Annotated in this window: 41 protein-coding genes (1 of these 41 running past the window's edge); 20 read left to right on the top strand and 21 right to left on the bottom strand. The window is 72.2% G+C overall.

All coding sequences use genetic code 11. The annotated features are described in order from the left end of the window. Positions 1-2183 carry the 5' portion of a class III lanthionine synthetase LanKC gene (gene lanKC / locus K4S16_RS36275; protein WP_149263607.1) on the bottom strand. The gene continues 379 nt to the left of window position 1, outside the view, so the window shows 2183 of its 2562 coding nt (coding positions 1-2183); its start codon is at positions 2181-2183; its stop codon lies beyond the left edge, outside the window. Positions 2184-2408: 225 nt separating this feature from the next. Between lanKC and K4S16_RS36270 the strand changes: the two genes are divergently transcribed. Together K4S16_RS36270 and K4S16_RS36265 are read left to right on the top strand one after the other, a co-directional pair. Continuing rightward, the gene (locus K4S16_RS36270; protein ID WP_149263606.1) at positions 2409-3200 is read left to right on the top strand and encodes an SDR family oxidoreductase; all 792 of its coding nucleotides are present in this window, start codon (positions 2409-2411) and stop codon (positions 3198-3200) included. Beyond that, on the top strand, positions 3197-4261 hold the full coding sequence (locus tag K4S16_RS36265) for a diacylglycerol kinase (RefSeq protein ID WP_149263605.1): 1065 nt from the start codon (positions 3197-3199) through the stop codon (positions 4259-4261). The genes K4S16_RS36270 and K4S16_RS36265 overlap by 4 nt, the downstream gene beginning before the upstream one ends. Here the strand turns inward: K4S16_RS36265 and K4S16_RS36260 are convergent. Next, positions 4258-5184, bottom strand: a complete 927-nt coding sequence (locus K4S16_RS36260; protein WP_149263604.1) for an alpha/beta hydrolase — start codon at positions 5182-5184, stop codon at positions 4258-4260. The two genes, K4S16_RS36265 and K4S16_RS36260, sit on opposite strands and share 4 nt — an antisense overlap. Positions 5185-5479: 295 nt before the next feature. Between K4S16_RS36260 and K4S16_RS36255 the strand changes: the two genes are divergently transcribed. Genes K4S16_RS36255 through K4S16_RS36245 form a run of 3 tightly spaced genes read left to right on the top strand, consistent with a single transcriptional unit; the run spans position 5480 to position 9072 of the window. Continuing rightward, the gene (locus K4S16_RS36255) at positions 5480-6601 is read left to right on the top strand and encodes a sugar ABC transporter substrate-binding protein (protein ID WP_149263603.1); all 1122 of its coding nucleotides are present in this window, start codon (positions 5480-5482) and stop codon (positions 6599-6601) included. Then, positions 6598-8085, top strand: a complete 1488-nt coding sequence (locus K4S16_RS36250; RefSeq protein WP_160161152.1) for a sugar ABC transporter ATP-binding protein — start codon at positions 6598-6600, stop codon at positions 8083-8085. Before K4S16_RS36255 ends, K4S16_RS36250 begins: the two co-directional genes overlap by 4 nt. Before the next feature lie 3 nt (positions 8086-8088). After that, positions 8089-9072 carry an ABC transporter permease gene (locus K4S16_RS36245; RefSeq protein WP_149263601.1) on the top strand — a complete coding sequence of 328 codons (984 nt, stop codon included), beginning with the start codon at positions 8089-8091 and terminating at the stop codon, positions 9070-9072. 23 nt (positions 9073-9095) lie between these two features. Here the strand turns inward: K4S16_RS36245 and K4S16_RS36240 are convergent, their stop codons facing one another. The 3 genes from K4S16_RS36240 to K4S16_RS36230 all read right to left on the bottom strand — a co-directional run bounded on the left by K4S16_RS36240 (position 9096) and on the right by K4S16_RS36230 (position 14579). After that, positions 9096-9923 (bottom strand): nitroreductase/quinone reductase family protein, encoded by an 828-nt coding sequence (locus K4S16_RS36240; protein ID WP_149263600.1) that lies wholly within the window; start codon positions 9921-9923, stop codon positions 9096-9098. A gap of 355 nt (positions 9924-10278) precedes the next feature. After that, positions 10279-13230 carry a LuxR family transcriptional regulator gene (locus K4S16_RS46745; protein ID WP_149263599.1) on the bottom strand — a complete coding sequence of 984 codons (2952 nt, stop codon included), beginning with the start codon at positions 13228-13230 and terminating at the stop codon, positions 10279-10281. A gap of 101 nt (positions 13231-13331) precedes the next feature. Then, the gene (locus tag K4S16_RS36230) at positions 13332-14579 is read right to left on the bottom strand and encodes a glycosyltransferase (RefSeq protein WP_149263598.1); all 1248 of its coding nucleotides are present in this window, start codon (positions 14577-14579) and stop codon (positions 13332-13334) included. Positions 14580-14745: 166 nt separating this feature from the next. Between K4S16_RS36230 and K4S16_RS36225 the strand changes: the two genes are divergently transcribed. Further along, positions 14746-15354, top strand: a complete 609-nt coding sequence (locus tag K4S16_RS36225; RefSeq protein ID WP_200842319.1) for a histone deacetylase — start codon at positions 14746-14748, stop codon at positions 15352-15354. Positions 15355-15363: 9 nt separating this feature from the next. Further along, on the top strand, positions 15364-15819 hold the full coding sequence (locus K4S16_RS36220; protein WP_149263596.1) for a peroxiredoxin: 456 nt from the start codon (positions 15364-15366) through the stop codon (positions 15817-15819). Here K4S16_RS36220 and K4S16_RS36215 read toward each other — a convergent pair. Then, a complete protein-coding gene (locus K4S16_RS36215) occupies positions 15800-17464 on the bottom strand; it encodes a CocE/NonD family hydrolase (RefSeq protein ID WP_308800948.1) in 1665 nt (554 codons plus the stop codon). The genes K4S16_RS36220 and K4S16_RS36215 overlap by 20 nt on opposite strands. A 162-nt stretch (positions 17465-17626) precedes the next feature. On the opposite strand from K4S16_RS36215, the gene K4S16_RS36210 reads away from it, so the two are divergent. Further along, positions 17627-18691 carry a mechanosensitive ion channel family protein gene (locus K4S16_RS36210; protein WP_149263595.1) on the top strand — a complete coding sequence of 355 codons (1065 nt, stop codon included), beginning with the start codon at positions 17627-17629 and terminating at the stop codon, positions 18689-18691. On the opposite strand, the gene K4S16_RS36205 is transcribed toward K4S16_RS36210, so the two are convergent. After that, complete coding sequence (locus K4S16_RS36205; RefSeq protein WP_149263594.1) at positions 18681-19922, bottom strand: lipase; 1242 nt, start codon at positions 19920-19922, stop codon at positions 18681-18683. The genes K4S16_RS36210 and K4S16_RS36205 overlap by 11 nt on opposite strands. A 105-nt stretch (positions 19923-20027) precedes the next feature. Beyond that, a complete protein-coding gene (locus K4S16_RS36200; protein ID WP_200842318.1) occupies positions 20028-20651 on the bottom strand; it encodes a TetR/AcrR family transcriptional regulator in 624 nt (207 codons plus the stop codon). 107 nt (positions 20652-20758) lie between these two features. Here K4S16_RS36200 and K4S16_RS36195 point away from each other — a divergent pair, with 107 nt between their 5' ends. Continuing rightward, on the top strand, positions 20759-22189 hold the full coding sequence (locus K4S16_RS36195) for an MFS transporter (RefSeq protein WP_235037296.1): 1431 nt from the start codon (positions 20759-20761) through the stop codon (positions 22187-22189). Positions 22190-22192: 3 nt separating this feature from the next. Here the strand turns inward: K4S16_RS36195 and K4S16_RS46845 are convergent, their stop codons facing one another. From K4S16_RS46845 to K4S16_RS36160, 7 genes are all read right to left on the bottom strand, one after another. Next, a complete protein-coding gene (locus tag K4S16_RS46845) occupies positions 22193-23041 on the bottom strand; it encodes an ATP-binding protein (RefSeq protein ID WP_308800947.1) in 849 nt (282 codons plus the stop codon). A 63-nt stretch (positions 23042-23104) separates the two neighbouring features. Then, the gene (locus tag K4S16_RS36185) at positions 23105-23794 is read right to left on the bottom strand and encodes a 1-acyl-sn-glycerol-3-phosphate acyltransferase (RefSeq protein ID WP_149263592.1); all 690 of its coding nucleotides are present in this window, start codon (positions 23792-23794) and stop codon (positions 23105-23107) included. A gap of 103 nt (positions 23795-23897) precedes the next feature. Next, complete coding sequence (locus tag K4S16_RS36180) at positions 23898-24524, bottom strand: GPP34 family phosphoprotein (protein ID WP_149263591.1); 627 nt, start codon at positions 24522-24524, stop codon at positions 23898-23900. Between the two features lie 2 nt (positions 24525-24526). Continuing rightward, positions 24527-24766 carry a hypothetical protein gene (locus K4S16_RS36175; protein ID WP_149263590.1) on the bottom strand — a complete coding sequence of 80 codons (240 nt, stop codon included), beginning with the start codon at positions 24764-24766 and terminating at the stop codon, positions 24527-24529. 12 nt (positions 24767-24778) lie between these two features. Beyond that, positions 24779-25693 carry an SPFH domain-containing protein gene (locus K4S16_RS36170; RefSeq protein ID WP_149263589.1) on the bottom strand — a complete coding sequence of 305 codons (915 nt, stop codon included), beginning with the start codon at positions 25691-25693 and terminating at the stop codon, positions 24779-24781. Positions 25694-25818: 125 nt separating this feature from the next. Continuing rightward, complete coding sequence (locus tag K4S16_RS36165) at positions 25819-27357, bottom strand: MFS transporter (RefSeq protein WP_149263588.1); 1539 nt, start codon at positions 27355-27357, stop codon at positions 25819-25821. Between the two features lie 68 nt (positions 27358-27425). Next, a complete protein-coding gene (locus K4S16_RS36160; RefSeq protein ID WP_200842317.1) occupies positions 27426-30509 on the bottom strand; it encodes a BTAD domain-containing putative transcriptional regulator in 3084 nt (1027 codons plus the stop codon). 53 nt (positions 30510-30562) lie between these two features. On the opposite strand from K4S16_RS36160, the gene K4S16_RS36155 reads away from it, so the two are divergent. Continuing rightward, positions 30563-30988, top strand: a complete 426-nt coding sequence (locus K4S16_RS36155) for a limonene-1,2-epoxide hydrolase family protein (RefSeq protein WP_200842316.1) — start codon at positions 30563-30565, stop codon at positions 30986-30988. A 94-nt stretch (positions 30989-31082) separates the two neighbouring features. Here the strand turns inward: K4S16_RS36155 and K4S16_RS36150 are convergent, their stop codons facing one another. Further along, complete coding sequence (locus tag K4S16_RS36150) at positions 31083-31577, bottom strand: hypothetical protein (RefSeq protein WP_149263586.1); 495 nt, start codon at positions 31575-31577, stop codon at positions 31083-31085. Between the two features lie 209 nt (positions 31578-31786). On the opposite strand from K4S16_RS36150, the gene K4S16_RS36145 reads away from it, so the two are divergent. Next, on the top strand, positions 31787-33046 hold the full coding sequence (locus tag K4S16_RS36145) for an NAD(P)/FAD-dependent oxidoreductase (protein ID WP_149263585.1): 1260 nt from the start codon (positions 31787-31789) through the stop codon (positions 33044-33046). Positions 33047-33100: 54 nt separating this feature from the next. Here K4S16_RS36145 and mctP read toward each other — a convergent pair whose 3' ends face one another. The 3 genes from mctP to K4S16_RS36130 all read right to left on the bottom strand — a co-directional run bounded on the left by mctP (position 33101) and on the right by K4S16_RS36130 (position 35318). After that, positions 33101-34711, bottom strand: coding sequence for a monocarboxylate uptake permease MctP (gene mctP, locus K4S16_RS36140; protein WP_149263584.1), 1611 nt, complete (start codon positions 34709-34711; stop codon positions 33101-33103). Positions 34712-34715: 4 nt separating this feature from the next. Next, entirely contained in the window at positions 34716-34976 is a 261-nt protein-coding gene (locus tag K4S16_RS36135; protein ID WP_149263583.1) for a DUF3311 domain-containing protein, read from the bottom strand. 114 nt (positions 34977-35090) lie between these two features. Next, positions 35091-35318 carry a DUF3311 domain-containing protein gene (locus K4S16_RS36130; RefSeq protein WP_149263582.1) on the bottom strand — a complete coding sequence of 76 codons (228 nt, stop codon included), beginning with the start codon at positions 35316-35318 and terminating at the stop codon, positions 35091-35093. Between the two features lie 152 nt (positions 35319-35470). Between K4S16_RS36130 and K4S16_RS36125 the strand changes: the two genes are divergently transcribed. The 5 genes from K4S16_RS36125 (at position 35471) to K4S16_RS36105 (ending at position 41038) form a co-directional block, all read left to right on the top strand. Next, positions 35471-37015 (top strand): sodium:solute symporter, encoded by a 1545-nt coding sequence (locus K4S16_RS36125; RefSeq protein WP_149263581.1) that lies wholly within the window; start codon positions 35471-35473, stop codon positions 37013-37015. After that, on the top strand, positions 37012-37644 hold the full coding sequence (locus K4S16_RS36120) for an RNA polymerase sigma factor (protein ID WP_149263580.1): 633 nt from the start codon (positions 37012-37014) through the stop codon (positions 37642-37644). The genes K4S16_RS36125 and K4S16_RS36120 overlap by 4 nt, the downstream gene beginning before the upstream one ends. After that, the gene (locus K4S16_RS36115; protein WP_149263579.1) at positions 37641-37925 is read left to right on the top strand and encodes a hypothetical protein; all 285 of its coding nucleotides are present in this window, start codon (positions 37641-37643) and stop codon (positions 37923-37925) included. The genes K4S16_RS36120 and K4S16_RS36115 overlap by 4 nt, the downstream gene beginning before the upstream one ends. Positions 37926-38065: 140 nt before the next feature. Then, entirely contained in the window at positions 38066-39718 is a 1653-nt protein-coding gene (locus K4S16_RS36110) for a LuxR family transcriptional regulator (protein WP_149263578.1), read from the top strand. Positions 39719-39799: 81 nt separating this feature from the next. Next, entirely contained in the window at positions 39800-41038 is a 1239-nt protein-coding gene (locus K4S16_RS36105) for an NAD(P)/FAD-dependent oxidoreductase (protein ID WP_149263577.1), read from the top strand. 68 nt (positions 41039-41106) lie between these two features. Here K4S16_RS36105 and K4S16_RS36100 read toward each other — a convergent pair whose 3' ends face one another. Beyond that, positions 41107-46593 carry a DUF3320 domain-containing protein gene (locus tag K4S16_RS36100; protein WP_149263576.1) on the bottom strand — a complete coding sequence of 1829 codons (5487 nt, stop codon included), beginning with the start codon at positions 46591-46593 and terminating at the stop codon, positions 41107-41109. A 583-nt stretch (positions 46594-47176) separates the two neighbouring features. Between K4S16_RS36100 and K4S16_RS36095 the strand changes: the two genes are divergently transcribed. The 3 genes from K4S16_RS36095 to K4S16_RS36085 are packed head-to-tail and all read left to right on the top strand — an operon-like array spanning position 47177 to position 56183. Beyond that, positions 47177-48199 carry a serine/threonine-protein kinase gene (locus tag K4S16_RS36095; protein ID WP_149263575.1) on the top strand — a complete coding sequence of 341 codons (1023 nt, stop codon included), beginning with the start codon at positions 47177-47179 and terminating at the stop codon, positions 48197-48199. Between the two features lie 59 nt (positions 48200-48258). Then, positions 48259-51036, top strand: a complete 2778-nt coding sequence (locus tag K4S16_RS36090; protein ID WP_235037295.1) for a DEAD/DEAH box helicase — start codon at positions 48259-48261, stop codon at positions 51034-51036. Continuing rightward, positions 51033-56183 carry a class I SAM-dependent DNA methyltransferase gene (locus tag K4S16_RS36085; RefSeq protein ID WP_149263574.1) on the top strand — a complete coding sequence of 1717 codons (5151 nt, stop codon included), beginning with the start codon at positions 51033-51035 and terminating at the stop codon, positions 56181-56183. The genes K4S16_RS36090 and K4S16_RS36085 overlap by 4 nt, the downstream gene beginning before the upstream one ends. Before the next feature lie 685 nt (positions 56184-56868). Here the strand turns inward: K4S16_RS36085 and K4S16_RS36080 are convergent. Further along, positions 56869-57345 (bottom strand): ATP-binding protein, encoded by a 477-nt coding sequence (locus K4S16_RS36080; RefSeq protein ID WP_149263573.1) that lies wholly within the window; start codon positions 57343-57345, stop codon positions 56869-56871. A 57-nt stretch (positions 57346-57402) separates the two neighbouring features. Here K4S16_RS36080 and K4S16_RS36075 point away from each other — a divergent pair. Then, on the top strand, positions 57403-57671 hold a 269-nt coding region (locus tag K4S16_RS36075; RefSeq protein ID WP_149263572.1), incomplete at its 3' end, for a helix-turn-helix transcriptional regulator.

Genomic DNA, 57671 nt, shown 5'->3' with positions numbered 1-57671 from the left:
TCGTCCGGCCGGTGCGCCAGGTACTCGTCCAGGACGAGGCCGATGCCGACGCTGCCGCGGCCGAGGTAGGGCAGCACCCGGCTGCCCTGGTCGACGTGCAGGGCGCCGTTGTGGTCGGTGACGCAGGCGGCGAGGTCGCGGCGCAGCCCGGAGGCCGCCAGGTCGAGCAGTTCGGGGTCGCCTTCGCGCTCGTAGGCGCGGACGAACATCAGCGCCGCCCCGGCGCCGCCGTGCATGAGACCCGGGCGCGCGCCGCGCCCGGCGTCCGACCGCCCGGCCACGATCTCGACGCACCTGCGGGCCGCCCCGCGCAAGGACGCGTCGCCGGTCATGTCGGCGAGGTGGTCCAGGACCAGTGCGAAGCCCGGCAGGCCGCCGTAGAGGTCGTCGCCGAGACGCTCCCACCGTTCGCCCAGGCAGTGCCGGGCGGCGGCGAGCGCCGCGTCCTCGCGGCCGAACCGGGACAGCACGTACGCGGCGCCCATCAGGCCGTCGTAGAGGCCGATCCCGGTCCCGCGCCGCGGGTTCGAGGCCCGCTCCGCCAGCCACTCCTCGCGGGCCGGGAAGCGGCCGGCGCCCGTGGCGTCCAGCGCGTACAGGACGCCGGCGGCGCCGTGCGCGAGCCCGAGGGACGCGCCGGAGAACTGCTCCACGTCGCCGGGGAAGAGCCGGTCGGCGCGCTCGGGGGTGGCGCTCTCCAGGATCGCCCTCGACAGGGCGTCCCTGGCGCGCTCCCAGCCGGGGGCGTCCGGGACGAACACGGGCGCGGGGGCGGTCGCCGTGTCCCGGGCGATCCGCGCGACCGCCTCGTCCAGGAACTCGCGGGGCACCGGGAAGTTCTCGGCGATCAGGTCGGCGAGCTGCCGCGCCTTGCCCCGGTCGATCACGAACAGGGTGGTCAGCGGGGCGAACAGGGCGAGCCGCAGGCAGGCGAGGCTGTAGTGGTCCACCTCGGTGCCGCGCCGGTCGGGCGGGGCGAGGAACGCGGGGTTGGCGAGGGTCTGCCGGCCGCCGGCCGACGCGGGCGCCGCCGTCTCGAAGTCGATCAGTGCGACCGAGTCGTCCGGGCGCACCATCACGTTGAACATGTGCAGGTCGTTGAACACCACGCCGCGCTCGTGGATCGCGGCGACGACGCGTTCCACCCCCTCGTGGACGCGCAGCGCCCACTTCGTGTACTCGGCGGTCCTCGCCGGATCGGGCTCGGGGTCGAGCATCGGATGCCGCTCGGCGAAGAAGGTGTTGAGCGTGCGCCCCTCGACGAACTCCTGGACGAGGAAATGGTGCTCGCCGAGCGTGAACCAGTCGAGAACGGCCGGCACGCCGTCGATTCCGTCCAGCTTTTCCAGCATTTCCCGTTCGCGTCGGAGGCGGGTCACCGCGTCCGCGCCGTCGGCGGCGAGTCCCGCGTAAGGGCGGCCCTCTTTCAGTACCACCTTCGTCCCGGTGCGGGTGTCGGTCGCCGCGTAGACGCCGCCCCCGTTGGAGAAATGGAGGGCCTTGTCGATCCGGTACGGCAGGTCGGTCGTCGTTGTGGCGCCGCGTGCCTTGAGATGCGATTCCAGGCAGGCGGGAAGGCTCACCCAATCGGGGACGGAGAAGACCGGTTCGCGCCGGTCCGGCACCAGCTCCCCGGAGCCGTCGCGCAGCGCGGGGACGAGCCGGCCCTGCTCGTCCAGGCACCGGCGCTCGGCGAAGCCGCCGTACCGGACGTGCAGCGGGCCGCCGCCGATGCGCAGGTCACTGAGGATGTACGGGCCGGGGAGGCCGTCCAGCCGGGCGCCGAGCCCGGCGAGCACCTCCGCCAGCTCGCCCTCGTCCGCGGGGTAGATCGTGACGAGCTTTCCGCTCGCCCCGCGCGGCGCGTACTTGGCGTTGCGCCTGCGGAGTGTTCCCGGACCGCGCAGATGCTTGAACTCGATCCCGCGGGCGACGCAGTACTCCCATGTTCCGGCCAGCGCCTCGTCGGCGCTTTCCGGGCAGCCGGCGACATGCACTTTCCAGCCCTGTTCGGGGGCGCGCTGCGTCGGCGGAACATAGACGACCCATTCGTCCCCGAAGACCGTCTCCCAACCGTCCGGGAGTTCGCGCCGGGTGATTTCGAAGTCGGTTCGACGGGTCACCGGCGGAGCGTCGTAGAAGAGCTCGTCCGCGAGGCAGTAAAGCTCATACCCCTTGTCCACCGCCGATTTCCCCTTCCTCGTGCTCCGCTCACCGGAACGCACTCAGGAAAGAATTGCAGGCATGTCGGAAATGGACTAGTAGCGGACATCACGAATGACCCGTGAAGATGTACCGCCCGCCGGCGTGCGCCCCTCACGCACCGCCCGTCCCGGCGGTATTGAAACAGGTTCTAGTTCCTGCGTAGGCTGTGCGGACGGTGAGGCGACGGACCGGAGGTGACGCCGGTGATCTCGGACCGGTTCCGAATCGACGGCAGGGCGGCGGTGGTGACCGGCGCGGGGCGGGGCATCGGCGCGGCCACGGCGGTCGCGCTCGCCCAGGCGGGCGCCGACGTGCTGATCGCCTCCCGGACGCGCGAGCAGCTCGACGAGGTGGCCGCGCAGGTCGCGGCGGCCGGGCGGCGGGCCCATGTCGTCCCGTCCGACCTGTCCGACCCCGATGCCGCCGCCGGGCTGGCGGACATCGCCGCCGCCGAGTTCGGCCGTCTCGACATCGTGGTGAACAACATGGGCGGCGCCATGCCCGCCGCCTTCCTGGACACCTCGCCCCGGCACATGGAGAAGGCGTTCCGGTTCAACGTCGCCACCGCGCACGCGCTGACCCGGGCGGCCGTCCCGCACCTGCTGAAGGCGGACGGCGGCGGCAGCGTCGTCAACATCTCCTCGGCCATGGGGCGGCTCGCGGGCCGCGGCTACCTCGCCTACGGCAGCGCCAAGGCGGCCCTCGCCCACTACACCCGGCTCGCCGCGTTCGACCTGGCGCCGCGCGTGCGGGTCAACGGCATCGCCGTCGGCTCCGTCGCGACGTCCGCGCTCGACATCGTGATGACCGACGACGACCTGCGCACCGAGATGGAGCGCCGGACGCCGCTGCGCCGCGTCGGCGAGCCCGAGGACGTCGCCGCCGCCGTCCTCTATCTCGCCTCGCCCGCCGCCGCCTACGTCACCGGCAGCGTCCTGCGCGTGGACGGCGGCATCGACGCCCCGAACCTCGACCTCGGCCTGGAGGACCTGTGACCTACCGCGTCGTCCAGTGGAGCACCGGAAACGTCGGGCGGCACGCGATCGCCGGCATCGACGCCCGCCCCGACCTCGAACTCGCGGGCGTGTGGGTCTCCAACCCCGCCAAGGTCGGCCGTGACGCCGGGGACCTGGCGGGCCTCGGGCGCGACCTCGGCGTCACCGCCACCGGCGACGCCGACGCGCTGCTCGCCCTGCGGCCCGACTGCGTCGTCTACACCTCCATGGCGGACGTCAGGCTGATGGAGGCGATCGACGACCTGTGCCGCATCCTGCGCGCCGGGGTGAACGTGGTCTCCAGCAGCCCGGTGTTCCTGCAGTTCCCGGACGGCGTCGTCCCGCCGGAGATGTCCGACCCGGTGCGGGAGGCGGCCGCGGCGGGCGGCGCGTCCATCTTCGTCAACGGCATCGACCCCGGCTTCGCCAACGATGTGCTGCCGCTCGCCGTCACCGGCATCAGCGAGCGCATCGACCAGGTGCGCTGCATGGAGATCCTCAACTACAACACCTACGACCAGGCGACGGTCCTGTTCGACATCATGGGCTTCGGCCGCCCGCTGGACGACGTGCCGATGCTCCTGCAGCCCGGCGTCCTCACCATGGCGTGGGGGAGCGTGGTCCGGCAGATCGCCGCCGGCCTCGGCGTGGAGCTGGACGAGATCGCCGAGTGGCACACCCGCCTGCCCGCGCCCGAGACCTTCGCCGTCTCCGCCGGGACCATCGAGAAGGGCACCGCCGCCGCCCTGCGGTTCGAGGTGCGGGGCATGCGCGGCGGCGAGGCCGCCGTGGTCCTGGAGCACGTCACCCGGCTCCGCGACGACCTCGCCCCCGACTGGCCGCAGCCCGCCGGCGCGGGCTGCTACCGCGTCGAGGTCCGCGGCGAGCCGAACTACACGGTGGACCTGCGGCTCCTCGGCACCGACGGCGACCACAACACCGCGGGCCTGAAGGCGACCGCGATGCGCCTGGTCAACGCCGTCCCCGCCGTCGTCGAGGCGCCGCCCGGCCTGCTCACCGCCCTGGACCTGCCGCTGATCGCGGGCCGCGGCCTCCTCTAGGCCCCGAGCAGCCGCCCGAGACCCCTGATGATCTCGTCGCGGGCGCCGCGGGCCTCCGGGACGACCTCGACGAACTCCAGGAAGCCGTGCACCGTCGCCGGCACCGCGATCTCCCGCACCGCGACCCCGGCCGCGCGCAGCCGCTCCGCGTACTCGGCGCCCTCGTCGCGGAGCGGGTCGTACTCGGCCGTCACGACCAGGGCGGGGGCGAGCCCGGCCAGATCCGGCGCGTGCAGCGGGCCGGCGCCGGGCAGTGTCCGCGTCGCCGGATCGGGGAGGTAGGCGTCGATGAACCAGCGCATGGCATCCGCGGTCAGATAGTGCCCCTCGGCGAACTCCGCGTATGACGCGCGGCTCATCGTCGGATCCGTCACCGGGTAGACGAGCAGCTGCGCGCGCAGCCGCACGCCCGCGTCGCGGGCCGCCAGGGCGACCGCCGCGGCGAGGTTGCCGCCCGCGCTGTCCCCGGCGACCCCGAGCCGGCCGGCGTCGACGCCGAAGGCGGCGGGATCGCCGGCCACCCGCCGGGTGACCGCCCAGCAGTCCTCCAGGGCCGCCGGATACGGGTGCTCGGGCGCCAGCCGGTAGTCGGCGGAGACCACGACCGCGCCGAGCCCGGCCGCGATGGCGCGGGCGTGGGCGTCGTGCGTGTCGAGGTCGCCGATCACCCAGCCGCCGCCGTGGCAGAACACGATGCCGGGCGCGGGCCCGGTGCTCGCGGACGGCCGGTAGACGCGCACCGGCACCCCGTCCAGGACGGTGTCCTCGCGGTCCAGGCCGGGCGCGGCGGGATCCGGTTCGCCGAAGAGGTCCCGGATGCGGGCGGCGTAGGCCGCGCGGGCGCCGTCCGGCCCCAGTTCGGTGAACGGGGGCTCCCCGGCGAAGCGGTCGACGAGCCGTCTGACGTCGGGTGGGAGCGGCATCGAGGTCCCTCCGTGCACCGGGGTGAGATACGACGAGGGACGTTAACAGTCGGAATGTTAAGTAATCAAGCCTCCGGCCCGGATTCGGCCAGGAGCCCGCCGCCGCCACCGACTCCACCGTTCTTCCTGATCGAGTTTGGTCTCATCGGCTGAACCCGAACGGCTCGGCGGCCGGATCCATCGTGCACGGGTGGCGACGCGCCTCTTCTCAGACTCACGCCGATGTGTTAACAATCACTCCAGCAATGTTGGAAACACATCCAGCGACGTGACGAACCGTCGGAGGTAACAGGTCATGTTCACATCAAACCTCGACGCATCGCGCCGGGATCTGCTCAGGTCCGGCGCCCTCGGCCTGACCGGGCTCGCCGCCGCGCCGCTCCTGAACGCCTGCTCGTCCGGCTCCGCCGGCGCGGCGGCCGGCCGCAAGACGCTCGCGTGGGAGACCGGCTACCTGTCGTTCTTCTTCTTCGTCGTCCTCCAGGAGACGGCCAGGCGGGAGTCGAAGAAGCGCGGCCTGGGATTCGTCGGCAAGAACGCCAACGGCGACTCCTCCGCCCAGGTCAACGACTGGAACAGCCTCATCCTCCAGCAGCCGCGCTACCTGATCTCCGACGCGCTGGACTCGGAGGTCCTCGTCCCGCTCACCAGGAAGGCCGACACCAAGAAGATCCCCGTCGGCATGGTCGACACGCCGCTCACCGGAGGCGAGGTCGACATCTCCGTCACGTTCGACAACCGCCAGTCCGGCGTCATGGCCGCGGAGAAGACCGCCGAACTGCTCAAGGCCAGGAACGGCTCGCCGCGCGGGACCGTCCTGAACGCCTACGGCAGCCTGACGGCCGTCGCGCTGCGCCAGCGGAAGGAGGGCTTCGAGCAGACGATCCAGTCCAAGTACCCCGGCATCAAGGTCGTCTCGCGCCCGCAGAACAACGACCACGCGCAGGCGCTGTCGGTGGTGAACACGACGCTGCGCGAGTACCCCGACCTCGACGCGATCCACCTGCCGACCGACATCTTCCTGCCGGACGCGAAGAAGGCCATGCAGTCGCAGAACCGGTTCTTCAAGGTCGGCGACGAGAAGCACATCGTGCTCACCAGCATCGACGGCTCGCCGAACGCCCACGAATGGATCCGCGCGGGCGACCTGGACGCCGACATCGCCCAGGACCCGGTCGCCTACGTGCAGATCTGCATCGAGATGCTGGAGAAGTACTCGGTCAAGGGCAAGGACGTCCCGCTCGGCCCGTACCAGAACAAGAAGTACTTCTGGGAGAACGCGGCGGTCGCCAAGGGGCCGTCCGGCCCGATCATGACGATCCCGCCGTACTTCGTGACCAAGGACAACTCCAAGGACCCGCGGCACTGGGCGAACATCGTCACCGACCAGTGGGGGCTCAAGGAGACCCAGTCGTGACGAGGCCGCTGCTGGAGGCCTCGGGCGTCGTCAAGACGTACGGGGCCGCCCGCGCGCTCGACGACGTCACCGTCACCGTCGACCGGGGCGCGATCCATGGGCTGCTGGGCAAGAACGGGGCCGGGAAGTCGACGCTGGCGGGGATCGTGGCGGGCCTGGTGCGGCCCGACGCGGGCACGCTGGCCCTCGACGGGCAGGACGTCACGCACGACTCCGCGATGTCCCGCCGGCGCGCCGGCATCCGGCTGCTCGACCAGCATTCGGAGGTGCTGCCCGACCTGACCGTGACGGAGAACCTCCTGCTGGGGGCGCTGCCGCGGCGGCGCGGGCTGGTCGACTGGCGGGCGGCGGACGAGCGGGCCGCGGACCTGCTGGAGGCCCACCACCTGCACATCCTGCCGCGCCGCCGCGCAGGGGAGCTGTCGCTGGGCGAGCGGCGCCGGCTGAGCATCGTCAAGGCCCTGGTCGGGAACGGCCGCCTCGTCATCCTGGACGAGCCCACCACCGGCCTCACCATGGGCGAGCGGCGCGACCTGATGGGCTGGGTGCGGCGGCTGGCCGAGCAGGGCCGCACGTTCGTCTACATCTCCCACCACAACGACGAGGTGCGCCAGCTCTGCACCGAGTACACCGTGCTGCGGGACGGGCGGGCGGTGCGGAGCGGCAAGCAAGTCTCCTCGCTCACCGCCGAGACGCTGTCCGCCCTGGTCAGCGGCGAGGCCGTGGACGAGTTCCACCGGGACCGGACGGCCGCCGGGGCGGGGCGGGAGCGGCTCGGCGTCCGCGGGCTGCGGTTCGGCGGGCACGGGCCGGTCGACCTGAGCGTCCGGGCCGGGGAGATCGTCGGTCTGGTCGGGCTGCCCGGGTCGGGCGCCCAGGAACTGCTGCGGGTGCTCGCCGGACTGGCCCCCGCCACCGCGGGCGAGGTCCTGGTGGACGGCCGCCCGGTCGCCGGCGGTCGGCCGCGCGCCGCGCTCCGCGCGGGCATCGCGTACCTCACCCACGACCGGATCGCGGAAGGCGTGGCGGCCCAGATGTCCATCGCCGACAACGTCCACCTCGGCCACTGGCCGCGCGGCCGCCACCGGCTGCTGGACCTGCGCCGGATGAGCGACGGGGCCGAGCGCGTGCGGCGGGACCTGGCGGTGGTGATGACCGGCCCGGACCAGCAGATCAACCGGCTCAGCGGCGGGAACCAGCAGAAGGTGCTGATGGGGCGGCTGCTGTCCCGCGAGCCCCGCGTCCTCGTCCTGGACGAGCCGACGGTCGGCGTCGACGTCGCCGCCAAGGAGGAGATCCACCGGCTGATCGACCGGGTGGCGCGGGACGGCGTGGCCGTCCTGGTGCGCGCCTACGACCCCGACGAGACCGCGCGGCTGGTGGACCGCGCCGTCCTGTTCTCCGGCGGATCGGTCGACGGGGAGCTCACCGGCGACGACCTGACGCTGTCCGCCGTCGCGACCGCCCAGCACGTTGGAGGCTGACCCATGACCCAGACCCTGGACGCCGCGCCGCCGCTGCGGCGGGACCGCTTCGACGTCCTCCGGTTCGGCCTCGACAACGTCGTCTGGGCCCTGATCATCATCTTCAGCCTGGTCACGGGGGTGTTCAACTCCTTCTTCCTGACCACCGCGAACCTGCAGAACATCCTCGTCCAGGCCACCTCCCTCGGCGTGCTGGTGCTGGCCGTGTCGTTCGCCCTGCTGGTCGGCGAGATCGACCTGTCGGTGACGGGGAACCTCGCGTTCAGCGGCATGGTCGGTGCGATGCTGATCCAGCACCTGCACGTCCCCGGCGTGCTCGCGATCCTCGCCGTCGTCGGGTCCGGAACGCTGATCGGGCTGTTCAACGGCGTCTTCGTCGCGCTGCTGCGGATGAACTCGCTGATCACGACGCTCGCGATGGGCCTGTTCCTGCAGGGCGCCGTGCTCGGGCTGACCAAGGCGCGGACCCTGGTGATCGACGACACGGCGTTCACCTACCTCGGCAGCGCGACGGTCGGCGGCTGGCCGCTCATGCCCGTCGCGCTGCTGGTGGCCTACGCCGCCGCCGCGGTCGCGCTGCGGCGCACCCAGTGGGGCCGCAACCTGTACGCGACGGGCGGCAGCGCCGGCGCCTCGCTGGTCGCGGGCATCCCGGTCCGCCGGGTCCGGCTGAGCGCGTTCGTCGCGGCGGGCGCGCTCGGCGGGCTGGCCGGCTTCCTGTCGGCCTCGTACCTGGGCGGGGTCAACGTCACCGTCGGCAACAGCCTCCTGCTGTACGCGGTCGCGGCGCCGGTGATCGGCGGCGTCTCGCTCACGGGCGGACGCGGGCGCATCGCGGGGATGCTGGGCGGGGCGCTGCTCATCAGCGTCATCCAGGTCGGGCTGCAGCTGATCAACCTGTCCGCCTACTACATCCAGATGATCGGCGGGGCCATGATCCTGGTGGCCATCGCCGTCGACGCCGTCCGCGTCCGCCGTACCGAGTAGCGGGCCGTCCCCCGGGAGGCGCGCTAGAACACGAGGGTGTCGAGGAGCGGGACGAGCCGCTGCTCCTCGTGGTCCAGGTGCGCCTCCAGGGCGGCGGTGAGCCGTTCGACCTCGGTGAGGAGCGAGTCGGCCGCACCGGAGTCGAGGGCCCGGCGCAGCTCGTCCAGCAACTCCGCCACCACCTCGTGCTCGTCTCGCAGGCGCGCCAGGGCCGGCGCGAGCTCGGGATGCCGCCGCTCCAGCAGCGGGAACATCTGCTGGTCCTCGCCCATGTGGTGATGGCCGAGCCCCTGGCACATCGTCAGGCAGTTGACCCGCAGCTGTGCGCCCACGGCGGCCCCGGACGCGGCGACCTCCCTGCGGATCAGCTCCAGCTCCCTGCGGAACGCGCCGTGCACCGCGAGGAGCATGGCGGACGGCGACTCCGGCCCGGTGGGCGGCCCGGCGGCGACCTGGACCAGCGCGACGACGGGCAGCGTCCGCCCGGACTTCGCCTCGTACTCGGCCCACCCGGGATCGGCCTCGGCGGCCCGCGCGAAGGCGCGGTCGCGCTCGCCGCCCTCCAGGACGACGGCGTCGGCCTCGTAGGTGAAGACGCCGCTCTCGACCGTGACGCGCGGGTTCGCGACCAGGTTGTGGAACCAGGCCGGGTTCCGCGGCGCGCCCCCGGCCGAGGCGATGACGAGGACGCGCCCGACGCCGTCCGGCAGGTAGCCGAGCGGCGTCGTGTGCGGCGCGCCGGTCCGCGCCCCGGTCGTGGTCAGCAGGAGCAGCCGCCCGCCCTCGAACGGGCCGCCGACCCGCCCGCCGTTCGCGCGGAACTCCTCGATGACCTGCTTGTTGAAATCCATCTGTCTCCTGTACCGATTTCGGGCATTGCTGTTCGCGGGCATGCTGTTTTCGGGCATGGCTGACAAGCCACGGAAAGGGCATGCGGCCGTGGCTTGGGAAAGGCGGGCCCAGGGCATGCCGAAAGAACGGGCATGCCCGATGACGTCGCGTTATGTGCGCGGAAGGCAAGGCGCTGCTCGCTCGGAGCGCAGCGCGCCGCTCGCGCGGAAAGTAAGAAAGAGGGGGAGTGGAAAGGCGGGCCTCGGGCCCGCGCCGGCCTCACTCGGAGGCCGGGAACCTCACTCGCTCGTGGCCCATGGCCGACCCGGCAGTCACGAAAAGCAGATTAGCGGCGCCCGGTCCGCCATTGCAAGATCAGATTCCTTCGCGGTGGGCGATGGCGGCGGCCTGGGTGCGGCTGGAGACGCTCAGCTTGCCGAGGATGTTCGACACGTGCACGCTCGCCGTCTTGGGGGAGATGAACAGCGCCGCCGCGATCTCCCGGTTGTTGCGGCCCTCGGCGACGAGCTTCAGCACCTCCCGCTCCCGCCCGGTGAGGGAGGCGAGCGGGCCGGACGGGCCGGTCCGGGCCGCGGGCCCCGCGCGGCCGGTCCCGAGCCGGGCGCGGGCGCCGAGGTCGCGCAGCGCGGCCAGCAGCGGCTTCGCGCCGAGCCGCTCGGCGGCCTGCACGGCCGCCCGCCACTGCACGGCGGCCTCGTCCCGGTCCCCGTTCTCGGCGAGGGCCTCCGCCAGCCGCCACCGCGACCGCGCCACCTCGTAGACGAACCCGCCGTCCGCGTCGCCGTAGGTGAACAGGTCGGCCGTCCTGCGCCACAGGTCGACGTCGTGGACGCCGTCCAGGCGGCGGTGCTCGGCCTCGGCGCGGGCCAGCCAGCCCTGCCCCTCCCAGCCGAGCCAGGTGCGGGGCCGCCCGTCCACGTTGACCGCCACGACGCTGCGCGCGACCCGCAGGAACGCGTCGCCGGCCTCCCGCGCCGCCCGCAGCGCCTCCTCGTCGCCGGCGGCGCGGGCGCGGGCCGCCCGGTCCGCCTCCGCCCACAGCCCGGTCGCCGCCACGCGGATCGCCCCGATCGTGTCGACGTAGATGGTGTCGAAGACGTCGCGGACGTGCTCGGCCGCCGTGTCCGGGTCGCCGCGCCACAGCGCGTGCTCGGCGGCGAGCCCCCGGGCGAGGTAGTTGAGGAACCCGTCCTGGCCCCAAAGTGGAGCGATCCAGCGCAGCCGCTCCTCGACCGTGGGGGCGCCTTGCGCGACCTCCAGGAACAGGGCGTACGCCGACACCTGCGCCTCGGGCGTCCGCACGACCTGCACCGTGAACTCGTCGGCGAGCCGCTCCGCCTCCGCCCAGTTCCCCGACGTGTAGTGGACGAGGTACCGCAGGCACCGCAGCACGATGCCGAACGTGCTCCAGACGATCCCGTTGTCCACCGCGTACTTCACGCCCTCGTCGGCGGCGCGGACCGCGCCCGCGAGGTCGCCGCGGTCGAACTTCGACCGGGCGTGGTGGAAGAGCGCCCGCATGGCGATCATGGAGCTGTCGCCGGCCGCCGCGGCCAGCTCGTGGGCGCGGGCGAACAGCTCGGAGACTCCGGTGCCGGCCTCCCGCGACTCGCGGTACACGCCGAGCGTGACCAGCAGGCTGGCCTCGGCGCCCGGGGCACCCGCCCGGCGCGCGGTCTCGATGGCGCGCTCGGCGAACCCGGGCATCTCCCCGTCCGGGTCCCGGTACATCAGCGTCCGGGCGTAGGTGGCGAGCGCGCCGGCGCGCTCCACGGTCGGCGGGTCGGCCGGCAGCATCGCGACCGCCTCCCGCGCCACCGCCTGCGACTCCGCGTCCTCGTCGAGGTCGCCGAGGTAGGCGGCCAGGTGCTCGCGCATCAGGCAGCCGAGCCGCACGTCGGCGGGATCGGCCGAGGCGACCATCCGGCGCAGCCGGTGCACCGCCCGCCGCAGCTCGCCGGCCCGCGCGGACGCCTGGGCGGCGGCCAGCGACAGCCGCATCCGGTCCGTGCCCGCCGCGGCCTCCGGGTCCGGGACGGCGTCCCACAGCTCCAGCGCCCGGTCGTAGTGCTCGTACGCCTCGGCCGGCGCGGCGAGGCGGTCGGCCTCGCGGCCCGCCCGGACGGAGGCGGCGAACGCGGCGGGCAGGTCGTGCGCGGCGAGGCTGTGGTGCGCCAGCTCGGCGGCCGACCCGCGGGTGCCGGCCGGGAGGCCGGCGAGGAGCCGGGCGAAGTCGGCGTGCAGGCGGGTCCGCTCGCCGGGCAGCAGGTCGCCGTAGACGGCCTCCCGCAGCAGCGCGTGCCGGAACGTGTACCCGGCGCCGGACGGGACGAGCAGCTGGTGCGACACCACCTCGCGCAGCGCCTCGCCGACGGTCGCCTCGTCCAGCCCCGACACGCGGCGGACCAGCTCGTCGTCGACGCGGCGGCCCGCGACGGCCGCGACCCGCAGCACGCGCTGGCCCGCGTCCGAGAGCCGCTCGATCCGCGACAGCAGCAGGTCGGCGAGCGCGGACGGCAGCCCGGCCGCCCCGTCGTCCTCGACGTCCAGGCCCGAGGAGTACAGCTCGGCCGCGTAGAAGGGGTTGCCCTCCGACCGGCGGTGCACCCGCTCGACGGTCCGCGCCGTGACCCGGGCGGACCCGTGCGCCAGCTCGGCGAGGTACTGGGCGGTCTCGCCCGGCCTGAACGGGCGGACCTCGACCCCCGTGACGTTCGGCAGCCGCAGCAGCTCCGCGACGACGGGCCGCAGCGGATGCCGCCGGTGCAGGTCGTCGGACCGGTACGTGCCGACGAGGCAGACCCGCTCGCGCTGCAGGACGCGGCTGAGGAACGTCAGCAGGTGCCGCGTCGACCGGTCGGCCCAGTGCAGGTCCTCCAGGACGAGCAGGACGGGCCGGTCGTCGCCCAGCTCCCCGAGCAGGCCGAGCACCGCGCCGAACAGCTGCTGCTGGCCCAGTTCGGAGCCCGCGCCGGGACCTCCCTCGCCGTCCGGCAGCAGGCGCGCGAGCGCGGGCCGGGCGTCGAGCGCGGCGCACAGCTTCTCCGACTCCGCCTTCCCGGCGTGCGCGGCCGCCCACAGCGCGTCGGTGAGCGGCAGGTACGGCATGCTCTCGCCCAGCTCGGCGCACTGCCCGACGAGCACCGTGCAGCCGCGGACCTGGGCGGCGGCGGTGAGCGCGGACACCAGGTGCGTCTTGCCGACCCCCGCGTCCCCGCTGACGAGCACGACGCCGGCGCTGCCCGCCGCGGCGCGGTCCAGCGCGGCGGTCAGCTCGGCGAGCTCCGCCGCCCTGCCGATCAGCACGAACTGCCCCTTCTGGTCATCCCGGTCGAGTATCCCACCCCGGGGGACGTGGACGGGCCCCGGATCCGAGGAGGGTCCGGGGCCCGTGGGGACGGTGCGCGTCAGCCGGCGAGGGCGGGGGCCTTGTCGCTCTCGTGCTCCGCCTCGTCCTCCTCGGCGGGCTCGGGGACGGGTAGCACCTTCAGGTACGCCCGGAGCGTCTCGGCGGCGATCCGCTCCAGCGAGTAGCGGGAGCGGGCGCGGTCGCCGGCGGCGATGGAGTAGCCGTGCAGCGTGGTCTCCTCGGACAGCAGCTGCCGGACGGCCCGCCCGATCACGACCGGGCGCCCCGGCGGGACGTGGATGCCGGTGATGTGGTCGAGGACCTCGTCGGCGTTGCCGCCGGCCGGGGTCGCCACCACGGGGACGCCGCAGGCCATGGCCTCCAGCGGCGCCGTCGGGGACGGCTGGAGCGGGGCCAGGGACAGCGCGAGGGCGGCGGTGCGCAGCAGCTTCGGCAGCGACTTGCGGGGCAGCCGCCCGAGGAGGATGACCCGGTCGGCGACGTGCAGCTCCTTGGCGAGCATCCGCAGCCGGTGGACGCCCGCGTCCTGCTCCAGGTCCTCGCGCTCCGGGCCGCCCGCGACGGCCAGCTCGGCGTCGGGGACGTGCACCAGGGCGCGCATGGCGGTCTCGACCTCGGCGCCGAGGTCGTCGACGACCATCACGAGGCGGGCCCGGCCGCCGTGCGGCATCGCGGGGCCGACCTGGCTGAACAGCTCGGAGTCGACGCCGTAGGGGACGACGGCGACCGACGGCCGCGGGACGCCCATCCGCACGACCGCGGAGGCCTCCTCGGTGTGCGCGGCGAGCACCAGGTCGGCGTCGCGCCCGATGGCCTTCTCCAGGCGGTCGCGGTGGGGGTGGACCTGGCGCCCGGCCTGCCGCTCGACGGCGGCGACGCCGTGGTAGCTCTGGACGAACGGGATGCCGAGCTCGCGGGCGACGGCGCAGGCGGCCAGGCCGCCGATCCAGCCGTGCGCGTGCACGATGTCGGGACGCGCCGAGCCGGACCAGCGGCGGCGCAGCCCGTCGGCGAAGTCGCGAAGGTGCTGGAGCAGCTCGTCGTCGGACAGCGGGCGGGCCGGCCCCGCGTCGAGGTGCACCAGGGCGGCGCCCTGGGCGAGCCGGACGCGGCCGCGGGCGGACCTGTCCTGGCGGCGCGTGTAGACCGTGACCTGGTTCGGCTCACCGTCGGCGACGAGCGGACGGGTCAGCGAACGAGCGAGATCCCGGACGTGGACTGACTGCAGGTGCTCGCCGTCGAGGTCGGAGGCGGACACCAGAGCAATGTGAAGCGGGCGATGCATGACGGATCCTCCGGGACTACACAGGGGAAGCTCGGAGGTATCTGCGTCGTAGACACCTGCTCGGACAGTTTCCTATCCCTCCCTCCTGTTCGTCAAACCCGACGAAACGGAATACCTACCTCCGTGCCCCTCCGCGAGCGGCTCACCTGCGGCGATACTGGGAGAGGTGGACGACGAACCGATCTGGTACGTGGCGTACGGCTCGAACCTGTTCCGGGACAGGTTCCGCTGCTACCTGGCCGGCGGGCGGCCGAGCGGCGGGGCCCGCCACTACACGGGCTGCCGCGACCCCCGGCCCGCCCGCGCCGAGCGCCCGGTCACGGTCCCCGGCGGCATCTACTTCGCGCTGACGTCCCTGACCTGGGGCGGCGGCATGGCCTTCTACGACCCGGACCTCCCCGGGCGCGCCGCGGCCCGCGCCTACCTGCTCACCCGCCGCCAGTTCTGCGACGTCCTGTCCCAGGAGATGCGCCGCGGAGTCGGGGCCGACCACGACCTCGGCGAGGCGCTCGCCCGCGGCCGCCAGTGCCTCGGCCCCGGGCGCTACGAGACCGTCCTCAAGGTGGGGGAGCTCGGCGGCCGCCCCATGCTCACCTTCACCTCGCCCGAGCCGCACCCTCCGAACGCGCCCACCGCGCCCTACCTGGCGATGCTCGGCCGCGGCCTGCGCGAGGCGCACGGCTGGTCCGCCGCCCGCGCCGGCGCCTACCTCGCCGCCCGTCCCGGCGCGCGCGGCCACTGGGCCCCCGGGGAGGTCTCCGCCCTCCTCGGCTAGGTTCGAGCCATGAACCCCGGTGACGTCGTCGACGACTTCGAGCTCCCCGACGAGACGGGCGAGGTGCTCAGCCTGACCAGCCTGCTGGCGAAGGGCCCCGTCGTCCTGTTCTTCTACCCGGCGGCCATGACCCCCGGCTGCACCGCCGAGGCCTGCCACTTCCGCGACCTTGTCGCCGAGCTCGCGGAGGCGGGCGCCCACCCGGTGGGCATCAGCGCCGACCCGGTCGCGAAGCAGAAGGAGTTCGCCGACACGCACTCGCTCGGCTACCCGCTGCTGTCCGACCCGTCCGGCGAGGTCCGTGCGCGTTTCGGCGTCAAACGGTCACTGGCCCTCATGCCGACCAAGCGCCAGACGTTCGTGATCGACACCGACCGCCGCGTCCTCGCGGTCGTCAGGAGCGAGATCCGCATGAACGCCCACGCCGACAAGGCCCTGGAGGCGCTCAGGGCACGGCGGGGCTGACCCCGCCGGAGACGACCGGCAGCGTGATCGCGGACGGGTGGCCGGGCGCGTGGAAGATCTCCTGGTCCGCGGTGAGCATCTCGGTGGCCGTGCCGATGGGGGCGCCGGTGCCGGGGTTGCGGGCCACGCGGGGGTAGGCGCCGCTGGCCACCTGCACGCGGACGCGGTGGCCCCGGCGGAAGCGGTGGCCGACCGGCCAGAGCTCGACGGCGACGCGGCGGACGCCGTCCTCCCCCGGCTCCGGGGAGCCGGGGACGAGGCGGCGCATGCCCTCGCAGAGGTTGAGGGACTCGCCCTCGGGCGTGACGTCGCAGAGCCGCACGACGAAGTCGGTGTGCTCGCGGTTCGAGCGGATGTGCAGGTCGGCGGTGACCGGGCCGATGACCTCCAGGTCGTCGTCCAGGACGCCCGAGGTGTAGGTCAGCACGTCCCGGCGGCGCTCCAGGCGCCGCTGGTCGGTGGACGGGTGCGTCTCGCCGAGCAGGGTGGGCCCGCCGAGGAACGGCGTCGGGTGGTTCGGGTCGTAGCGGTAGGAGTCGGGCTCCGACTCCGGCGGCTCGCCGGGGGACAGCGCGCCCGCCGGCTGCAGGTGCCAGCGCTCCTCGCGCATGCCGGGGACGGGCCAGTCGGGGAACTCGCGCCACTCGTCCGCGCCGGTGACGAAGAGCCGGACGGGCTGCGCGCGGAGCCCGGACGGGTCGTCCAGCAGGTGGGCCCGGAACCATGCGATGGAGTCGTTGACCGAGCCGCGCATCATGCGCTGGTCGGCGTGGAACCAGGGGCCGATCGTCAGGTAGGGGCGCCGGCCGGCCGCGCGGAGCGCCGCGTAGTCCTTCATCTGCCAGGGCAGGAAGATGTCGTACCAGCCGCCCGTCATGTTCACCGGCGCGGTGACCTGCGAGACGGTGGTGCTGAAGTCGCGCTTGTCCCAGAACGGGGTGTCGGGGCCGTTGACCAGCAGGTCCTGGAAGAACCGCTGCTGCCCGCCGGTCGCGAGCCGGTCGAGCTCGGCCAGCGGGCGGCCCGAGAGCGTGGCGCGGCGGGCGCGGCGCGGCGACATGATGCCGGTCGTGATGCCCGACAGGGAGTTCTTCATCCGCGCGGTCAGGTCGACCCAGATGAGCGCCGACTCGAGCGCGAACGTGCCGCCGACGTTGACGGCGTCCCGGAAGGTGGACGCCGTGACCTGCATCGACAGCGCCTTCAGCTCGGGTCCGGCCTCGGCGGCGACGGCCCACTGGACGTAGCCGAGGTAGCTCGGGCCGTGCATGGCGAACGTGCCGCCGAACCACGGCTGCGATCTCAGCCACTCGATGGTGGCGAGGCCGTCCTCGCGCTCGTCCAGCGCCTCGAAGACGCCGCCGGACCCGAAGCCGCCGCGCACGCTCTGCACCACGGCCTGGAAGCCGTGCGAGGCGAACCCCTGCCCGCACATGAGGCCGAACGGCCCGCGCCGCCCGTAGGGCGAGCGGACCAGTACCGTCGGCGCCCGCTCGACGTCGACGGGCGAGTACCGGTCGGCCAGCAGCGTCACGCCGTCGGCGGCGGGCACCTCCAGGTCCCGCTCGACCGTGACCCGGTGGGGGCCGTTCCGCAGTCCCAGCGCCGTGACCCCGAGCCGGCGCATCACTCCCACACTCACCACTTGATCGATCGTAACCGGCAGGTCCGCGGGCCTTGCAGTCACATGTCCCGTGATGTGCCTCGCAGCGCCCCCGGTCTTCACTACGATCGTGGACGCTAACTCCGCAAAACGGACCTTTTGCATGCGGCGCAGCCGCCGGACAGAGGAGGAATCTTCCGCGTCATGGGTGTTCACCTGGGCGATCTGAGCTGGCAGCGAGGGGCGGCCGCGGTCGCCGTGCTGGTGATCGCGGTCGGGATCGCGGTGATCCTGCGGCTGCTGACCGGCAGGCTGTTCCGGCGGGCGGGCGACACCCGCTGGGCGTGGGACGACCTGGCCGCCCGCCTGGTCAAGGACCTGGCGGTGCCCGTCTCGGTGCTGCTCGGCCTGTGGGGCGCGGCCAGGGTCCTCCAGCTGCCCGACGGCACGCTGGCCGTGATCGCCAAGGTGCTCACGGCCACCGCCATCCTCGTCGTCTCGCTGGCGATGGCCCGCCTGATCGCGGGCTCGGTCACCTCGATCGCGCTGGCCCGGCAGGGCGTCGCGGCCAACGTGACGATCTTCGCCAACATCACCCGGGTCGTGGTGATGGGCGTCGGAGTCCTGGTCATGCTGCAGAGCCTCGGGGTCTCGATCTCACCGCTGCTCGGCGCCCTCGGCGTCGGTGGCCTCGCGGTCGCGCTCGCCCTGCAGGACACGCTGGCCAACCTCTTCGCGGGCGTGCACGTCCTGGCGTCCAAGACGATCGAGCCCGGCGACTACATCAGGCTGAGCAGCGGCCAGGAGGGGTACGTCGTCGACATCAACTGGCGCAACACCTCCATCCGGACGCTGTCGGACAACATCGAGGTCATCCCGAACCAGCGGTTCTCCGACACGATCCTCACCAACTACCACCGCCCCGCCGAGGACATGTCGCTGCTGATCCAGGCCAGCGTGGCCTACGAGAGCGACCTGGAGCGCGTCGAGAGCGTGGTCGTCGAGGTCGGCCAGGAGGTCATGAGCGAGGTGCAGGGCGGCGTGAAGGACGCCGAGACCCTCGTGCGGTTCCACACCTTCGCCGACTCGGGGATCGACTTCACCGTGATCCTCCGGACCAGCGAGTTCGGTGACCAGTTCCGCCTGAAGCACGAGTTCGTCAAGCGGCTGCATCGCCGCTTCATGAAGGAGGGCATCGAATTCCCCTACCCCCGCCGCCAGCTCATCCTGCCCGACGGCGAGGGGACGCACGGCCTGGTCAGCCGATGAACCGGACGTCGGGGTGCCGGGCCGACGGGCGGTCGAGGACCGGGCGGTGCCGCCCGCGCAGCGCCCGGTCGAAGAACGCCGTGACGTAGGCCCGGAGCGACGCCGTCATCCGGGCCGGATCGACCGTCCCGACGAGGGCGGCCCGCTCCTCGGCCGGGATGTCGAGCTTCTCGTCCAGCGCCGGCAGGACGGACTGGACGTCGGTGTAGGAGTAGTGGCTCGCGGCGGGCACGTTCAGGTCCCGCTTCCAGCCGGTCGAGCGGCTCCAGAACGAACCCCAGGACGGGCTGGTCAGGTGCGTCTGCGGGGAGCCGCCCGTGGCGGCCCCCATCAGCATGAACGGGCGGTCGACCCCGGTCTTGGCGACTTCCACGAAGTCGTTCTCCGCGTACTGCATGGTGCCGTCCATGTCGATGCCCGCGTCCACCCGCCGGTCGGTGCGCATGGCCTCGGCCGCCTCGATGCCGCCCGCGGAGTGCCCGACCATGCCCACCCGGGACAGGTCGAGCGTCCGGCCGAGGCCGCGGGGGAGGGGCCGCCCCTCGGCGTCTGGGTTGCGGCCGCCTCGCAGGGCGGCGAGCCGGTCGAGGACCAGCCGGGTGTCCTTGACGCGCGCGTCCAGCGCGGTCCTCAGCCGTTCGGGGCCCTGCGGGGGGAGGCGCTGCGGCTCGACGCGCCCGCCGGGGAACTCGACCGGGGCCGTCTCGTAGGTGTGGTCCACGGTCACCACCACGTACCCGCGGCTGGCCAGTTCCTCGGCGAGCGTGGTGCCGAGCGCGCGCGGGACGCCGAACCCGGGGGAGTACAGCACGACGGGCCTCGCGCGGCGCGCGTCGGCGGGGGCGCCTTCCGCGGCGTGGGTGCGGGTGGCCGCCCAGTCGACCGTTCCGGCCTTGAACACGCCGAGCGCGTCGACCTGGGAGAGCGCCCGCGCGACGCCGGGCCGCAGGTAGGGCGCCGCCGGCCCCGAGGCCCGGGCGGCCGGGTACCAGACGCCGACCATCAGCTCGCGGGTCCGGCCGGGCACCCACGGGTCGGGGCGCCCGGCGTCCACGAGGTGCAGCTCGGTCGTCCCGACGGCCCGGTGCGGGCCGGTGGGGCGGGGCAGTTCGAACGTCGCGGGCGCGGCTCCGGCGGTCTTCACCGCGTGGGCGGAGGCGCCGCACGCGGTCAGGACGAGCGGAAGGACGGCCGCGGCCGGGAGCAGGCGGCGGGAGACAGGTGATCGCATCCCCGCAGCCTCGCGGCCGCGGCCCCCTCCCGGTCATGGACGAACGGCCGCCGCGGCCCCCGACTTTCGTCAGGGCCGGAGCCCCCGGTCGGGACCGAGCTCTCGTCAGGGCCGGACGATCGGCATCAGCACCTCGTCGACGAGCGTCGCCAGGTCGTCGTCGGTGATCGGGCCGCCCTCGGTGAGGTTCCGGTACACCATCACGGACGGGCCGACGTCCGAGATCAGCCGGGTCGCGGCCTCCGGCCGGATCTCCCCGCGGGCGGCGGCCTCCTGGAGCGCCTCGTAGAGCAGCTCGCGGACGGGCCTGGACAGCCGGTCGCGCACGACGTCGTGGACGAGGCCCATCCCCTCGTCGCTCTCCGTCTTCAGCACCCGGAACGCGGCGCCGCGGCAGGCGATCAGCGTGTCGCGCAGGCAGCCCAGGATCTGGAGCATGTCCTCGCGCACCGAGCCGGTCGCCGGGGCGGTCGGCGGTTCGGGCAGGACGTGCTTGAGCGCGTCGGTGATCAGCTCGTCCTTGGACCGCCAGCGCCGGTAGAGCGCGGCCTTGCCGGTGCGGGCGCCGTTCGCGACGCCCTCCATGGTCAGCCCGCGGTAGCCGACGGCCTCCAGCTGGGCGAACACGGCGTCGAAGATCGCCGCCTCCAGGTCGCCGCCGCGGCGCCGGGTCGCGGGCGCCGCTCCGGTCGCGGCGGTCTCCGGGTTCCCGAGGTTCGCAGGAGTCACGGCACGATCCCGAAAATAGTGAACGCTAGCGTTCTCTTTCGCGCGCATCGGTGGTACGTTCCCCACATAGTGTACTTCGCCGTTCCTTATTTCCGGAGAGGTTCCCCTTGACCGCAGCCCACGGGCGGACGGCCGCACCCCGGGAGTCGACACCTCCCGGCGCCGCCGCGCCGCCCCTCCATCATCGTGCAGGAACCGTCCTCGCCGTCATCGTCGGCTGCCAGCTCATGATCGGCCTGGACACCTCCGTCGTCACCATCGCGCTCCCGGACGTCCGGGCGGGCCTCGGCCTGACCACCGGGGGCCTCGCCTGGATCCAGAACTCCTACATGCTCGCATTCGGCGGCCTGCTCCTGCTCGGCGGGCGCGCCGGGGACGTGTTCGGGCGCCGCCGCGCCTTCACCGCCGGGATCGTGCTGTTCACCGCCGCGTCGCTGGCCGGCGGGCTCGCGGAGGCGGGCTGGTGGCTGCTGGCCGCCCGCGCCGCCCAGGGCGTCGCCGCCGCCGTCGCCGCGCCGAGCGCGATGGCGCTGATCGCCACGAACTTCGCGGGAGCGGCCCGCGTCCGCGCGCTGAGCGTCTTCTCCGCGGTGACCGGCGCGGGCGCCGCCGTCGGCATGATCGTCGGCGGGGTGCTGACCGAGGCCGGGTCCTGGCGCTGGGTGTTCTTCGTGAACGTCCCGGTCGGCCTGGCGCTGGCCCTGGCCGCGCCGCGCGTCCTCACCGAGACGCCGCGCCGCCCCGGCCGCTTCGACGTGCTCGGCGCCGTCGTGTCCACGACCGGCATGACCGCCCTCGTCTACGCGCTGATCCGGGTCGGGTCCGACGGCTGGGGCGACGGCCGGGCGGTCGCGGCGTTCGGGGCGGCGGCCGCCCTGCTCGCCGCCTTCGTGGCGGTGGAGTACCGCGCCGGCAGCCCGGTCATGCCGCTGTGGCTGCTGACGGGCCGCGACCGCGCCGCGTCCTACCTGACCCAGCTGTGCCTGGCGGCCGCCATGTTCGGCTCGTTCTTCTTCCTCACCCAGTACCTGCAGCAGGTGCTCGGCTACGGGCCGCTGCGCGCCGGCGCCGCGTTCCTGCCGATGGTGGGGATGCAGTTCCTCGTCGTGCGGACCGCGCCGCGGCTGCTGGCCCGCCTCGGCGCCCGCCCGCTCGTCGTCGCCGGGACGCTCCTCGTCGGCGCCGGGCTGCTGTGGCTGTCGCTGCTGTCCCCGGGGGACGGCTACGCCGGCGCGCTGCTGGCGCCGTTCGTCCTGATGGGGGCGGGCGGCGGGCTGTCGATCCTGCCGCTGAACGCGACGATCCTGGGCAGTGTCGAGCCGGAGCAGTCGGGTGCGGCGGCGGGGGTCGCGCAGACCATGCTGTGGTCGGGCGGATCGCTCGGCTCGGCCGTCATGGTGACGGCCTACGGGTCCTCCTCGTCCGGCCGCGGCCTCGCGGGGACCGTCGACGGGATGGACGCGGCGTTCGCGACCGGCGCGGCCTTCGCCGCCGCCGCGCTGCTGGTGGCGCTGGTCGTGCTGCGCGTCCGGCGCTGAGGCTCACGCGGGCGGGGGAGCGGCCTCCTCGAACCAGGCGAGCAGTTCGGTGTCGCCGACCAGCCTCGCGGTGTCGGCGGCCGACGGCGACCCCGCCAGCGGGTCGGCCCCCGCCTCCAGCAGGGCCCGCACGACCTCGGTCTCCCGCTTGAACACCGCGCCCGCGAGCGGCCGGTGGCCGAGATCGTTGGCCCGGTCGGGGTCGGCGCCGCGCAGCGTGAGCGCCCGGACGGTCTCCGGATGCCCGTGGCAGGCCGCGTGCATGAGCAGGGTCTCGCCCCGGTGGTCGGACAGGTTCACGGGCACCCCGGCGTCCACGTGGGACAGGATCCCGCGCGTGTCGCCGGCGCGCGCCATCTCGAACAGCCGCCTCGCGATCTCGTCGGAGCCGGGCCGGGAGCCGTCTCCGAGGGGGAGTTCGCTGTCGGCGGTGAGGAGCCCGCCCAGGCTGTCCTCCCCGTAGGTGAGCCGCTTCTCCAGCGCGACCAGCGCCCCGTCCTCGGGGAACGAGGCGAACCGGACGTCGTCGGCCAGCGCCCGCATGATCATCAGTCCGCGCCCGTTCTCCGCGGACGGGTCGGGCGGCGCGAAGCGCGCGGCGTCGAACCCCGTGCCGGAGTCGATCACCTTGATCACGCAACGCCGGTCCTGGATCATCGCCCGCACGGTGTAGTCCGCCCCGTGCTCGGCGTGCTTGATCACGTTGGTGCACGCCTCGGTCAGCATCATCTCGATGTCGTCGCGGATGTGGCCCTCGACACCGAGCGCGGCGAGCGCCGCGTCCAGGAGCTTTCGCGTCGCCGGAACGCTGGCCACGTCCCGCGGAAGCACGAGGTCCATGGTGATTTCCACATCATCTCCATCCGTCCCCATGAACTGTGCCCCACCGGCCGCGATGAAACATGGGACGGACGGTCAGCGCGGGTCGGCGGGCCTCGGCGCGTACTCGTCCACGTACTCCTGGCCCGACAGCCGCTGGATCGCCTCCATGATCTCGTCGGTGACCTCCCGGGCCGCCCGGCCGCGCGGCACGCCCTTGTCCCGGTCGCGGAAGTCCATCGGCGCGCCGATGCGCAGCCCGATCCGGCCCGGCCGCGGAACGGCCTGCCCCCGGGGCTGCACCTTGTCGGTCCCCTCGATCGCCACCGGGACGACGGGCGCCCCGGTCCGCATCGCCAGGCGCGCCACGCCCGTCCGGCCGCGGTAGAGCCGCCCGTCCGGCGACCGCGTGCCCTCGGGGTGGATCGCGAACACGCCGCCGCGCTCCAGCACCGCCGCCGAGGTCTCCAGCGCGTCGAGCGCGGCCCGCCCGCCGGACCGGTCGACCGCGATCGCGCCGACGCTGCTGAAGAACGTCGCGGTGGCGCGGCCCCGCAGGCCCGTCCCGGTGAAGTACTCGTGCTTGCCGAGGAAGTGGACCCGCCGCGGCACCATCAGCGGCAGCACGAACGAGTCGAGGAACGCCAGGTGGTTCGCCGCGAGGATCACCGGCCCGATCCGCGGGACGTGCCGCAGGCCGCGCACGCTCGGCAGGAACGCGACGCGCATCGCGGGTCCCATGACCACATGCTTCATGAGGGGATAGATCAGGCGTTCGGGGTCCATGTCCGAGCAGGCTATGGGGCGCGCCGTACCGCCGCCGTTGGCGCCCGATACAAGTTCGGCGGCCGGGATCTTGTAGGAACCCGCACTTGCCCCGCCCCGCGGGTCAGCCCCCGGCGGCGGCCGCGTTCAGCTGCCGGACCAGCTTGCGGACCGCGACCGCCGCCGGCCCGGTCCGCGCCGTCAGCTCGTCGATCCGCCGCCGGTGCCGCCGCCGGTCCGCCCCCGGCAGGACGGTCTTCAGCTCGCCCGCCGCCGCCAGCGCCACGGCCGCGGCGTCGTAGCTGTTCACGTGCGCCACCGGACGCCCCCGCAGCGCCGACGACGCCCCGCCCCACAGCGCCTTCACCACCCGGGGGTCCTTCACGGTGACCTCGTGGCGCGGGAACAGCCCGAGGACCCTGCGCGAGCGGACCCTGATCCAGCCGCCGCGCACCAGTTCCTCGCGCACCACCGGCACGATGGCGCGGGCGTCCTTGCGCACCCAGTGCTGCCACGACCGGGGCCGCGACGCCGCGATCTGAGCCAGCACCCCGTACGGGTCGTCGCCCGGCGTCCCCGGGACGGGCCTGCGCCGCTCCTCGCCGAGCCGCCCGTCCAGGTACAGCTCGGTCAGCGCGGCGGCGCGCAGCACGTAGCCGAGCCGCGCGCCGCCCCTGGTCATCCGCTGCTTGCGCAGGTCGTACGCCAGCAGGTACATCCGCGCCGGCAGCGAGTCCGGAACATCGACCATGGCTAGTCCTCGCCCCCGCCCTCCGGCGGGCTCCCCTCGTCGTCGTCCCGGGCCTTGCGCGGCCGCCCGGGCCTTCGCATCCGTCCCGCCGACCCGGGCATCCGCCCCGCGTCCGCGAGCGCCTTGCGCAGCAGGAACTCGATCTGCGCGTTGGTGCTGCGCAGCTCGTCTCCGGCCCACCGCGCCAGCGCGTCGTGCACGGCCGGGTCGAGCCGCAGCAGGATCTTCTTGCGCTCCGCCACCGGTCGCCGCGGTCACTGGTAGAGCGAGCCGGTGTTGACCACCGGCTGGGCGTCCCGGTCGGCGCACAGCACCACCAGCAGGTTGCTGACCATCGCCGCCTTGCGCTCCTCGTCCAGGTCGACCACGTTCTCCTCGTCCAGCCGGTCGAGCGCGAGCTGCACCATGCCGACCGCGCCCTCCACGATCCGCTGCCGCGCCGCCACCACCGCGCCCGCCTGCTGCCGGCGCAGCATCGCCTGCGCGATCTCCGGCGCGTACGCCAGCCGGGTGATCCGCGACTCGATGATCTTCACGCCGGCGGACGCGACCCGCTGCGCCAGCTCCTCCGACAGCTGCCCGGTGATCTCGTCGGCATTGTCGCGCAGCGAGGTCCGGTCGTGGGCGTCATAGGGGAAGCTGCCCGCGATGTGCCGGACGGCGGCCTCGGTCTGGAACGCCACGAACTCCACGAAGTCGTCCACCTCGAACACGGCCCGCGCGGTGTCGGCCACCTGCCACACCACCACGGCCGAGATCTCGATCGGGTTCCCGTCCAGGTCGTTGACCTTCGCGAGCCCGGTCTCGTGGTTGCGGATCCGTGTCGACACCTTGCGCCGCTCCGTCAGCGGGTTCACCCACCGCAGCCCGTCGGTGCGGACCGTCCCCTTGTACCGCCCGAGCAGTTGCAGCACCCGCGCCTCGCCCGGCGCCACCGGCGTCAGCCCCGCCGAGACGACCAGCCCGGCCACCCCCAGCAGCGATCCGATCACGACCCCCACCGAGAAGGCGGCGGCCCCGCCGACAAGCACCCCGGCGACCACCGCCGCCGCCCCCGCCAGGACCAGCAGCAGCGCACCCCCGAGCATCCCCCACCCGCTCCGGTCCGCCGCCGCCCGCTCACTGGTCTTCGGCCGTGGCATCTCCACCCCCGCCGCCGCGTCCCCCATCCGTTCCTCCCTCTCCCGAATCAACGACATAGCAAAGTGATATCACATTTTTCGGTCCGGGGGAACGGCCGGGATCCTCCGGGCACACCGTGATCCCGCCCGTCGTCCGGGCGGGACCAGGGAGGTCAGCGGGCCGAGACGAGCTCGGGCTCCTCGGTTTCGGGGATTACCTTGGGGACGTTCCGGAGGGTGATCAGGGCGAAGGCCGCGACCAGGACGGCGAAGCCGGCGCTGCAGGTGAGGGCGGCGTGCATGCCGTCCACGAAGGCGTCGCGGGCGGCGGCGGAGACCTCGGCGGCGAGCGTGCCGGGCAGGTTCGCGGCGGTCTGTAGCGCGGCGCCGAGGGAGTCGCGGGCGGCGGAGGCGGCCGGGGCGGGGACGCCGGCGGGCAGGTCCAGGACGTTCCGGTACACCGCGTTCAGGACGCTGCCGAGGACGGCCATGCCGAGCGCGCCGCCGAGTTCGGTGGCCGTCTCGGAGATCGCGGACGCGGCGCCGGAGCGGTCCTTCGGGACCGATGCGAGGACGGTGTCGGCGGTGACCGTCAGCCCGAGCCCCATCCCGATGCCGGACAGCAGCATCGCGGGGACCATCGCCCAGTAGGAGGTGTGCAGGCCGATCGTCGTGAAGAGGGCGAAGCCGCCGGCCGAGACCAGCATGCCCAGCGCGACGACGCGGGCGCGGCCGAGCGCGCCGATGAGCGGCGGGGCGAGCGCGGCGCCGCCGATCATGGCGCCGGCGGCGCCGGGCAGGCCCGCCAGGCCCGCCTTCAGCGGCGACCAGCCGAGCGCGAGCTGGAAGAACAGCGAGAAGATCAGCGACTGGGCGACCAGGGCGAACATCGCGAACATGTTGGTGCCGATGGAGCCGGTGAACGCGGCGCGGCGGAACAGCCGGACGTCGATCAGCGGCTCGGCCGCGCGGGTCTGCCGGACGAGGAACGCGGCGAGCGAGACGGCGCCGACCAGCGCCGCGACCGGGACCTGGAGCTCGTCCACGCCGTGCGCGGCGGCCTCCTTGATCGCGTAGACGAGGCCGAGGACGCCGAGCACCGACAGCGGCACGCTGAGCAGGTCGAGGCGGCCGGGCACGGGGTTGCGCGACTCGGGCAGCACGGCCGCGCCGGCGACGAACGCCACCGCCATCAGCGGCACGTTGATCATGAAGACGGAGCCCCACCAGAAGTGGTCGAGCAGGGCGCCGCCGATGACGGGGCCGAGCCCGACCGCGAGCCCGGCGACGCCGCTGAACGCGCCGACCGCCATCGTCCGCTCCTTCGGCTCGGTGAACGCGCGCCGCAGCAGCGACAGGCAGGACGGCATGAGCGTCGCCCCGGCGACCCCGAGCAGCGCGCGGGCCGCGATCAGCAGTTCGGCGCTCGGCGCGTAGGCGGTCACGGCGGACGCGGCGGCGAACACCGCGGTCCCGATCAGCAGCAGCCTCTTGTGGCCGATGCGGTCGCCGACGCCGCCCATGGTGATCAGCAGGCCGGCGAGCGCGAACCCGTAGGCGTCGGCGATCCAGAGGATCTGCGTGGCCGAGGGGTGCAGGTCCGCCGACAGGTGCGGGACGGCCTGGTTCAGCGCGGTCAGGTCGATGTTCGGCACGAGCGCGACGAGGAGGCAGATCGCGAAGGTGCCCCACTTGCGGGCTGAGGAGTTCATGCCCGTGAGGTTCGCGGGCCGCGCTGACCGTCCGCGCACCGTCCGCTGACGGCGCCGGCGCCGGCCGGTCAGCCGGCGGTGAGCAGGGCGAGGGCCTTCTCGCGGGGGAGGGCGGCCCCCCGGGCGTGGGCCGCCTCGTAGGCGTCGCCGAGGAGGGCCCGGGCCTGCGACGTGACGCGCTCGGTGTCGGGGTCGCCCGCCGCCTCGACGCCCCGCAGCGCCATGGCCGCGCCGAGGAGCAGCGCCGCGCGCTCCCCGTCCCCGTCCCGCGCGGCCAGGCCCGCCAGGGCGACCGCCGCGTCCGCCTGGTAGCCGAAGATCGGGTGGTCGAACGACATGTCGACCGCCTCGCGCAGCAGGGCCCCGGCCCGTGCGGCGTCGCCCTCGTCCGCCGCGAGCCATCCGAGGCCGACCAGCGCCGCGCCCCGCACGCCGGCGGCGATGAAGCGCTCGGACGAGTAGCCGGTCACCGCCGCCTCGTACATCCGGCGCGCCTCGGCGGCGTCCCCGCGCAGCCGCGCGACGTCGCCGAGCCCCTTGCACCCCCCGGCGATCTTGTCGGGTGTGCCGGCCCGGCGGGCCAGCTCGACGCCGCGCTCGTAGTCCGCCCGCGCCGCGTCCAGGTCGCCGGCGTGGACGTGGACGGCGGCGCGCTGGTAGAGCAGGTCGGCGGTGTCCTCCAGCGCGCCGAGCTCGCCGACCAGCTCCAGCGCCTCGTCCAGCAGCGCGAGGGCCCGCTCCCGGTCGCCGCGCCGGTCGGCGAGCTGGGCGAGCGGGTCGAGCGAGTTGGCGGTGCCCCAGCGGTCACCGCAGGCCCGGAACCCGCGCACCGCCTCCTCGCACGCGCTCTCCACCTCGGCCAGGTCGCCGCTGAACTGCGCGAGGAACCCGTCGCTCATCCGCAGCAGCGCGCGCGTCCACGGGTCGTCCCCGACCTGCCGCAGGAAGAGGTCGTAGTCGGTGCGTCCGGGGCCCGCGGTCAGCGCCCACAGCACGATGACCGCCGGGTAGCGCACCGGGCGGTCGATGCCGCGCAGCAGCTCCGCGGCCCGGTCGAGCCACGCCACCGCGCGCTCGCCCGTGGCGCCGCCCGACACCGCGTTCGTGACGCACAGGACGTACTCCTCGTCGAGCCCCTCCGGCGGATCGGTGCCGACCACGTCCAGCAGCTCCGACGCCAGCGGCGCGCCCTCGACGCGTCCCCGCAGCCACCAGTACCACGACAGCGGCGCCATGAGCCGGAGCGCCAGTGCCGGGTCGGCGCGCGTGCACCGCCGCAGCGCCGCGTGCAGGTTCCCGTGGTCGGCGGCCAGCAGCCCCAGCCACTCCAGCTGGCCGGCGCCCCGCAGGTGGGGCTCCGCGCGGCGGGCGAGGTCGGCGAAGTACTCGGCGTGGGCCCGTTCGAAGCGTTCCGCCTCACCGGCCGCGGCGAGCCGCTCGGCGCAGAACGCCCGCACGGTGTCGAGCATCCGGTACCGGGACCCGTCGCTCTGCACCAGCGACTTGTCGGCCAGTTCCACCAGCAGGTCGTCGGCGTCGTCCAGGCCGCACACGCCCATCGCCGCCTCCAGCGTGAACGCCCCGGCGAACACCGTCAGCCGCCGCGCGAGGGTCTGCTCCGCCTCGTCCAGCAGGTCCCAGCTCCACTCCACGACCGCCCGGAGCGTCTGGTGGCGCGGCGGCGCCGTCCGGTTGCCGCGCGACAGCAGCCGGAACCGGTCGTCCAGCCGCGTCGCGACCTCCGCCACCGGCAGCGACCTGAGCCGCGCCGCCGCGAGCTCGATCGCGAGCGGCAGCCCGTCCAGCGCCCGGCAGATCGCGAGGACGGCCCCGGCGTTGCCCCCGTCCACCGCGAAACCCGGCCGCACCGCTTCGGCCCGGTCCAGGAACAGCCGCACGGCCGGATAGCCGGGCAGCTCCTCCGGGCGCGCGTCCGCGGGCGGGACCTCCAGCGGCGGCAACGGCCGCAACGCCTCACCCGTGATCGCGAGGGCCTCCCGGCTGGTCGCCAGCACCCGCAGCTCCGGGCACGCGCTCAGCAGCCGGTGCGTCAGCTCCGCGACGGGCGCGACGACGTGCTCGCAGTTGTCCAGGACGAGCAGGACCCGCCGCCCCTCCAGCGCCGTGACCAGCCGCTCCACCGCGTCCGGCGGCTGCTCGCCGGGCATCGGCCGCATCCCGCCCTCGCGCAGCCCGAGCGCCGCGAGCACCGCGTTCGCCACCTCGCCCCCGGAGACGGGCGCGAGGTCGGCGAAGCACGCCTCGCCGCCGTACCGCCCCGCCGCCTCGATCGCCAGCCGCGTCTTGCCCGCGCCGCCCGGCCCGAGCAGGGTGACGAGCCGCCCGTCCGCGAGCATCCTCCCGACGCGGCGCAGCTCCTCCTCCCGCCCGATGAAGCTCGTGAGCTGCGCCGGCAGGTTCGGCCGGACGGCCGCCGGAGCCTCCCCGCGCAGGATCGCCAGGTGGACGTCCGCCAGCTCCCGCGACGGGTCGGCGCCGAGCTCCTCGGCCAGCACCGTCCGGCCGTCCTCGAACACCGCGAGCGCCTCCGCCTGCCGCCCGCTGCGGTGCAGCGCCCGCATGAGCAGCGCCCGCGCCCGCTCCCGCAGCGGCTGCGCGTCGACCAGGTCGCGCAGCACCGGGACGACCGCGCCGGGGTCCTCGGCGAGCATCGCCTCGCCGTACTCCTCGACGGCCGAGGCCCGCTCCTCCTCCAGCCGCGCCGCCTGCCCGGCCGCGAACGGCGCGGACACGTCGGCCAGCGCGGGCCCCCGCCACAGGCCGAGCGCCTCCCGGAGCAGCCCGGCCGCCTCGTGCCGCCCGGCCGCCTTCGCGTCGGCCACGAGCCGCTGGAACCGGTGGACGTCGACGTCCTCGCGCCGCACGGCGATCCGGTACCCGGCGGCCGTCCCCTCGACCAGCGCCGCGTCGCCCAGCCCCCGCCGGAGTCGCGACACCTGCGACTGCAGGGCGTTGGCCGCCCCGCTCGGCGGGTCCTCCCCGTACAGGCCGTCGATGAGCCGCTCGGTCGGGACGATCCGCCCCGCGTCGAGGAGGAGCATCGCCAGCAACGCCCGCACCAGCGGCCCGCCCACCGGCACGGCGGCCTCGCCGGCCCGGACCTCGACGGGTCCCAGAACGCCGAACTGCATCCCAGGATTCTCCCGCATTACGGTGGTTCCACCGACCTTCGGAGGGACGCGCCATGACCGAGATCGAGATCGTCACCGACTTCCTGTCCGCACTGGAGGACCTCGACGTCGACCGCGCCATGACCCATGCCGCCCCGGGCATGGTCTACCAGAACGTCCCGCTCCCGCCCGCGCGCGGCAGCCACGCGGTCGAGAAGACCCTGCGCGCCATGACCCGCTACGGCACCGGCTTCGAGGCCCGCGTCCACAACATCGCCGCGAACGGCCCCGTCGTCCTCACCGAGCGCACCGACGTCCTGGAGAGGGGCTCCTGGCGCGCCGAGTTCTGGGTCTGCGGCACCTTCGAGGTCCACGACGACCGCATCACGCTGTGGCGCGACTACTTCGACTGGACGACCTTCCTGGCCGCCTCCGCCAAGGGCCTCGGCGGCGCCCTCCTCACCGCCCTCAACCCTCGCCCGAAAACCGCCGCCCGCTGAACCCGCGTCCGCTGACGGCCGCTGGAGGAGCGTCGCGGTGGCGGCCACCACGGCCGACCCCGATGCCGGCCCGGTGGGACGGAGCCGGTTCGTGTCAGCAGGTGGGGATCTGGCAGCGGAAGTAGAAGGTGTCGTCTGCGCCGAAGTGACGGAGCTCGATGGTGAACAGGCCACCGGTCCTGACGGTGTGCGCGGCGGAGCCTCCGTAGGGGTGGTACCAGCTCATGTAGGCGTATCCCTGGCCGCCGGTGCGGTCGACGGTGTAGGTCACGTATCCGCCGTTGTCGCCCTGGACGCCCGGCCTGGAAATCCAGGTGACCATGCTGCGCGGGGCGATGTGGTCGGGCGGCCGAGGGTTCCAGGTGTCCCCGAAGTCGAGGTGCTCGGCCTTGAGGGTGAGCGAATACGTGGTCTCGTTGTGGAACCAGCCCTGCACGAGGGCCCCGTCCGTGCGAGACGCCACCGGAGCCGCGGATCCCCGGGAAGCGGCCGAGGCCGTCGGGACCGTCAACGCGAGGACGAGTGTGATCATGGTCAGCGGCGTGACCGTCCGGGTCGGCTGTCCGAGGACGTATGGGGGCCTGAACATGGGAGCTCCTGGCTTCGGTGAGTGCGCCGCGGGGTCGAACGCATATTGCCATGGGGCGACTACGGAAAGTAGATAACTTCGGGTGACGCGATGCTCACCGCGCTCAGGGCCCCGTCAGATCCGCCGCCCGCACGCGGCTCATCCGGCAGGGCGGACCTCGGCGCGTTCCCGCCGGTGGCCGTAGAGTGTCCGCCTCGGGAGGAGCAGCGTTGGAGAAGATTGACACGCTCGTCATCGGTGCCGGGCAGGCGGGCCTGTCCACCAGCTACTGGTTGTCGAAGGCGGGCGTCGAACACCTCGTAGTCGACCGGCGGGACCGCCTCGGCGGCGGCTGGAACGACCGCTGGGACAGCCTCCACCTCGTCGCGCCGAACTTCACCGTCATGCTGCCCGGCATGCCCTACGCGGGCCCCGACCCGGACGGGTTCATGCCGCGCGCCGAGGTCGTGGAGCATCTCGCGGAGTACGCCTCCGTGATCGACGCGCCCCTCCGCCTGGGTGTCGACGTCGAGCGGCTGGAGCCCGCGGACGGCGGTTTCGTCGCGCATACGGGCTCAGGCGCGATCGCGGCCCGCAACGTCGTGCTCGCGACCGGCCCGTACCAGCGTCCGAAGACCCCGCCCCTGTCCCGGCAGATCCCGGCCCACGTCCGGCAACTGCACTCCGCCGACTATCGGCGCCCGCAACAAGTCGCGGACGGCGCCGTCCTGGTGGTCGGGACGGGCCAGTCCGGCGCCCAGATCGCGGAGGAACTGCACGACGCCGGGCGCGAGGTCCACCTGGCCGTCTCGGAATGCTCCGCCGTGCCCCGCCGCTACCGGGGCCACGACTCCCACTGGTGGCTGACGCAGGTGTTCCTGCACGGCGCCGAGGTCGGCGTGCCGTTCCCGACCGCGGCGGACCTGCCCTCGCCCGCCGCCCGCTTCTCCTGCAACGCGCACGTCTCGGGTAAGGACGGCGGCCACGACATCGACCTGCGGGAGTTCGCGCGCCGCGGCATGCGCCTCTACGGACGCCTGGAGTCCGCCGACGGCACGACCGTGCGGTTCAGCGACGACCTGAACGAGCGGCTGGCCCGCGCCGAGACCGGGTTCGAGGAGAAGGGCCGTCCGCTCATCGACGCCTACATCACCGCCGCCGGCCTCGACGCGCCCCCCGACGACCGCCCGCCCGCCGGCACCTTCGTCCCGCCCACCGCCACCGAGCTCGACCTCGACGCCGCCGGCATCGGCACCGTCCTGTGGGCGACCGGCTTCCGCCTTGACTTCTCCTGGGTGGACGTCCCCGTCTTCGACGAGTGGGGCTACCCGCGCCACACCAGAGGCGTCACCGAGCACCCCGGCCTCTACGCCGTGGGCCTCCCGTGGCTGCACTCCGAACCGTCCTCCCTCTTCCTGGGCATCGCCGCCGACGCCGCCCACATAACCGACCACCTCACCTTGACCTCCTGGACGCCCCGTGCGGGGTAGCGGCCCGTGGCGGACGCTTGGTGCGTCCGCCACGGGCTGCCGGGGGTGGAGGGGTCAGGTGGAGGCGGACAGTTCGAGGTCCTTGACCCTCGGGTCGCCTTCGTCGGCGAGGTAGTCGGCGGCGCGGGTGGCGTCCTCGCCGTCGGCGAGTTTGGCGGCGCGGCAGATCAGGGTGCCGGCGACCGCGACGATGACGTTGACGGCGAGTGCGAGCATGCCGGTGTAGATCGCCATCTTGGTGTCGAGGCCGAGGTCGCTGAGGGGGTAGGCCGAGCCGCCGAAGTGCTCCTTGCCCTTGGCGGGGTTGGGGATCTGGTAGAGCATCCACAGGCCGGCGGTCATGCCGGCGGCCCAGCCGGCGATGAGGGCGCCGCGGTGGAACCAGCGGGTGAGCAGGCCGAGCCCGACGGCCGGGAGGGTCTGCAGGATGATGACGCCGCCGATGAGCTGCAGGTCGATGGAGAACTGCGGGTCGAGCGCGAGGATGCACACCACGGCGCCGGCCTTGACGATCAGCGAGACCAGCTTGCTGACCGTGGCCTCCTGCTTGGCGGTGGCGTCGCGGTTGATGTACTCCTTGTAGATGTTGCGGGTGAACAGGTTCGCGGCGGCGATCGACATGATCGCGGCGGGGACCAGCGCGCCGATGCCGACGGCGGCGAAGGCCACGCCGGCGAACCAGTCGGGGAACATGTGGTCGAACAGCAGCGGGACCACGGTGTTGGTGTCGGGTTTGCCGTCGGTGCTGACCGGTTTGACGCCCGCGGCGATGGCCATGTAGCCGAGCAGTGCGATCAGGCCGAGGACGAAGCTGTAGGCGGGCAGGGCGGCCATGTTGCGCTTGATGACGTTTCGGCTGCGGCTGGCCAGCACGCCGGTGATGCTGTGGGGGTAGAGGAACAGCGCCATCGCCGAGCCGAGTGCGAGCATCGCGTAGTTGAGCTGGCCGCTTCCGGCGATGGTGATGCCGTCGCCGGGGGCGGGGGTCTTGTCGAACTTGGTCTTGGCGGCGTCGAAGATGTCGCCCCAGCCGCCGAGTTTGGCCGGGATGTACAGCACCGCGACGATGATGACCAGGTAGATCAGCACGTCCTTGACGAAGGCGATCAGCGCGGGCGCGCGCAGCCCGGACTGGTAGGTGTAGGCGGCGAGGATCACGAACGCGATGATGATCGGCCAGTGCCCGTTCACGCCCATCGCCTTCAGCACCGCCTCGATGCCGACCAGCTGCAGCGCGATGTAGGGCATCGTGGCGACGATGCCGGTGATCGCGACGACGAGCGCCAGTGTCGGGGAGCCGAACCGGGCCCGGACGAAGTCGGCCGGCGTCACGAAGCCGTGCACGTGCGAGACCGACCAGAGCTTGATCAGGACCAGGAACACCAGCGGGTACACCACGATCGTGTACGGGACGGCGAAGAAGCCGGCCGCGCCCGCGCCGAACACCAGGGCCGGGACGGCCACGAACGTGTAGGCGGTGTAGAGGTCGCCGCCGATCAGGAACCAGGTGATCCAGCTTCCGAAGCTGCGGCCGCCCAGGCCCCACTCGTCCAGGCTGTGCATGGTGTCGGGTCGCCGCCATCGGGCGGCGACGAAGCCCATTCCGCTGACCAGCAGGAACAGGGCCGCGAAGATGATGATCTCGGTGAGGTGGTCGCGTGCCATCGGCTCAGCCCCGCTTCTTGGTCATCTGGTACACCAGGACGGTGCAGGCCACGCCCAGCGGGATGAAGGCCAGCTGGATCCAGTAGAAGGCGGGAAAGCCCGCCAGGCGGGGCTTGTCGCTGTTGTAGAGCAGGGTGAGCAGCGGGATCGCCACAGGGATGATCAGCAGCCAGTTCCACGGGCTCCGATCCGAGCGGTCCGCGCGGCCGTCCGGGGACGGCGACGGCCGCGGGTCCCGCGGCGGGTGGGCATCGTTTCTCGGCATGGGTGATCTCCTCGCGAGCTGAGGGATGGGACGGCCTGGACCGCGAAGGCGTCGCGGTCAGGCGTTCGGCCGGGGGCGTGGTGGGGAAGCCTGCACAGGCCCTCCCGCCGGTCGTCATCGGCTGGGCGGGCGGTCCCGGTGCCCGTGGAGCAGCAGGTACGCGACCAGCATGCAGACGACGACGCCGGGGATCCAGGCGAACTGGTACCAGTAGAAGAACGCCACCCCGGCCAGGCGCGGCGTCGAGCGGGCGTACCACGGCACGCACAGCAGCGCCACGACGGGCAGGGCCAGGCAGACTCCGGCGGCGACACGTCGCGCCGGTCGGATCGGCTTCGGCATCACGCCTCCGGTTTCACGGCTTCGTGGCAGAGTTGCCGACGCTCGCGATCCGGTTGACATCGAATTCCAGCGAATTTGCCGCCGGACCGTGTCAACCATGCACGTAACCTGCGCAACACAGAGGCAATGCAGGACGGATGCGGTGGTGACGGATGATCGAGCCGGTGAGCGTGGTGGCCTTCGCCGCCGTGGTCGGCGGGACGTCGCTGGCCGCGGTCGCGGCCCGCCGGTTCCACCCCGCCCCCGAGCTGCCCACCCTGGAGAGCTGGGCGCTCGCCGACCGGCGGATCGGCGCGCCCGCGATGTGGTTCCTGCTCGGCGGCACGATCTACACCGCCTACACCTTCGCCGCCGTCCCGGGCCTGGTGTACGGCATCGGGGCGCTGGCGTTCTTCGCCCTGGCCTACACCGTGATCGTGTACCCGATCGCCTTCGTGCTGCTGCCCCGCCTGTGGGCCGCGGCGCGGCCGCACGGGTACGTCACGGTGGCCGACTTCGTCCGCGGTCGGTACGGCTCCCCGGCGCTGGCGCTGGTCGTGGCCGTCACCGGTGTGCTGGCCACGATGCCGTACCTCGCACTGCAGCTCCTGGGCATCCGCGCCGTCCTGGCCGCGGGCGGGCTCTACCCGCGCGGGGCCGCGGGCGATCTCGCACTGATCGCTGTGTCCGCCGTCCTGGCGATGGCGACCTGCCGGCACGGGCTGCGCGCCCCCGCGGTGATCTCGCTGGTCAAGGGGACGGCGATCATCGGCTCGGTGGTGGCCGTGGTCGTGCTGGTCATGGGCCGCCTCGGCGGGCCCGGACCGATGTTCACCGGTGCTGAGCACCGCCTGTCGGCCGGTGGGAACGCCGGGGCGTCGCTGGTCCTGGAGCCGCAGATGTACTCCAGCTACGCCACCCTCGCGCTCGGGTCGGCGATGGCGCTGCTGATGTACCCGCACGTGCTGACCGCGGCCTTCGCCGCCACCGGACCGGACGTACTGCGCCGCACGTCGATCGCGCTTCCCGCCTGGACGGCGGTGCTCGGCCTGTTCGCGGTGCTGGGCGTCGCGGCCCTGGCCACCGGGATCGCCGCACCGCGGGGCAGCGCCGAGATCGCGGTGCCGCTGCTGGTCGAGGAGGTGACGCCGGCGGTGCTGACCGGGCTGGTCTTCGGCGCCCTGGCCGTCGGCGTGCTCGTTCCGGCGGCGGTGATGTCGATCGCGGTGGCGACCCTGTTCGTCCGCAACATCTACGTCGAGTTCTTCCATCCGACGGCCACGCCCAAGCACCAGCGGCGGATCGCGCAGACGGTCTCGGTCGCGGCCAAGGCCGGAGCCGTGGTGTTCGTCCTCGGGCTGCGCGACCAGGACGCCATCAACCTCCAACTGCTGGGCGGTGTGTGGATCCTGCAGACCTTGCCGGCGGTGGCCGTCGGCCTGTACACCCGGCGGCTGCACCATGTGGCGCTGCTCGGCGGGTGGGCGGTCGGCATGGTCGCGGGGACCCACATGGTGGTCAGCGCCGGGTTCACCTCGGTCATTCACGTGGGGCTGGGCGGGTGGCAGGTGCAGGCGTACGCCGCGGTCGTCGGCCTCGGGCTCAACCTGCTGACCGCCGCGGTGCTGACGCCGCTGCTCGACTGGATGGGCGTGCCGCGCGGCCCGGACCTGACATCGTCGGCCGACTCCCGGCCCGGACTGGAGACGACTGCATGAGTGCTCTGCGATCTGGCGTCCCGGTGCCCGCACCGCAACTTTCTCCGGACGTCGCCGCGCTCGCCCCGCCCCGCGGCGCGGCGCCGCCGGTGTCGTCCGCGCAGGCGCCCGCCACGGGGCAGACCGACGCCGACATGCGCGCCTTGGACCGCGAGGCCGTGCTGACGAGGCTTTTTGACCTGCACTATCCCGGGCTCCTGCGGCTGGCCGTGCTGCTCGGTGCCGACGACGCGGAGGACATCGTCTCCGAGGCGTTCTGCCAGTTGCACCGCCGATGGAACAGGTTGCGCACCCCGGACGCCGCGCTGCCCTACCTCCGATCGGTGGTCTGCAACCTGACCCGCATGCGGCTGCGTCACCTCCAGGTCGTCCGCAAGCACATCGACCGGGGGATGGACGCGGTGCAGTCGGCCGAGAGCGCCGCCCTGCTGCACGAAGACCAGCGGGCGCTGGTCACGGCGCTGCAGCGCTTGTCGGCGCGGCAGCGCGAGGCGCTGGTCCTGCGATACTGGCTGGGGCTGAGCGAAAGCGATATCGCCACCTCGATGGGCATCTCGCAGGGCGCCGTCAAAACGCACGCCGCCCGCGGCATGGCCACTCTGACCAAGCTCATGCAGGAGCGACGATGAGAAGCGGTCCCGCCCCTACAGGAGATCAGTTGCGCGCCGCCCTCGACGCGCTCACCGACGGCGTCCACCCGGCGCCGGACGCCTACCAGCGGGTCCGGCGCGAGTGGCGGCGCCGGGAACGCCGGCGCCGCCGGATCGTCGCCACTCTCATGGCCGTCCTGTTCGTCTGCGCCGACGCCGTGGGCCTGTGGGCGCTCAACCAGGCCGATGACCGGCCCCACGTCATCTTCAACGATTCAGTGCCGCCCCAGCACCGGACTCCGGCGATCGACCCGCCGTGAGCGAGCCCGGCGACCGCCGCAGGGAACGGCGGACCCGTCGCGCGTGCTCGGAGGCGGCACCCGACCCGCGAAGCCCGCTACGAGCATCCGTCGTACCTTGACCTGCGGCGGGCGGGGCCCCATGTGGTGAGGTGGGAAGTGTGACCACCGGAGACGCCCTTGAGCTGGGCCGGAGTTCGTTCGCCGGCGGGCGGTGGGCGGAGGCGTGCGCCCACCTGTCCGCGGCGGACCAGGAGGCGGGCCTCGAACCCGCGGACCTCGAACGGTTCGCCACGGCCGCCTACCTGATCGGCAGGGACGCCGACAGCGCCGCGCTCTGGGAGCGGGCGCACCGGTCGCTCGCCGGGCGCGGCGAGACCGCACGGGCCGCGCGGTGCGCGTTCTGGCTGGCCTTCCAGCTGCTGAGCGGCGGTGACGCCGCCCTCGGCGGCGGCTGGCTCGCGCGGGCCGGGCGGCTGCTGGACGACGGCGGCCACGACGGCGCCGAACGCGGCTACCTGATGGTGGCTGCGGCCCAGCAGCGGGTCGTGGAGGGGGACGAGGAAGGCGGCGGGGCCCTGGCGGCGCGGGCCGCCGACACCGGTGAGCGGTGCGCCGAGCCCGACCTCGTGATCCTCGCCCGGCAGGTCCGGGGACGGGCCCTCATCCGCCAGGGGAGGGCCCCCGAGGGGGTGGCGCTGCTCGACGAGGTGATGGTCGCCGTCACGGCCGGGGAGGCGTCGCCGATCGTCGCGGGGAACGTCTACTGCAGCGTGATCGAGGCGTGCGAGGAGACCCTGGACGTCCGCCGCGCGACGGAGTGGACGAGGGCGCTGACCCGCTGGTGCGAGTCCCAGCCCGACCTGGAGCCGTTCCGCGGCCAGTGCCTGGTGCACCGGGCGGAGATCATGCAGCTGCACGGCGCCTGGCCGGACGCGGTCGAGGAGCTGCGGCGCGCGTGCGAGGTCTTCGGGCGCAGGACCGGCGACCCGGCGGTCGGCGCCGCCTACTACCGGCGGGCGGAGCTGGACCGGCTGCGCGGCAGGCACGCGGAGGCCGAGGAGCTCTACCGGACGGCGAGCAGATGGGGCCGTGAACCGCAGCCGGGCTTCGCGCTGCTCCGGCTCGCCCAGGGGCGGACGGACGCGGCGTCCGCGGCGATCCGCCGGGCCGCGGGCGAGCGGCCCGACCCCGGGTCGAGGGCCGGGGTCCTCGCCGCGTGCGTGGAGATCATGCTCGCCGTGGGCGACGTCCCGGCCGCCCGGTGCGCCGCCGACGAGCTGGCGGGCATCGCCGCCGAGCTCGGCGCGCCGCTGCTGCGCGCGACGGCGGGCCAGGCGCGGGGCGCGGTCGCGCTCGCGGAGCGCGACGCCCGGGCGGCCCTCGTGGAGCTGCGCCGGGCGTGGGCCGGCTGGCGGGAGCTCGACGTGCCGTACGAGTCCGCGCGGGTCCGGGTGCTGATCGGCCTGGCCTGCCGGGCGCTCGGGGACGAGGACGGCGCCGAGATGGAACTGGACGCCGCCCGCTGGATCTTCCGGCAGCTCGGCGCCGCGCCGGACACGGCCCGGGTGGAGGCGTTGTCGGGCCGCCGCGCGGCGGGGGTGCTGACCGCCCGCGAGACCGAGGTCCTCGCGCTCGTGGCGACGGGGCGCACGAACCGCGCGATCGCCGCCGACCTGTTCCTCAGCGAGAAGACGGTGGCCCGCCACGTCAGCAACATCCTCGGCAAGCTCGGCCTGTCCTCCCGCGCGGCCGCCACGGCGTACGCGTACGAGCACGACCTACATAGATCTGCCCACGAGCGCCCAGGCTGATTTGCACCCTCCTCCCGAAGCGCCGGACGGCCGCCCGTGCCTAGCGTCGTCAGTAGAGGCCCGGTCTTGGGAGGAGCCGTCATGGAAGAGACAGACACACTCGTCATCGGCGCGGGTCAGGCGGGGCTGGCCACCAGCCACTGGCTGACGAAGGCGGGCGTGGAGCACCTGGTGGTCGACCGGCGGGACCGGCTCGGCGGCGGCTGGAACGACCGCTGGGACAGCCTTCACCTCGTCGCGCCGAACTTCACCGTCATGCTGCCCGGCATGCCCTACGCGGGCCCCGATCCGGACGGGTTCATGCCGCGCGCCGAGGTCGTGGAGCACCTGACCGAGTACGCCGCCGTGATCAACGCCCCCGTCCGCCTGGGTGTCGACGTCGAGCGGCTGGCGCCCGCGGACGGCGGTTTCGTCGCGCATACGGGCTCAGGTGCGATTGCGGCGCGCAACGTCGTGCTCGCGACCGGCCCGTACCAGCGTCCGAAGACCCCGCCCGCCGCCAGGGGGCTCGCGCCCCACGTCAGGCAACTGCACTCCGCCGACTACCGGCGCCCCGGACAGCTGCCGGACGGCGGGGTCCTCGTGGTCGGGACGGGCCAGTCCGGGACGCAGATCGCGGAGGAACTGCACGACGCCGGACGGGAGGTCCACCTGGCCGTCTCGGACTGCTTCGCCGTGCCCCGCCGCTACCGGGGCCGCGACTCCATCTACTGGCTGCTCCAGGCGTTCCTGCACGGCGCGGAGGTCGGGGTGCCGTTCCCGACCGTGGCGGACCTGCCCTCGCCCGCCGCCCGGTTCGCTTGCGACCCGCACGTCTCGGGCAAGGACGGCGGCCACGACATCGACCTGCGGGAGTTCGCGCGCCGCGGCATGCGCCTCTACGGACGCCTGGAGTCCGCCGACGGCGCGACCGTGCGGTTCAGCGACGACCTCGCCGAGCGGCTGGCCCGCGCGGAGACGAGGTTCGAGGAGGAGTTCCGTCCCCTCTTCGACGCCTATATCGCCGCGGCCGGGATCGACGCGCCGCCCGACGACCGCCCGCCGGCGAGCACCCGCGTCCCGGACACCGCCACCGAACTCGACCTCGACGCCGCCGGGATCGGCACCGTCCTGTGGGCGACCGGCTTCCGCCTCGACTTCTCCTGGGTGGACGTGCCCGTTTTCGACGAGTGGGGCTACCCGCGCCACACCAGGGGCGTCACCGAGCACCCCGGCCTGTACGCGGTGGGCCTCCCGTGGCTGCACTCCGAACCGTCCTCGGTGTTCGCCGGGGTCGGCGCCGACGCCGCCCACATCGTCGACCACATCGCCGCCCGCTGATCAAGCCGCCCGGCTCCGCGGCGCGGCTCGCGCGGTCGCCGCGTGCCGGATGCGCGCGGCCGTGTGCTTCAGACTCCGGCCAGTGTGATCCGGTTGGGAAAGCCCTGGATGCGGTGTTCTTTCTGGAGTCGACGAAGGTCGTCCGAGAGAGCCCTGGCGATGTCGGGCCCCCGGCGGCTCCAGCCGAAGAAGCGGGCCGTGTGGATGGTCAAATCGTCCTCATCGATGCCGGGCGACTCGCCGATGACGCCGAGGAGGGCGAGGCGCCGCTCCGCGGGAGGAACCTCGGAGACCTTGCGGAGCACCCCGTCCCCCGGCGCCCGGGCCACGACCTGGCGTCCTCGCAGGGTGATGGTGTCGCCGTCCTGTTCGACATCGGCATCGCGCCTGATCAGGTCGCCCAGCGCCTTGTCGAGGTTCGCGCGGATGCGCGGGCCGAGCCGTTCGACGCCCCACACCGCCGCCGTCCTCCGGTACAGGACGTCGCGCTGGATCGGTGCCTCGACTTCCAGCGCCTCCCGGAACAGCCTCTGGAGAAGGCTGCGTGATTCGGGCTCGTGCATCTCGTAGTAGTAGAGGTGGCCTTCGAGGCGCGCACGGCGGTAGGGAGCGGCCCAGCCGCGTTCTCGCCCGTCCTCCGCGGATTCCATGGTCACCCGTGCCGGTTCCGCCTGAGGCGGTTCGGGGACGGCCTCGGCCGGGCCTTCATCGTCGGGCCCGTCCTCCTCCGACAGGGCGATGGCCGATTCGACGGCCCCGCGCAGCCTGGCCTCCGCCTCGGGGCGGTTGCGGTACCAGTCGGTGCCCCAGATGCGGTGCAGCTTCCAGCCGAGGCCGCGAAGGACCTCCTCCCGCAGGCGGTCGCGGTCCCTCGCGGCCTTGGACGAGTGGTACATCGCGCCGTCGCACTCGACCCCCAGCGCGTACCGGCCAGGGCGGGCGGGATGGCGTACGGCCATGTCGATCCGGTAGCCGCCCACCCCGACCTGCGGCTGGACGTCGAAGCCCCAGCCGGTGAGGACGTCCAGCACGGACTCCTCGAACGGGCTCTCGGGCCCCGCGTCTTCGCTGAGCGGTCTGTGCTCCAGGACGGCGGGGCCGTGTTCGGCGTAGTCGAGGTACTTCTTGAAGAAGTCGCGGCTCCTCGGGCCGCCCTCCCGGATCTCTGAGCCGGAGATGGACGAGACGACCTCGACGCGGTGCCGGGCGCGGGTCACGGCGACGTTGAGGCGCCGCCAGCCGTTCTCCCGGTTGAGCGGGCCGAAAGCCATGGTGAGTCGCCCGTCGGGGCTCGGCCCGTAGCCGACCGAGATGATGACGACGTCCCGTTCGTCGCCCTGCACGGTCTCCAGGTTCTTGACGAAGAACCCGTTGAGCCGGTCTCCGGAGAAGAAGGGTTCGAGTTCCGGAGCGCCGGCGCGGGCCCGCTCCACCGCGTCCTCGATGGCATGCGCCTGCGCTTCCGACATCGCCACTACGCCGAGGCTCATGTTCGGGCGCGTGCGGTAGTGGTGCAGGACGCGTTCGGCGACGGCGTCCGCCTCGATCGGGTTGCGGCGGGTGCGCCCGCGCTCGTAGACGCCCGGGACCTTGGTGAAGGTGACGCCGACGTCGTCGCCGGACTCGGATGCCCCGGGGAAGGTCACCAGGCCGTCACCGTAGAACCAGCGGTTGCTGAAAGCGATGAGCCCCTCGTGGCGGCTCCGGTAGTGCCACGACAGCGGCAGGCTGCGGATGAGGCCGCTGCCCTTGCACATGTCGAGCAGCGAGTCGAAGGAGTCGGGGACCTCCTCGTCGTACTCGTCGTCGCCCGAGTCGTCGGCCTGGGCGAAGAAGTCGGTCGGCGGCAGCTGCTTCTGGTCGCCCGCGACGATGAGCGAGCCGCCCCGGTAGACGCAGTTCACGGCGTCCTGCGGGAGCACCTGCGACGCCTCGTCGAAGATCACGACGTCGAAGCGGTATCCGGCGGGCAGGAACTGGCTGACCGTCAGCGGGCTCATCATGAAGCAGGGCTTCACCAGCGGGACGATGTCGGCGGTCCGGTCGAGGAGCGTCCGCACCGGCATGTGCCTGCTGCGCTTCTCGGCCTCCCGCTGGATGACGGCGGCCTGCCCGACGTTGGGCCGGGGACGCCGCGCGTTGCACGCTTCGATCACCTGGGCGTGGGCGCCCGCGACGAGGGCCCGGTCGAGGTCGCGGAACAGCTCGACGAGCCGGTCCCGCTCGACCGCCCGGACGGGCGCGAGCCGCGAGTCGGCGGTCATCACCTCTTCCGCCCAGGCCTCCAGGACGGCCCGCTCGACGGCCCGCGGGAAGCCCGCGCCGTCCAGGCCCTTCGCGGCGGCCCGCTCGACCAGCCCGTCGAGGCCGTGGCGGCGCAGGGTCGCCCGAGCATCCTGGTAGGAGCCCCACTCGTCGGGTCCGGACCGGTCGGCGGCGAGCAGGCCGGTGAGATCGCCGAACGCCCCGGGCGTGCCGGTGAGCCGGGCGTGCAGGTCGTGCCGCCGGTCGGCGGCGAAGAGCTGGGCGAAGTCGGTGACGGCGGCGCGGAACGCGGTCCACGCCCTGCGCAGTTCCTCGTCGGGCTCCGCCGCGAGGAGCGCGCGTGCGGCGCGCCCGGGCATGGGCTCGTCCGGCCCCCGGACACCGGCGACCCAGTCGAGCGCGCCGGAGAGCGCGGCCAGGTCGGTGTCCAGTCCGGAGTAGAGGGCGCCCAGCAACCGCTCGTCATCAGCCCCGCGGGACAGGACGGCGTCGCGCTCGGCGCGCACCGCCTCCACCCGGGCGGCGGCGCGGCGGGCTCGCCCGAGGGTGGGCGGCGCGGGGCTCGCGAGCACGGGCCGCACCGCGGCGACGAGGTCCGCGGCGCCGGCCAGAGGCCGCAGATGGGCCGAGTACCAGGCGATGGCGTCGGCGAGGGTCCCGTTCGCCAGCCTCGGGCGCCCCCCGTGCCGCGGCGCAGGGACGAGCGTCCGCCGCCACCCGTCGAGCAGCTCTCGGACGTGGTCGGCGCTCGCGCAGATTCCGGAGTCCGGGCGGCCGTCGGCGCTGACCTGCCCGGCGAGGGCGGAGGGGATCCGTACCGCCGCGCCGATCCGCCCGATCTCCTCGGCGGCCGCCAGCAGCTCCCGGACGAGCGGGAAGTCGGTGCGTTCGCCCTGCCAGTAGCGCCCGAGGAGCCGGCCCTGGGCGGCGGCCGCCCGGTCCAGGGCCTTCGCGGCGTCGCACCAGGCCAGGGCCTGGGGGAGCAGTGCGGCGGCCTCCTTGCTCCACTCGCCGGACGCGGTCAGCTCGGCCAGCCGCCGCTTGTCGCCCCGGTGGGCGCCGGAGAGCTTCCCGAGCCCGTGGGCCTCGCCGAACCGCCGGACGAGGTCCGGGAACTCCGGCGCGGCGAGGACGTCCTCGGTGAAGACCCGGCCGGCCACGGCCCTGGCCTGGGCGAGCGCGGCCACCAGACCTTCGAGTTCGGCGGCGGCGCGGGCGGCGGAGGCCCGGCCCTCGCTCGTCAGCCAGGCCGCTTCGGGGCGGTGCGGCCGCCGCGCGAAACCGGTCAGCTCGCACAGGGCGTGCGCCTGCTCGAAGGTGTCCGGGGCGGGCATCCCGTAGACGGCGGCGACGTCGGCGAGGGACGACTCGGCGGTGCGCAGCTTCTCCACCGCGTCCCGGAAGCCGGCCCCGAGTCCGCGGAGCTCCTCCTCGGTCAGTTTCGGCAGGTCGAGTCCTTCCGGGGCCAGCCCGGCGAGCGAGGTCTCCTCGGGCGGCGGCCCGGTGGGGAGCCCGGCGGGCAGCCCGTCCCAGCCCGGGCCGACTTCGGCGGCGACGGCGGCGGCCGCGGCCCGCAGTGAGGTCAGCCGCCTGCGGAACCCGCTGACCTCGGCCTCCAGCGCGGGCAGGCTCGGTGCGGTGAGCCAGGCCTCCGGGACGCCGGGGCGTCCGGCCGCCGCGTCGAGCAGGGCGAGCAGCCCTTCGGCGGCGCCGAGTTCGGTGAGGCCGAGGGGCTCGGTCAGGTCGGCGTGCGCGGCGACGCGGTGCTCCAGTGCGTCGGCGCGCTCCCGCAGCATCTGGAGCCGCGCCTGCGGGCGCCCGGCGCCCGTGAGGCCCCGCCACGCGAAGCCGGGGCCTTCGGCGACCGGCCGCCAGGCGTCGCCCAGCCTCTGCGCGGCGGCGCGGATCTCCTGGAATCCCTCGGCGGTGAGACCGTCCGGCAGCGCCGTCGGCAGCGGTGGGACATCGGCCAGCGCGCTGAGCCGTCCGAGCACGTCGTGGAGGGGCAGGCCGAACGGCGGCCGGGTCTCGTTCATGGCCGCGGCGTACGCCGACAGCTCCCGGCGGGTCCGCAGCAGGCGCTGCCGGTCCTCCTCGGCCCCGCTGCGGACGGCCTTCGGGCGTTGGGAGAGGGCGTCTCCGAGCGTCTTCGCGACCTCTTTGCGGCTCGCGTGGTGGCTGTGCAGGGCGAGGACGAACGATCCGAGCCCCGCGGAGTCGAGGCGATCGCGGACCACGTCCAGCGCGGCGGCCTTCTCGCTGACGAAAAGGACGCTGCGGCCCTTGTGCATGAGCGCCGCGATCATGTTGGCGATGGTCTGGCTCTTGCCGGTGCCGGGCGGGCCGTCCATGACGAACGACCGGCCGTCGAGCGCCGCCGCGACGCACTGGCGCTGCGAGGAGTCGGCGTCGAGCACGAGCGGGGTCTCCTCGGGCGGCTGGAGGTCGTCGATCCGGTCGGCGTCGAGGGGCTCGAAGTACAGCTCGTCCGCGGGCAGTCCGGCGGCCTCGCCGAGCCCGATCGCGCGCACCAGGGGATGGGCCAGGATCTGGTCCTCGTTGTCCAGCAGGTCCCGGTACATGGCCTCCTTGTGGGAGCGGAACGTGGCGAGCACCACGTCCTCGGTGACCTCCCAACCCGGGCGCCCCGCTGTCGCCGCGCGCACCGCGTTGAGCGTGCTCGGCAGGTCCTTCATGTCGTCGGGGTCGGGCCAGTCGAGGCCGAGGTCGGCCATCTTGACCGCCAGGGCCGGGTTGGGCGCGCTCTCCTCGCTCGCCTCGGCGACCAACCGGTAGGCGCCGGGACCGAGGCGGTCGAGCCGGACGGGCAGGAGCAGCAGCGGCGCCGAGCTGAATCCCTCGGCGCCGGGCTCCTTCCACTTGAGGAAGGCCACTCCGAGATGGAGAGGCCACAGGCCCGTGTCGTTGAAGACCTGGTTGGAGTCCCGGTAGAGCCTGCGCAGGGCGGCGTCCAGAGCGGGCTGGGTCGTCTTCTGCGTGACGATGCCGCCGGCGGCTCCGGCGGCGGCGAGGATCTCGTCCTCGTCCTCGGCATCGAACGGGGCGTCGGGACCGTCCTCGGGCAGCGGGGCGAACGCGAGGCCGGTGTCGAGGCCGACGATCAGCGGCCCGGCGGCGGGCGATCTGATGGCGAGCGTGGCGGTCCGGGTGTGCCGGAAGTTGAGCAGCCGGTTCCGGCCGCTGAGATCGATCAGTTTGTCGCGCCACGCGCCGAGGACGTTCCGCATCCGTGCCCGCTGCATCGGGCCCGCCTCTGGCACCCCCGGCATCGCGCTCCCCTTTCCGCCAGGCGCGTCCGGCGAGGCCGTGGCCGGGCCGCTCTGGTGTTCTCGGCGTTTCGATTCCTGTGCGCACGGGACCGGACAAGGGCACGGGCACAGGCACGAAGTTGGGACGCGGGTCACCGGGGTCCGGTTGCCCGCGGGACGCCGGCCGCGAACCCCCTCCACCGGCGGCACCCGAAGCGGTCTCCCGCCCGATGGGCAGGGCGGTCCATGGCTCTACCAGGGGTGATGTCCTGGCGGTGGATCGCGGCGCGGCGGGCGTCGGCGTGAAGGCCCCGTTGGCATCCGCGTTTTACCGGAGAGGCTGACCGAATACGGTCAGCCTCTTCGCGCGTCCCAGAAGAACCGGCGACCGAAATCCGTCCCACCGGCTCTACCTGGGATGACGCTTCCCCGACAGGAAAGGGCAGCGAGCCCTTTTCCATAAGGGATCCCGGGTGGCCCACCGTCACCGCGCCGCGACGGGCGGAGAACGCTGTCACGGCCACCTGCGCGGACCTATCCTGACTGCCCGGCCCGATGTGGCCGGAGTGTCCTGGTCCGCTCCGTCCGGCGAAGGCAGGTGGCGATGAAGCCGCTCGAACCGTCCGATCCTCGGGAGATCGGCGGCATAGAGCTGCACGGCAGGCTCGGCCAGGGCGGAATGGGCGTCGTCTACTTAGGGGTCACCCCTGACGCGGAGCAGGTCGCGGTCAAGGTGATCCGGGACGGCCTCGCGAACCAGGAGGGCATCCGCGAGCGGTTCGACCGCGAGGTCCTCGCGCTGGGGATGGTCCAGGGGCCGCGCGTCGCGGGGTTGGTGGCCGCCGCCGAGCCGGGCGCCGAGACGCCGTGGCTGGCGATGGAGTACGTGCGGGGCGAGACGCTCAGGGAGTACCTGGAGACGCGCCCGGCCCTCAGCACCGAGATGGGCGCGGTCCTGGGCGTCCTTCTGGCGGAAGCGCTCACCGAGATCCACGCCGCCCGGATCCTGCACCGCGACATGAAGCCCGCCAACGTCCTGCTCGGCCCGGACGGCCCGAAGGTCATCGACTTCGGCCTGGTCGACCTCACCGAGGCCGACGAGAGCCTCACCCAGACCGGCCTGCGGCTCGGCACCCCCGGCTTCATGTCGCCCGAGCAGGTCGAGTCCGCGAAGGACCTGACGCCCGCGACAGACGTGTACTCGCTGGGCGCCACGCTGCTCTACGCGCTGACCAAGCACCTGCCCTACCAGGCGATGAACGGGCACGCGCTGTACTTCGCGATCGCCGACCCGGACAAGAAGCCGGACCTGTCGGGGCTGCCCGCCTCGCTGGCGCCGGTCGTCGAGGCGATGACGGCCCACGACCCGCGGGTCCGGCCGACCCCCGCCGAGGCCTCCAGGGAGTTCCGCCAGGTGCTCGCGAGCGCCGGACTGTCCCTGCACGACGCCCGCGTCCACTTCGCGACGCTCACCTACGTGGAGCGGCCCGACGACCCGCCGCCCGGCATCGAGCCGCCCCGCCGGCCCGCCCGGCCCCGACATCGGGAGCGCTCGGTGCCCCGTCCGGTCGTGGCGGCGCTCGCGGACCGGTTGGCCCTCGCCTACGGCCCCGGTCCCACCCTCTGACCCCCGCGGCTGCCCCCTGGGCAGTCCCCCCGGCGACAACGAAACAAGGAGCCCCCCGAGTGATCTCCTCCGCAGAGCCCGCGACCCCGTTCGCGCCCGGCGCGCGCATCGAGGTCCGCGACGCGGAGTGGATGGTGCGCACGTGCACCCCCATCCGCCCCCGCGTCTTCAAGATCACTGCGGTGGGGGTCTCGGAGTTCGTGCGGGACGAGGACGCGGTCTTCTTCACCGACATCGAGCACCCCGTCCAGCTCCGCCCCGAGGACACCCAGCTCGTCGCCGACACGTCCTCGGCGTTCGCGCGCAGCCGCCTCTACCTGGAGTCGGTGCTGCGCCGCACGCCGCTGCCGCAGTCGGAGCGGGGGCTCGCGCTCGCCGACCGGTTCCTGCTCGACCCGCTCACCTACCAGCAGCGCCCGGCGGAGCTGGCGCTGAAGGGGCTCCGGCCTCGCATCCTCCTCGCGGACGTCGTGGGGCTCGGCAAGACCCTGGAGATCGGGCTGATCCTGGCGGAGCTGATCCGGCGGGGACGCGGCGAGCGCATCCTCGTGGTCACGCCGCAGCAGGTCCTCGAACAGTTCCAGCACGAGCTGTGGACGCGGTTCGCGATCCCACTCGTCCGCCTCGACTCGGTCGGCATCGAGCGGATCCAGCGCGACATCCCCGCCGGACGCAACCCGTTCCTGTACTACAAGCGCGTCATCATCTCCGTCGACACCCTCAAGAACCAGGGCAAGTACGGGCAGCACCTGGAGAACATGCAGTGGGACGCCGTCGTCATCGACGAGTCCCACAACCTCATCAACGAGGGCAACCTCCGCAACAAGCTCGCCCGCCTGCTCTCCAAGCGCACCGACGCGCTGCTGCTGGCGAGCGCGACCCCGCACAACGGCGACGCCAAGTCGTTCGCCGAGCTGATCAACCTGCTCGACCCCGCCGCCATCGCCGACCCGAAGGACTACTCGGCCTCCGACATCGACCACCTCTACATCCGCCGGACGAAGATCAGCGACGAGGTGAGCGACCACATCAGCGCCAAGTGGCCCGACCGGGGCCCGTCGGTGGCGGTGCGCAGCCCCGCCACGCCCAGGGAGGAGGCGATCTTCGCCGAGCTGGCGGAGGTCTGGCTGCCACGCCCGGACGGCGCAGGCGCCTCGGTGGTCGACCACGACCGCCGCCTCTTCCCCTACACCCTCGCCAAGGCGTTCCTGTCCTCGCACGTCGCGCTCGGCGCGACCATCACCAAGCGCTTGAAGAAGGCCGAAGAGCCCCGGGAGATCGAGGCCCTCAACGACCTCGCGTTCCTCGTCCAGCAGATGGACGACGAGGACTCCGCCAAGCGCAGGGCCCTCGTGGACGAGTTGAAGCGCATCGGAGTGAAGGCCAAGGGCACGATGCGCGCCGTCGTGTTCTCCGAGAGCATCCCGACCCTGGAATGGCTCGCGGAGACCGTCCCGGCCGAGCTCGGACTCGCCGCCGACCAGGTGCAGGTCATGCACGGCGGCTTCTCCGACCAGCGCCAGCAGGAGATCGTGGAGGACTTCTCCCTCGCCGACAGCAAGGTCCGCCTGCTGTTCACGGGCGATGTGGCGTCCGAGGGCGTGAACCTGCACCGCCAGTGCCACCACCTGATCCACTACGACCTGCCGTGGAGCCTCATCCGGATCGAGCAGCGCAACGGCCGCATCGACCGCTACGGGCAGGAGCACCAGCCGCAGTTCCGCGCGCTCATCCTGACCTCGCAGACAAAGGGAGCCCTGGACGACACCACGGTCGCCGAGAAGCTGCTGAGGCGCGAGGAGGCGGCGCACCGCAGCCTCGGGACGGCCGAGGCCGTGACCCGCGAGTTCACGGCGAAGAAGGAGGAGGACCGCCTCATCCAGGACCTCCTCCACGGCAAGTCGGTCGAGGAGTCCCTCGCGGAGGCGCCGCCCGTCGACATCATGGCCCAACTGCTCGGTGCCGTGGAGCAGGGGGAGGCCCGCGCCGAGGTCAGGCGGGCCCGCGTCCCGAAGCTGTTCGGTTCGACGGAGGAGTTCGTCCGCGAGGCCCTGCGGACCGTCTGCCCGGACCTGCGGATCGACGACGACGGCGAACTGCTCGCGTTCGAGCCGCCCGGCGACCTCGTCCACCGGCTGTCCGCGCTCCCCGCGTCCTACCTGCGCACCCACAAGATCAAGGAGCGGATGAAGGTCACCTTCGACCGGGACCTCGCGCAGCGCAAGCTGGACGAGGCCCGCCGCACCAAGACCATGTGGCCCGACATCGCCTACCTGTCGGACCTGCATCCGATGGTGGAGTGGCTGGTGGACAAGGTGCAGGTGCAGCTCGTCCGCCGGGCGGCCCCCGTCATCGCCGCGAAGGTGGACGAGCCGACGTTCCTCGTCCAGGGCATCTACTCCAACGCGCTCGGCCAGCCCACGGTGGTCGAGTGGATGGCGATCAGCGGCCTGCCCGGCGCCCCGGTCGTCCGCGACATGACCGAGGTCCTCGCCCAGGCCGGCGTCGGCCCCAAGATGATCAACACTAACCGGGCGCCCGGCCTGGACCGCCTCACCCCGCTCATCGAGCCCGCGGTCGCGGCCGCCCGCCGCCACCTGGACGAGCAGCGCGACCGCCACGACGACGAGGTGGCCCGCCCGCTGCGCGAGTACGACGGGCAGCTCGAGATGTGGGAGCGGCAGAGCCTGGAGAGCCTCGCCGGGACATCGAACGGGACGAAGAAGCGGAGCCAGGTGAACGACACCGTCGCCGACCAGAAACGTCTGCTCCAGAGCTTGGAGACGACAGGGGAGCCGCTGCTGCGCATCCTCACCGTGCTTGAGGGGGACTCGTGACCTACGACTCGATCGTCAACCGCGGCGACTACTTCTCGGCCCACTACCTGGCCGAGGTCCTCCCCAAGGACCTGAAGAAAAAGGATGGACTGCTCGCCCGCTGGGCCGAGGCCGAGAAGGACGGCGAGCACACCCCGCGCACCGGCCTGCGCGCCCTCAAGCGCGACTACTTCAAGCAGCGCCCGTTCTTCGCGGAGAGGTTGGAGACCGTCCGCGAGGGCGGCGAGATTCGCAACGCCGAGGAGTGGGAGAAGAACCTCCACGAGCTGCACGGCGACATCCTGCGTGCCCTCGGATTCCAGGCCGAGCCGCGCGTCCTGGCCGTCGAGCGGTCGGACAAGCGGTACGAGGTCGCCGTCGCGCACGCCGAACCCGCCGACCGCCCCAGCGTCGTCGCGGTCGAATGCGGATGGGCCCCGGACGTCGATGCCGCCCTCGACATCGCCGAGGCCGGACGGCTCCTCACCCCAGTCGAACTCGACCACCCGCACATGCTCCGCACCGGCGACAAGCTCGCGTCCTGGCTGTTCGCCACCGACGAGCCGCCCCGCTACGTGCTGATCCTCGCGGGCGGCGTCGTCATCCTCGCCGACCGGATGACCTGGGGCGAGGGCCGCTACCTCGCCGTCAGCCTGGACGTCGCCCTCGGCCGCAGCACCGCCGCGTCCGCCGAGATCGACACCATCGCCGCCCTCTTCGGCGCCGACTCGCTCCTGCCACCCGAGGAGGGAGGAGCCGAACCCCTCGCCGAACTGCTCTCCGGCTCCCGCCAGCACGCCGTCGGCGTCTCGAAGGAGCTTCGAGAAGGACTCCGCGAATCCGTCGAGATCATCGCGAACGAGGTCCTCGACCGGATGCGGGAACAGGGCGTCCGGCCCGAAGAGGTCATGGAACCGGCCGCCTTCGCCAAGAGACTCGGCCGCGAATCCCTCCGCTACCTCTACCGGATTCTCTTTCTCCTGTACGCCGAGGCCCGCCCGGAACTCGGCATCCTCCCCACCAACGACGAGGCGTACATCAAGGGCTACAGCATGGCCCGCCTCGGAGACCTCGTCATCCGGGACTTGGTGTCGGAGGAGTCGCGCCGCAGCGTCCACCTGTACGAGTCGCTCGACCTGCTGTTCCGCATGGTCAACGAAGGCCACAACCCGCGCGCCGCGGGCGTTCCCCTGGGCTCTGAGGGCGAGGGACTCCGCTTCGAACCCCTCAAGTCGGACCTGTTCGACCCGGCCCGCATCCGCCTCATCGGCAAGGCCGCGATCGACCTGGACGAGGACGATCCCGACGCGCAGCCCATCGACACACGACTCCGCAACGAGGCGCTCTACAAGGTGCTGCGCCTCCTCATGCTCGCCAAGGGCAAGCGCAATGAGCGCGGCGGATTCATCTCGTACGCGCAGCTCGGCATCAACCAGCTCGGCGCGGTGTACGAGGGGCTGATGTCGTACACCGGGTTCATCGCCAAGGAGGAGCTGTACGAGGTCGCCAAGAACGGCGACGCCAAGGACGGCTCCTGGATGATCCCCGCCTCCAAGATCGACGACTACGAGGACGCCGTCTTCGTCCGCCGCGTCGATGAGAACGGAATCAAGACCGACGAGCGCGTCCGTTACAGGCCCGGCGCGTTCGTCTACCGGCTCGCCGGCCGCGACCGCCAGACCAGCGCCTCGTACTACACGCCCGAGTCGCTGACGCAGGTCACGGTGCAGTTGGCGCTTCGCGAGCGACTCGACCAGGACGGGACGACCACCAGGGCCCGCGAGATCCTCGACTGGACGATCTGCGAACCCGCCCTCGGCTCCGGCGCCTTCCTCAACGAGGCCATCAACCAGGTCGCCGCCGAGTACCTCAAGCGGCGCCAGGCCGAGAAGGACCAGAGCCTCGAACCCGACATCTACGCGCACGAGCTCCAGAAGGTCAAGGCGTACATCGCCCTGCACAATTCCTATGGGGTCGACCTCAACGAGACGGCGGTCGAGCTGGCCGAGGTCTCGATCTGGCTGAACGTCATGCACGAGGGCTTGCAGGCCCCGTGGTTCGGCCTGCACCTGCGCCGGGGCAACTCCCTCATCGGCGCCGGCCGCCGCCTGTACGAGACGGACCACCTGAAGAAGAAGGCGTGGCTCACCACCGCGCCGAACGACCACCCGTTCCGCGACGGCCCGATCCCCGACGGCCACATCCATCACTTCTTGCTGCCCGCCCAGGGCTGGGGAGCGGTCGCGAGCGAGAAGGAAGCCAAGAACCTCGCCCCCGAGGACGCCAAGCGCCTTGGCGACTGGCGCAAGGGGATGCTCAAGGACCCGTCCACCAAGAAGAAGCAGGGTCAGAAGCTCACCCAGGTCCAGCGCCTCCAGGGCCTCGCTGGCCGCGCCGAGTACCTGTGGGCCCTGGTCGTCAAGCGCCTGGAGTTGTCGGAGAAGGACATCAGCCGCCGCATCCACGTGTGGGGTGCTGATGACCTGCGTGAGCCGGGAGAGGAGGTCGTCTCCCGCGAGCAGATTCTCGACGACCTGACCTACCCGGGGACGCCCTACTGGCGTCTTAAGACCCTGATGGACACGTGGTGCGCCCTCTGGTTCTGGCCGCTCGACAAGGCCGGTCTGGTGGACGGCTCCGACGGCATCTATGAGCGGTTGAAGGACAACGTCCTCGACAGCATCCCGCCCACGCCCGTCGCGATCGAGGCACCGGACCCCGCCCCGGCCGGATTCCCGCAGTCCTGGGAGCCTGCAGCGCTCTTCGGCGACGACCCTGTCCAGATGTCCATCAACCAGCAGAAGCCGCGCTCGAAATCACCGCGCAAGCCTGCCCGCGTCGAGCGCCGCCAGGTGATCCCGCTCGCCGACCTGGACGACTGGCTCGACTTTGCCGAGGCGCTCCTCGGCAGTGCGGACAACACTGAAGGGACCCTGGGAGCTCATGTTGAGTCTTTGGCGAAATTGGGAGCGTTCGAAAACCAGCTCCCCGGCTGGATGGGTATGGATTCGCCCAACAGGCTTGAGGACCGTTTCCCCTGGCTCAAGGTCATCACGCACCCTCAGGATGGCATTGCTGCACAACAGGGTTTCTTTCACTGGGAACTTCAGTTCGCCCAGATCTTCCACAAGGGCGGCTTCGACCTCCAAGTGGGTAATCCGCCTTGGGTGCGGCCTACATGGGTGGAAGGGCAAGTTCTTGCAGAGTGCGAACCGTGGTTCATGTTGGTTGAGAATCCAGCCAACGAAATATGGAACGCTCGCAAGGAGGAAGTTCTCCGTATTTCGCGTAACCAAGACTTTTATCTTTCTGAGGTTGCCGCGCTAGAGGGTGCCGCTAACTTTGTTGGCGCGCCAGCCATATATCCCCTACTCGCAGGCACTCAGCCGGATCTCTATCGTGCGTTTATGTCGCGTGTATGGACGGGGCTCGGGGCTCACGGCACAGCAGGTCTCCTGCATCCGGATACTCATTTCACTGGCGATAGAGAGCGACGCATCCGACGTGAGGCGTACAAAAGGCTTCGACTTCACGCCGACTTTGTCAATACGGGCAATCGTTTTTTTCCTCCGCCGGTTGACCGGAATACCCATGTGGGGCTGCACATTTACGGGATTCCGCAAAAGATCGGCTTTTTCCACCTGAGCTGGCTTTTCAATACAAAAGCGCTGGTCGACTCTTTTGGGCACGATAGTTCAGGAGCTCTCCCTGGCATTAAGTACCGTCATGACTGGGATGAGCGGCCTCATCGAGCACGTGTAATTAAGGTAGATCTAGACGTGCTGGAAGCTTGGCGCGTCCTACTTGGTGATGATTGTGCCCCAGAGGAGGGGCGTATCCTGTATCCGGTCAGTATGGCCGAACAGGAAGCCCTGAAAGTCCTTGAACGTTATACGATGCGCCTAAGTCAGCTCAAAGTCCAGATCAGCTCGGGATATCACGAGAAGGGCGCGAAGAAGGAAGGTTTGATTCGTCTAAAGCTCTGGGATCCGAGCGACTGGAAGGAAGTTGTCCTTAAAGGGCCTCAATTCGGTGTGGCGACACCGTTCTTCAAGCAGCCGCCCAACACGGGCACAAAAGGCCGACCGCAAGATCTGGTATTCCTTTCTGAAAATGCTTTGCCTCGGTCGGAATATGTGCGCGCCTGTGACAATAATATCTATCGACGAGCGCAAGATCTATGGGTGGATTATCTGCAACTGAAAGACACTCTTTCGTCTCCTTCGGAGATAGCGCAAGCGCGCTCGACGGTCGCGGCGAGTAGCGGTATCTCGCCAGCTGAAGTGTCCGACGAGTCGGTTCGCTCTCTTATTGCCGAGAAAGTGCGTCGGCCTTACAGTGAATTTTATCGGGTTATATGGCGCCGAATGATTCCCGACAACACGGATCGCAGTCTTTTTCCGGCAATTTGTCCGCCAGGGCCTACGCATGTTGACTCCGTTAACTCAATGATACTGGACAGCCCTAGGGCCACCGCGCTCGTTGCCGGATTCTGGTCTGCATTGTCAGTCGATTATCTACTGCGTATAACCGGAACGAGCGATCTGCGCGTGTCAAAAGCGCGGAATATGCCCGCTCCGCGGTCAGGGCATCCGCTAGAGATTCCACTTCTTTTGCGCACTCTTCGACTGAATTGTCTGACGAGGGCTTATGGCGAATTGTGGGAGCATCTATATTCTCATGAATGGCGTCAGGAAAAGTGGGCTGTTAAATGGCATATCTTTAGTGCACTAGGAGCGGTCGGCCCTAAATGGGATAGCGGCACTCCCTTGCGAACAGAGGCTCAGCGAAGAGCAGCACTAGTCGAGATAGACGCTTTGGTGGCAGTCTGGATGGGGTTGTCCGCTGAGCAGCTTGTGGCAATGTACCGTGCTCGATTTCCGCAACTCTTTGGATATGAATCGGACATGTGGTTTGATGTCGAGGGTGCGAAGATCGCTGCGAATTGGAACTCCTACGGGACCAAACAGACGAAGGATGCCTACGAGCGTCTATGTGGCCACCTACGCGATCCGGAGAGCGTACCGCCGCCAGCGGGATACAGGGCGCCGTTCTATAAGGCGGATCGAGAGGCTGAGTACCGGGCGGCGCATGCTGTGTTCTCGGAGCGGTTGGAGCGGGCGAAGGCTGAGGGGTGGACGCCCGATGGTGGGGGCTCGTCTGCGTGATGTTGGGCCGACTTGCTTCTAGCCGTTCTGGTAGATGCGTGTGCGGGGTGAGATCGGGTATTGGCTTGCGGCGTGTCGGCTGACGTGGCGGGATCGCTGGCGTTCACACACTTTCCTGTCCGATGAGGAAGTCGCCGCGCAGGGCGCTATCCCCGTGCGCCTCGTTCCCATCGCCGTTCCGGGTCCGACTGGTGATCCGGCCGGACGGTTCAGTGCTTCGCTAGGATTCCCACCCTGCTCAGGATTTCCGCGCGCGATCCGCGATCGGCACTCGCCGAAGTCTTGCGGGTGTCGATGTCGGTTGTGAAGCATGATGGCCCGCGTCTGAACAACGGAAACCACGAGTGCCCCAATGGCGATCAGCACGGCACTGGCGGCGGTGATAGTGTCCGCTTCCATCGGAGCTCCTCGGTTGACACCTAACCCGGCGCTACCCCGGCACTCTTTGGACCTGGCCCAGAGTGTTCTGGTTCCCGCCCGCGGGGCGGCCCGCGGTGTTCGGTTTGGGGCTTCCCAGGTAACCCCACTGAGACGTCGTTCTCGTTCCGTCTATGCGTGAAGTCTTGTGTGAGGGCTCAAAAGAACTATTGTGCAATTGGCGAGTGGGGCAGCGTGGACGTTGACCTGTGTGTGTTGGTCCTATGAGACTTCCCGTAGGGGCCACACACAAGTCGTTGCGACCGGGTCATGGTTTGAGTCTGGCCCAGATCCATTTGCCTCCTGCTGGGTCGGGGGAGTAGCCGCACTCGGTGGCTAGGGCCGCGACGATCGGGAGGCCTCTGCCGCCGTTGTCGTCCCAGCGCTCCTCGGAGACGTCCAGTGTGTCGAGCGTCAGCTCCACCAGTGGGCGGACTTGCGGCTTGGTGGGGCTGGCGTCCCATACGGCGATGAGGACGCCGGCGACGTCGCGGCTGCACTGGTAGCGGATCTCCTCGCCGGGTGTGGCGACCACGGCGTTCGTGATCAGTTCCGAGGCGATCAAGAATGCATCGTCCGAAATATGAGCACAGCCCCATTTGTGGAGGCGTGCCATCGTCAGCGTGCGCGCCAGTCCCGGCGCGGCCTTCGACGCCAGCATGGAGAGCAGCAGGCAGTCTGGCGTGGTGATCATTTGCGACCCAGCCTTCCTGGAGAGATTTACGATCTGTGTCTCCAGGATCACGTTTCGTGGCTACGATGCGTTGTATACGTAAACCCCGTAAACAATGGGAGGCCCTCGGTGACCGCTGCTGACGAGCTTGATCCGATGTCCTCGCTATATGCTTGGCTGGCCTACGACCTGCGAGTTTACAGAAAAAGGCACGGTATGACCGGCACGCAGGTCGGAAAGATCATTGGCTACGTCCGGTCGCATGTTTCGAACCTGGAGGCAGGCAGGGTCCAGCTCGACATGAAGCAGGCCAGGCAACTTGACGAGGCATGGGATACGGGTGGCCACTTCGAGCGACTCCTCGCCTTCGCCCGCAAGGGACATGATCCAAATTGGCT

It is taken from the genome of Actinomadura sp. K4S16 (assembly GCF_008327685.1).
In the GTDB taxonomy this organism is placed as follows: Bacteria; Actinomycetota; Actinomycetes; order Streptosporangiales; family Streptosporangiaceae; genus Spirillospora.
The sequence above is the reverse complement of the archived record's forward strand: the minus strand, read 5'-3'. Positions and strand labels throughout refer to the sequence as shown.

Excerpts from the sequence above, each read along its gene's own strand:
- K4S16_RS36230 (WP_149263598.1), bottom strand. The coding sequence starts at position 14,579 with ATGCATCGCCCGCTTCACATTGCTCTGGTGTCCGCCTCCGACCTCGAC.
- K4S16_RS36120 (WP_149263580.1), top strand. The coding sequence starts at position 37,012 with ATGAGTGCTCTGCGATCTGGCGTCCCGGTGCCCGCACCGCAACTTTCT.
- K4S16_RS36160 (WP_200842317.1), bottom strand. The coding sequence starts at position 30,509 with ATGCAGTTCGGCGTTCTGGGACCCGTCGAGGTCCGGGCCGGCGAGGCC.
- K4S16_RS36205 (WP_149263594.1), bottom strand. The coding sequence starts at position 19,922 with ATGCGATCACCTGTCTCCCGCCGCCTGCTCCCGGCCGCGGCCGTCCTT.
- mctP (WP_149263584.1), bottom strand. The coding sequence starts at position 34,711 with ATGGCACGCGACCACCTCACCGAGATCATCATCTTCGCGGCCCTGTTC.
- K4S16_RS36125 (WP_149263581.1), top strand. The coding sequence starts at position 35,471 with ATGATCGAGCCGGTGAGCGTGGTGGCCTTCGCCGCCGTGGTCGGCGGG.
- K4S16_RS36105 (WP_149263577.1), top strand. The coding sequence starts at position 39,800 with ATGGAAGAGACAGACACACTCGTCATCGGCGCGGGTCAGGCGGGGCTG.
- K4S16_RS36170 (WP_149263589.1), bottom strand. The coding sequence starts at position 25,693 with ATGGGGGACGCGGCGGCGGGGGTGGAGATGCCACGGCCGAAGACCAGT.
- K4S16_RS36255 (WP_149263603.1), top strand. The coding sequence starts at position 5,480 with ATGTTCACATCAAACCTCGACGCATCGCGCCGGGATCTGCTCAGGTCC.
- K4S16_RS36220 (WP_149263596.1), top strand. The coding sequence starts at position 15,364 with ATGAACCCCGGTGACGTCGTCGACGACTTCGAGCTCCCCGACGAGACG.
- K4S16_RS36180 (WP_149263591.1), bottom strand. The coding sequence starts at position 24,524 with ATGGTCGATGTTCCGGACTCGCTGCCGGCGCGGATGTACCTGCTGGCG.
- K4S16_RS36135 (WP_149263583.1), bottom strand. The coding sequence starts at position 34,976 with ATGCCGAGAAACGATGCCCACCCGCCGCGGGACCCGCGGCCGTCGCCG.
- K4S16_RS36155 (WP_200842316.1), top strand. The coding sequence starts at position 30,563 with ATGACCGAGATCGAGATCGTCACCGACTTCCTGTCCGCACTGGAGGAC.
- K4S16_RS36165 (WP_149263588.1), bottom strand. The coding sequence starts at position 27,357 with ATGAACTCCTCAGCCCGCAAGTGGGGCACCTTCGCGATCTGCCTCCTC.
- K4S16_RS36130 (WP_149263582.1), bottom strand. The coding sequence starts at position 35,318 with ATGCCGAAGCCGATCCGACCGGCGCGACGTGTCGCCGCCGGAGTCTGC.
- K4S16_RS36240 (WP_149263600.1), bottom strand. The coding sequence starts at position 9,923 with ATGGATTTCAACAAGCAGGTCATCGAGGAGTTCCGCGCGAACGGCGGG.
- K4S16_RS36095 (WP_149263575.1), top strand. The coding sequence starts at position 47,177 with ATGAAGCCGCTCGAACCGTCCGATCCTCGGGAGATCGGCGGCATAGAG.
- K4S16_RS36245 (WP_149263601.1), top strand. The coding sequence starts at position 8,089 with ATGACCCAGACCCTGGACGCCGCGCCGCCGCTGCGGCGGGACCGCTTC.
- K4S16_RS36260 (WP_149263604.1), bottom strand. The coding sequence starts at position 5,184 with ATGCCGCTCCCACCCGACGTCAGACGGCTCGTCGACCGCTTCGCCGGG.
- K4S16_RS36100 (WP_149263576.1), bottom strand. The coding sequence starts at position 46,593 with ATGCCGGGGGTGCCAGAGGCGGGCCCGATGCAGCGGGCACGGATGCGG.
- K4S16_RS36115 (WP_149263579.1), top strand. The coding sequence starts at position 37,641 with ATGAGAAGCGGTCCCGCCCCTACAGGAGATCAGTTGCGCGCCGCCCTC.
- K4S16_RS36150 (WP_149263586.1), bottom strand. The coding sequence starts at position 31,577 with ATGTTCAGGCCCCCATACGTCCTCGGACAGCCGACCCGGACGGTCACG.
- K4S16_RS36185 (WP_149263592.1), bottom strand. The coding sequence starts at position 23,794 with ATGGACCCCGAACGCCTGATCTATCCCCTCATGAAGCATGTGGTCATG.
- K4S16_RS36210 (WP_149263595.1), top strand. The coding sequence starts at position 17,627 with ATGGGTGTTCACCTGGGCGATCTGAGCTGGCAGCGAGGGGCGGCCGCG.